The sequence below is a fragment of the Streptomyces sp. NPDC048361 genome, assembly GCF_040651795.1.
Taxonomy (GTDB): Bacteria; Actinomycetota; Actinomycetes; order Streptomycetales; family Streptomycetaceae; genus Streptomyces.
In genome coordinates this window covers 1-55112 of the sequence record NZ_JBEZKW010000040.1, presented here as the reverse complement: position 1 = coordinate 55112, position 55112 = coordinate 1, and the positions used below count along the sequence as shown (strand labels likewise).

At 72.9% G+C, this 55112-nt stretch carries 55 protein-coding genes and 2 pseudogenes; 27 read left to right on the top strand and 30 right to left on the bottom strand.

All coding sequences use genetic code 11. The features are described from left to right. Positions 1-110 precede the first annotated feature (110 nt). Positions 111-1022, bottom strand: coding sequence for an SDR family NAD(P)-dependent oxidoreductase (locus AB0D31_RS22710; RefSeq protein ID WP_362726000.1), 912 nt, complete (start codon positions 1020-1022; stop codon positions 111-113). A gap of 87 nt (positions 1023-1109) precedes the next feature. Between AB0D31_RS22710 and AB0D31_RS22705 the strand changes: the two genes are divergently transcribed. Next, complete coding sequence (locus tag AB0D31_RS22705; protein ID WP_362725997.1) at positions 1110-2036, top strand: cyclase family protein; 927 nt, start codon at positions 1110-1112, stop codon at positions 2034-2036. A 326-nt stretch (positions 2037-2362) separates the two neighbouring features. Here the strand turns inward: AB0D31_RS22705 and AB0D31_RS22700 are convergent, their stop codons facing one another. The 3 genes from AB0D31_RS22700 to AB0D31_RS22690 all read right to left on the bottom strand — a co-directional run bounded on the left by AB0D31_RS22700 (position 2363) and on the right by AB0D31_RS22690 (position 5352). Next, the gene (locus tag AB0D31_RS22700; RefSeq protein ID WP_362725994.1) at positions 2363-2884 is read right to left on the bottom strand and encodes an ATP-binding protein; all 522 of its coding nucleotides are present in this window, start codon (positions 2882-2884) and stop codon (positions 2363-2365) included. 447 nt (positions 2885-3331) lie between these two features. After that, positions 3332-4189, bottom strand: coding sequence for an acyl-CoA dehydrogenase family protein (locus AB0D31_RS22695; protein WP_362725991.1), 858 nt, complete (start codon positions 4187-4189; stop codon positions 3332-3334). Beyond that, entirely contained in the window at positions 4189-5352 is a 1164-nt protein-coding gene (locus AB0D31_RS22690; protein ID WP_362725988.1) for an acyl-CoA dehydrogenase family protein, read from the bottom strand. Before AB0D31_RS22690 ends, AB0D31_RS22695 begins: the two co-directional genes overlap by 1 nt. A 234-nt stretch (positions 5353-5586) precedes the next feature. Between AB0D31_RS22690 and AB0D31_RS22685 the strand changes: the two genes are divergently transcribed. Further along, on the top strand, positions 5587-7122 hold the full coding sequence (locus AB0D31_RS22685; protein ID WP_362725985.1) for an AMP-binding protein: 1536 nt from the start codon (positions 5587-5589) through the stop codon (positions 7120-7122). A 55-nt stretch (positions 7123-7177) separates the two neighbouring features. After that, positions 7178-8119, top strand: a complete 942-nt coding sequence (locus tag AB0D31_RS22680; protein WP_362725982.1) for a phosphatidylinositol-specific phospholipase C — start codon at positions 7178-7180, stop codon at positions 8117-8119. A 48-nt stretch (positions 8120-8167) separates the two neighbouring features. Here AB0D31_RS22680 and AB0D31_RS22675 read toward each other — a convergent pair. The 3 genes and pseudogenes from AB0D31_RS22675 to AB0D31_RS22665 form a co-directional block, all read right to left on the bottom strand. Next, positions 8168-8398: pseudogene (locus AB0D31_RS22675) on the bottom strand (IS630 family transposase); the annotation flags it as partial. A gap of 176 nt (positions 8399-8574) precedes the next feature. Continuing rightward, positions 8575-9123, bottom strand: a complete 549-nt coding sequence (locus AB0D31_RS22670; protein ID WP_362725979.1) for an EF-hand domain-containing protein — start codon at positions 9121-9123, stop codon at positions 8575-8577. Between the two features lie 277 nt (positions 9124-9400). Continuing rightward, positions 9401-9775, bottom strand: coding sequence for an STAS domain-containing protein (locus tag AB0D31_RS22665; RefSeq protein WP_362725976.1), 375 nt, complete (start codon positions 9773-9775; stop codon positions 9401-9403). Positions 9776-9985: 210 nt separating this feature from the next. On the opposite strand from AB0D31_RS22665, the gene AB0D31_RS22660 reads away from it, so the two are divergent. After that, positions 9986-10570, top strand: coding sequence for a sigma-70 family RNA polymerase sigma factor (locus AB0D31_RS22660; RefSeq protein WP_362725973.1), 585 nt, complete (start codon positions 9986-9988; stop codon positions 10568-10570). Continuing rightward, positions 10567-12030, top strand: coding sequence for a zf-HC2 domain-containing protein (locus AB0D31_RS22655; RefSeq protein WP_362725971.1), 1464 nt, complete (start codon positions 10567-10569; stop codon positions 12028-12030). Before AB0D31_RS22660 ends, AB0D31_RS22655 begins: the two co-directional genes overlap by 4 nt. Positions 12031-12096: 66 nt before the next feature. On the opposite strand, the gene purU is transcribed toward AB0D31_RS22655, so the two are convergent. Then, positions 12097-12948, bottom strand: coding sequence for a formyltetrahydrofolate deformylase (gene purU, locus AB0D31_RS22650; protein WP_362725968.1), 852 nt, complete (start codon positions 12946-12948; stop codon positions 12097-12099). A 92-nt stretch (positions 12949-13040) separates the two neighbouring features. Beyond that, positions 13041-13478: a hypothetical protein gene (locus tag AB0D31_RS22645; RefSeq protein WP_362725965.1), complete on the bottom strand. Its 438-nt coding sequence runs from the start codon at positions 13476-13478 to the stop codon at positions 13041-13043. A gap of 182 nt (positions 13479-13660) precedes the next feature. Between AB0D31_RS22645 and AB0D31_RS22640 the strand changes: the two genes are divergently transcribed. Beyond that, positions 13661-15097, top strand: a complete 1437-nt coding sequence (locus AB0D31_RS22640) for an ABC transporter substrate-binding protein (RefSeq protein WP_362725962.1) — start codon at positions 13661-13663, stop codon at positions 15095-15097. Positions 15098-15136: 39 nt separating this feature from the next. Here AB0D31_RS22640 and AB0D31_RS22635 read toward each other — a convergent pair whose 3' ends face one another. After that, positions 15137-16753, bottom strand: a complete 1617-nt coding sequence (locus AB0D31_RS22635) for a hypothetical protein (protein ID WP_362725959.1) — start codon at positions 16751-16753, stop codon at positions 15137-15139. A 111-nt stretch (positions 16754-16864) separates the two neighbouring features. Further along, positions 16865-18247, bottom strand: a complete 1383-nt coding sequence (locus tag AB0D31_RS22630; RefSeq protein WP_362725957.1) for a transcriptional regulator — start codon at positions 18245-18247, stop codon at positions 16865-16867. Between the two features lie 259 nt (positions 18248-18506). Here AB0D31_RS22630 and AB0D31_RS22625 point away from each other — a divergent pair, with 259 nt between their 5' ends. The 3 genes from AB0D31_RS22625 to AB0D31_RS22615 all read left to right on the top strand — a co-directional run bounded on the left by AB0D31_RS22625 (position 18507) and on the right by AB0D31_RS22615 (position 21737). Then, entirely contained in the window at positions 18507-19196 is a 690-nt protein-coding gene (locus AB0D31_RS22625; RefSeq protein WP_362725955.1) for a bifunctional DNA primase/polymerase, read from the top strand. Between the two features lie 112 nt (positions 19197-19308). Continuing rightward, the gene (locus AB0D31_RS22620) at positions 19309-20133 is read left to right on the top strand and encodes an ABC transporter ATP-binding protein (protein WP_362725952.1); all 825 of its coding nucleotides are present in this window, start codon (positions 19309-19311) and stop codon (positions 20131-20133) included. Beyond that, positions 20130-21737, top strand: a complete 1608-nt coding sequence (locus AB0D31_RS22615; protein ID WP_362725950.1) for a transporter — start codon at positions 20130-20132, stop codon at positions 21735-21737. Before AB0D31_RS22620 ends, AB0D31_RS22615 begins: the two co-directional genes overlap by 4 nt. Positions 21738-21889: 152 nt before the next feature. Here the strand turns inward: AB0D31_RS22615 and AB0D31_RS22610 are convergent, their stop codons facing one another. Together AB0D31_RS22610 and AB0D31_RS22605 are read right to left on the bottom strand one after the other, a co-directional pair. Next, positions 21890-22753 (bottom strand): alpha/beta hydrolase, encoded by an 864-nt coding sequence (locus AB0D31_RS22610; RefSeq protein ID WP_362726050.1) that lies wholly within the window; start codon positions 22751-22753, stop codon positions 21890-21892. An 810-nt stretch (positions 22754-23563) separates the two neighbouring features. Next, the gene (locus tag AB0D31_RS22605) at positions 23564-24256 is read right to left on the bottom strand and encodes a metal-dependent transcriptional regulator (RefSeq protein ID WP_362725947.1); all 693 of its coding nucleotides are present in this window, start codon (positions 24254-24256) and stop codon (positions 23564-23566) included. 203 nt (positions 24257-24459) lie between these two features. On the opposite strand from AB0D31_RS22605, the gene AB0D31_RS22600 reads away from it, so the two are divergent. Further along, positions 24460-25215, top strand: a complete 756-nt coding sequence (locus AB0D31_RS22600; protein ID WP_362725944.1) for an SIS domain-containing protein — start codon at positions 24460-24462, stop codon at positions 25213-25215. A gap of 270 nt (positions 25216-25485) precedes the next feature. Here the strand turns inward: AB0D31_RS22600 and AB0D31_RS22595 are convergent, their stop codons facing one another. Together AB0D31_RS22595 and pdxH are read right to left on the bottom strand one after the other, a co-directional pair. After that, positions 25486-26874 carry a PAS domain-containing protein gene (locus AB0D31_RS22595; protein WP_362725941.1) on the bottom strand — a complete coding sequence of 463 codons (1389 nt, stop codon included), beginning with the start codon at positions 26872-26874 and terminating at the stop codon, positions 25486-25488. Positions 26875-27406: 532 nt separating this feature from the next. Beyond that, entirely contained in the window at positions 27407-28030 is a 624-nt protein-coding gene (pdxH, locus tag AB0D31_RS22590; RefSeq protein WP_362726047.1) for a pyridoxamine 5'-phosphate oxidase, read from the bottom strand. Between the two features lie 317 nt (positions 28031-28347). On the opposite strand from pdxH, the gene AB0D31_RS22585 reads away from it, so the two are divergent. Continuing rightward, complete coding sequence (locus AB0D31_RS22585; RefSeq protein ID WP_362725938.1) at positions 28348-29484, top strand: citrate synthase 2; 1137 nt, start codon at positions 28348-28350, stop codon at positions 29482-29484. A 138-nt stretch (positions 29485-29622) separates the two neighbouring features. Then, positions 29623-29823, top strand: coding sequence for a hypothetical protein (locus AB0D31_RS22580; RefSeq protein ID WP_362725936.1), 201 nt, complete (start codon positions 29623-29625; stop codon positions 29821-29823). Positions 29824-29910: 87 nt separating this feature from the next. On the opposite strand, the gene AB0D31_RS22575 is transcribed toward AB0D31_RS22580, so the two are convergent. The 3 genes from AB0D31_RS22575 to AB0D31_RS22565 all read right to left on the bottom strand — a co-directional run bounded on the left by AB0D31_RS22575 (position 29911) and on the right by AB0D31_RS22565 (position 31782). Further along, positions 29911-30204 (bottom strand): hypothetical protein, encoded by a 294-nt coding sequence (locus AB0D31_RS22575; protein WP_362725933.1) that lies wholly within the window; start codon positions 30202-30204, stop codon positions 29911-29913. Positions 30205-30573: 369 nt separating this feature from the next. Further along, positions 30574-31203: a hypothetical protein gene (locus AB0D31_RS22570; RefSeq protein WP_362725930.1), complete on the bottom strand. Its 630-nt coding sequence runs from the start codon at positions 31201-31203 to the stop codon at positions 30574-30576. Between the two features lie 78 nt (positions 31204-31281). Next, positions 31282-31782 carry a hypothetical protein gene (locus tag AB0D31_RS22565; protein ID WP_362725927.1) on the bottom strand — a complete coding sequence of 167 codons (501 nt, stop codon included), beginning with the start codon at positions 31780-31782 and terminating at the stop codon, positions 31282-31284. Positions 31783-31947: 165 nt separating this feature from the next. Here AB0D31_RS22565 and AB0D31_RS22560 point away from each other — a divergent pair, with 165 nt between their 5' ends. The 6 genes from AB0D31_RS22560 (at position 31948) to AB0D31_RS22535 (ending at position 35807) form a co-directional block, all read left to right on the top strand. After that, entirely contained in the window at positions 31948-32226 is a 279-nt protein-coding gene (locus tag AB0D31_RS22560) for a hypothetical protein (RefSeq protein WP_362725924.1), read from the top strand. A gap of 77 nt (positions 32227-32303) precedes the next feature. Then, positions 32304-33584, top strand: coding sequence for a cytochrome P450 (locus AB0D31_RS22555; RefSeq protein WP_362725921.1), 1281 nt, complete (start codon positions 32304-32306; stop codon positions 33582-33584). A 58-nt stretch (positions 33585-33642) separates the two neighbouring features. Next, a complete protein-coding gene (locus AB0D31_RS22550) occupies positions 33643-33870 on the top strand; it encodes a hypothetical protein (RefSeq protein WP_362725918.1) in 228 nt (75 codons plus the stop codon). Between the two features lie 8 nt (positions 33871-33878). Further along, positions 33879-34883 carry a glycosyl hydrolase gene (locus AB0D31_RS22545; RefSeq protein WP_362725917.1) on the top strand — a complete coding sequence of 335 codons (1005 nt, stop codon included), beginning with the start codon at positions 33879-33881 and terminating at the stop codon, positions 34881-34883. A 178-nt stretch (positions 34884-35061) separates the two neighbouring features. Further along, a complete protein-coding gene (locus tag AB0D31_RS22540) occupies positions 35062-35379 on the top strand; it encodes a hypothetical protein (RefSeq protein WP_362725914.1) in 318 nt (105 codons plus the stop codon). A 152-nt stretch (positions 35380-35531) separates the two neighbouring features. Further along, a complete protein-coding gene (locus tag AB0D31_RS22535) occupies positions 35532-35807 on the top strand; it encodes a chaplin (RefSeq protein ID WP_362725912.1) in 276 nt (91 codons plus the stop codon). Between the two features lie 106 nt (positions 35808-35913). Here AB0D31_RS22535 and AB0D31_RS22530 read toward each other — a convergent pair whose 3' ends face one another. The 8 genes from AB0D31_RS22530 to AB0D31_RS22495 all read right to left on the bottom strand — a co-directional run bounded on the left by AB0D31_RS22530 (position 35914) and on the right by AB0D31_RS22495 (position 41246). Further along, positions 35914-36783 (bottom strand): tyrosinase family protein, encoded by an 870-nt coding sequence (locus tag AB0D31_RS22530; RefSeq protein ID WP_362725909.1) that lies wholly within the window; start codon positions 36781-36783, stop codon positions 35914-35916. Next, positions 36767-37294: a tyrosinase family oxidase copper chaperone gene (locus AB0D31_RS22525; protein ID WP_362725906.1), complete on the bottom strand. Its 528-nt coding sequence runs from the start codon at positions 37292-37294 to the stop codon at positions 36767-36769. The genes AB0D31_RS22530 and AB0D31_RS22525 overlap by 17 nt, the downstream gene beginning before the upstream one ends. Positions 37295-37633: 339 nt before the next feature. Continuing rightward, positions 37634-38284, bottom strand: a complete 651-nt coding sequence (locus AB0D31_RS22520; protein WP_362725903.1) for a vitamin K epoxide reductase family protein — start codon at positions 38282-38284, stop codon at positions 37634-37636. 35 nt (positions 38285-38319) lie between these two features. Then, positions 38320-38820 (bottom strand): DUF5949 family protein, encoded by a 501-nt coding sequence (locus AB0D31_RS22515; protein ID WP_362725900.1) that lies wholly within the window; start codon positions 38818-38820, stop codon positions 38320-38322. Positions 38821-39156: 336 nt separating this feature from the next. Further along, positions 39157-39246: a chaplin gene (locus AB0D31_RS22510; protein WP_362725898.1), complete on the bottom strand. Its 90-nt coding sequence runs from the start codon at positions 39244-39246 to the stop codon at positions 39157-39159. A 25-nt stretch (positions 39247-39271) separates the two neighbouring features. Further along, complete coding sequence (locus AB0D31_RS22505) at positions 39272-39580, bottom strand: hypothetical protein (protein WP_362725895.1); 309 nt, start codon at positions 39578-39580, stop codon at positions 39272-39274. 359 nt (positions 39581-39939) lie between these two features. Then, positions 39940-40761, bottom strand: coding sequence for a hypothetical protein (locus AB0D31_RS22500; RefSeq protein WP_362725892.1), 822 nt, complete (start codon positions 40759-40761; stop codon positions 39940-39942). 245 nt (positions 40762-41006) lie between these two features. Beyond that, positions 41007-41246, bottom strand: a complete 240-nt coding sequence (locus AB0D31_RS22495) for a chaplin (protein ID WP_362725889.1) — start codon at positions 41244-41246, stop codon at positions 41007-41009. 587 nt (positions 41247-41833) lie between these two features. Here AB0D31_RS22495 and AB0D31_RS22490 point away from each other — a divergent pair. The 8 genes from AB0D31_RS22490 to AB0D31_RS22455 all read left to right on the top strand — a co-directional run bounded on the left by AB0D31_RS22490 (position 41834) and on the right by AB0D31_RS22455 (position 51359). Next, positions 41834-43108 carry a glycosyltransferase gene (locus tag AB0D31_RS22490; RefSeq protein ID WP_362725886.1) on the top strand — a complete coding sequence of 425 codons (1275 nt, stop codon included), beginning with the start codon at positions 41834-41836 and terminating at the stop codon, positions 43106-43108. 47 nt (positions 43109-43155) lie between these two features. Beyond that, positions 43156-44589: a sugar transferase gene (locus AB0D31_RS22485; protein WP_362725883.1), complete on the top strand. Its 1434-nt coding sequence runs from the start codon at positions 43156-43158 to the stop codon at positions 44587-44589. A gap of 29 nt (positions 44590-44618) precedes the next feature. Further along, positions 44619-45914: an O-antigen ligase family protein gene (locus AB0D31_RS22480; RefSeq protein ID WP_362726044.1), complete on the top strand. Its 1296-nt coding sequence runs from the start codon at positions 44619-44621 to the stop codon at positions 45912-45914. After that, complete coding sequence (locus tag AB0D31_RS22475; RefSeq protein WP_362725881.1) at positions 45911-47527, top strand: lipid II flippase MurJ; 1617 nt, start codon at positions 45911-45913, stop codon at positions 47525-47527. The genes AB0D31_RS22480 and AB0D31_RS22475 overlap by 4 nt, the downstream gene beginning before the upstream one ends. A gap of 73 nt (positions 47528-47600) precedes the next feature. Next, entirely contained in the window at positions 47601-48302 is a 702-nt protein-coding gene (locus AB0D31_RS22470) for a polysaccharide deacetylase family protein (RefSeq protein ID WP_362725878.1), read from the top strand. Continuing rightward, complete coding sequence (locus AB0D31_RS22465) at positions 48299-49555, top strand: glycosyltransferase (protein ID WP_362725875.1); 1257 nt, start codon at positions 48299-48301, stop codon at positions 49553-49555. Before AB0D31_RS22470 ends, AB0D31_RS22465 begins: the two co-directional genes overlap by 4 nt. Continuing rightward, positions 49552-50229 (top strand): lipopolysaccharide biosynthesis protein, encoded by a 678-nt coding sequence (locus AB0D31_RS22460; RefSeq protein WP_362725872.1) that lies wholly within the window; start codon positions 49552-49554, stop codon positions 50227-50229. Before AB0D31_RS22465 ends, AB0D31_RS22460 begins: the two co-directional genes overlap by 4 nt. Next, complete coding sequence (locus AB0D31_RS22455; RefSeq protein ID WP_362725869.1) at positions 50229-51359, top strand: GNAT family N-acetyltransferase; 1131 nt, start codon at positions 50229-50231, stop codon at positions 51357-51359. The genes AB0D31_RS22460 and AB0D31_RS22455 overlap by 1 nt, the downstream gene beginning before the upstream one ends. Here the strand turns inward: AB0D31_RS22455 and AB0D31_RS22450 are convergent. Next, positions 51345-52706 (bottom strand): glycosyl hydrolase, encoded by a 1362-nt coding sequence (locus AB0D31_RS22450; protein ID WP_362725867.1) that lies wholly within the window; start codon positions 52704-52706, stop codon positions 51345-51347. The two genes, AB0D31_RS22455 and AB0D31_RS22450, sit on opposite strands and share 15 nt — an antisense overlap. Positions 52707-52919: 213 nt before the next feature. On the opposite strand from AB0D31_RS22450, the gene AB0D31_RS22445 reads away from it, so the two are divergent. Beyond that, on the top strand, positions 52920-53018 hold the full coding sequence (locus AB0D31_RS22445; RefSeq protein WP_362725864.1) for an SDR family oxidoreductase: 99 nt from the start codon (positions 52920-52922) through the stop codon (positions 53016-53018). A gap of 195 nt (positions 53019-53213) precedes the next feature. Here the strand turns inward: AB0D31_RS22445 and AB0D31_RS22440 are convergent, their stop codons facing one another. The 3 genes and pseudogenes from AB0D31_RS22440 to AB0D31_RS22430 form a co-directional block, all read right to left on the bottom strand. Further along, on the bottom strand, positions 53214-54350 hold the full coding sequence (locus AB0D31_RS22440; RefSeq protein WP_362725862.1) for a chaplin: 1137 nt from the start codon (positions 54348-54350) through the stop codon (positions 53214-53216). Between the two features lie 157 nt (positions 54351-54507). After that, positions 54508-54732 (bottom strand): chaplin, encoded by a 225-nt coding sequence (locus tag AB0D31_RS22435; protein WP_362726041.1) that lies wholly within the window; start codon positions 54730-54732, stop codon positions 54508-54510. A 285-nt stretch (positions 54733-55017) separates the two neighbouring features. After that, positions 55018-55112, bottom strand: a pseudogene (locus AB0D31_RS22430) (RdlA protein); the annotation flags it as partial.

Below are 55112 nucleotides of genomic sequence, written 5' to 3'. Positions count from 1 at the left end.
CCTTGAGGCCTTGGGGGAGATTGAGGACGAGCGCCCTCAAGGCGCGAACGAGGTCTGGGGCAGAGCCCCAGGGAGCCGCACTCTCGAGTAGCTGCACGAGCCGGCTGGACCTACGCGTTGGGGCGGGCCTGGATGGATGCCGCCTTGGCCATTGCTTCCAGGTGGGCCAGGAGCGGCATGGGGTCCACCCCCACCGTCCCGGGGAGGAAGTCCGCGATGCGTTCCGGGGTCCACGCCCCCTCCGCGTACCCCGCACGGAGCTCCCGCGGCTGGGCCCACACCGCGATCTTGGGCCCGGCGATCGTGTACACCTGCCCGGTGATCCCCTCGTCCCGGGCCCGCGAGGACAGCAGGTACACCACCAGCGCCGCCACGTCCTCGGGTGACCCGATCTCCTTCAGCTCCATCGGCACGTTCGCGGACATCCGGGTGCGGGCGACCGGGGCGACCGCGTTGGCCGTCACGCCGTACTTGTGCAGGCCGAGCGCCGCGCTGCGCACCAGCGAGATGATGCCGCCCTTCGCCGCGCTGTAGTTGGCCTGGGCGACACTGCCCTGGTGGTTGCCGCTGGTGAAGCCGATCAGCGTGCCCGAGCCCTGCTTGCGCATGACCGCGGAGGCCGCACGGAACACGGTGAACGTCCCCTTCAGATGCGTGGCGACGACCGGGTCCCACTCCTCCTCGCCCATGTTGAACAGCATGCGTTCGCGCAGGATGCCGGCGACGCACACCACCCCGTCGATCCGCCCGTACTGGGCGAGCGCCGTGTCCACGATGCGCTGGCCGCCCGCCATCGTCGAGATGTCGTCGGCGACGGCCACCGCGTCGCCGCCCGCCGCGACGATCTCCTTCACGACCGCCTCGGCGACCTCGCTGCTCGGCTCGCCGCCCTCGACCGAGACCCCGTAGTCGTTGACGACGACCCTCGCGCCCTCGGCGGCCGCGGCGAGTGCGACGGCGCGGCCGATGCCCCGGCCGGCCCCCGTCACAGCGATGACCCTGCCTGCCAAGAAGTTCCCCACGTCCGGCCCCTTCCCGCGGTTTCTGACGGACCGTTAGATTCTATGACCCGTCAGATGCTTCACCACAAGCCCCCGGGAGGGACGGGTATGTCACTGCCGCCCGAGTTCCACGAAGTCGCCAAACGCGTGAACAACTGGGGCCGTTGGGGGTCCGACGACGAGCGGGGCACCCTCAACCTCATCACCGACGAGGTGGTCAGGCAGGCGGCCGGCCACGTCCGCACGGGCCGCCGCGTCCCCCTCGCGCTGCCGCTCCAGCAGGACGGCGTACAGACCGGTGTGATCCCGGGCCGGGTCAATCCGCTGCACACCATGGTCCAGATCAACCAGGAGCTCTTCGGTCCCGGCACCATCGCGTGCAGCGACGACGCGGTGACCTTCGGGCTTCAGGCGGCCACCCACTGGGACGCGCTGACCCACGTCTCGCACTCGGGGAAGATCTACAACGGCCGGCCCGCCGCCACCATCACCGCGCACGGGGGCGCCGAGTTCAGCGGCATCGACAAGCCGCGCCACGTGGTCTCGCGCGGTGTGCTCCTCGACGTGGCCCGCGCCAAGGGCCTCGACCGGCTTGGAGGCGGCCACGCGGTCACCCCGGAGGACCTGGCCGAGGCCGAGGAGTTCGCGGGGGTCACCGTGCGCGCCGGGGACGTCGTCCTCGTACGGACGGGGCAGATCCAGGTGTATCTGGCCGGGGACAGGCACGGCTACGGGTACCCCTCGCCCGGGCTCTCCGTGCGGACGCCCGAGTGGTTCCACGCGCGGGACGTCGCGGCGGTCGCCAACGACACCCTCACCTTCGAGATCTTCCCGCCGGAGATCGAGGACCTGTGGCTGCCGGTGCACGCGCTCGACCTGGTCGAGATGGGCATGCTCCAAGGCCAGAACTGGAACCTGGAGGAGCTGTCGACGGCGTGCGCGGAGGAATCGCGGTACGCGTTCTGGCTGACCGCGATGCCCGAGCCGTTCGTCGGGGGCGTGGGCACCCCCGTCGCCCCCGTGGCCGTCCTGTAACGGGCGGGGGTCTCACGGGGGGCGCCCTCGCGGGCAGGGGATGGGCGGAGGCCCGCGCGGGCGGGGCCCTGGCGGAGGCCCCTCGCGGGTGGCGGCGCCGCGTGCGCGCCCCGAGCACGGCACCGTCGCCGCCACCCCGGCAGCGGCGTGCCCGCTCCGCTCCCCCTGACCCCGGGGGGAGCGTCGCCCTGGTGAAGCCGACGCCGCGCCACGACCCGCACTCGCCGAGGCAGTGCAGTGTCCTCGGCGTCCCCTCGCGACGAATCGCTCATCCCAGGGTGATCAGGACGCCACCACCCGTCAACACCCACTCAATCTTTTGGGAGTTATGCCCTATTTGTGACAGCGCGTGGGGGCACATATGTCGCACTCTCGCACGCTCCGTCCACGCGCCCCGGATGCTCCTTGAGCCCCGAGTGACCCAAAAGCTCCGGCCCCGGCGGCAGACCGGGCGAGCCGCGGTCCACCTCGCACCAGATGGCCTTGCCGCCCGCCTCGGCCCGCCAGCCCCAGCGGTCGGCGAGGCCGTCGACGAGTTCGAGGCCGCGGCCGTTGGTGTCGTCGCCCTGTGCGTGGCGCGGCACGGGCGGCCGGCAGCTGGCGTCGGCCACCTCGACGCGGACGGTGCCGCCCTCGGCCGGCTCGAGCAGCATCCGCAGGACCGCCGGACAGCCCGTGTGCACCACGGCGTTGGTGACGAGCTCCGAGATCAGCAGGATCAACGTCTCGGCGACCGGCTCATCGAGCCCTATTCCGGAGCCCGCCAGCCGTGAGCGGGCCCACCTGCGGGCCCGGCCCACCTCGGCGGGATCGGGACCGACCTCCAACTGAACCTGAAGCACCTGCACCGTTCACACCATCCGAACCGGCGGACACATCGCCTCGCGCCTCACAGGGACCACCATCGGGGTCACGGAACGTGATTCCCGTGAGAGACAGCATGGTTGACGTACAGTCACCGCAACAAGCGCTTCGGGCATATTCCAGCGCGAAGGAGTATGCGTGGTGCATACTGTGCGGCTCACTTTGCGGGAAACCGAACGGGAGCGCGTACGACGCCCCCGTGCGGGGCGGGCGGCGTGCGTTCCCCGGCCCGGAGCCGCCGCATTGGCAACACCGGGAGGACCGCGCCACACCACCACTCGCATCCCACGGAGAGTACCGGAGAGCGCCGCCGACTCCGGCTCGTGACGGGTACGCCGGGCCGCCATTGTCCACGCATCGTGACCGTCCCGCCGCGGGGAGCACACCTCGCCGAACGCCCCGCGCGGCGCCGCCGAACGCAGCCTGGCGGCCTACAGCGCCGCGGCCAGGACCTCCGCCGCCTCGTCGGCGGACTGCCACTGCTCGGCGCGCACCCAGGCCCGCTTGAGGTGCAGATGCACATCGGCTTCCCAGGTGAAGCCCATGCCGCCGTGGATCTGGAGGCAGTCGCGCGCGCCGCGCACGGCCGCGTCGTCGGCGAGGAGTTTGGCCCCGGCGATCTCGTCGGGGTCCGCCGTGACGGCCGCCGCGTACACCGCGGCGCGGGCCACTTCGGTCCGTACGAGCATGTCGGCGCAGAGGTGTTTGACGGCCTGGAACGCGCCGATCGGCTGCCCGAACTGCTGGCGCTGCTTGGCGTGTTGGACGGCGAGATCGAGCGTGCGCGACGCGCTGCCGAGCTGTTCCGCCGCGGCGAGCAGCGCCGCTTCGGGCACGTACGTACGGGTTCCGCGCGTACGGTGCAGTGGCGTCAGCGGGTCGACGGAGCGCAGCGGGACGGCACCCTCGGCGTCCCCCTGGACATGGTCGGCCTCCGCGAGCCAGCCGACGAGCGGGCCGTCCACCCGGGTCACCACCGCCTCGCCGCCGGCCGCGCCCGGTACGGTGCCGGCCGCCAGGTGGGTGGCGACCAGCGGGCCCGGCAGCAGCGCCCGCCCCGCCTCCTCGAACACGAGCACCGCCTCGGGGAGCCCGAGGCCGACACCGCCCGCGCTCTCGGGCAGCCGCAGCGCGAAGAACCCGGCGTCCCCGAGCGCCCGCCACAGCGAACGGTCGAGCTCGGGTCGCTCCACGGCCGCGCGCAGCGCCTCCCGGTCGAAGCGCGCATCGAGTAGCTCGCGCATGCCGGATCGCAACGCTACCTGGTCCTTGGTGAGTTGGAAGTCCATCAGCGCCCCTTGGGCAGGCCGAGGATGCGCTCGGCGACGATGTTCGCCTGGATCTGCGAGGTGCCGGCGGCGATGGTGTAGGAGAGCGAGGAGAGCCGGTCCAGGGTCCAGTCGTGGCCGAGGTCGAGCGATTCGGGGCCAAGGACACGGGCGGCGGTGTCGTACAGCGCCTGCCGTGCGTGCGAATAGCGGAGCTTGAAGACGGAGCCGCCGACGCCCGGCACCCCGCTGCCGCGCTGCGACGCGCTGACATTCCACTGGGTGAGCCGCCACAGCGCCGTGAACTCGGCGTTCAGGACGCCCAGTTGGCGCCGGAGTGCCGTGTCGTCCCAGCTGCCGTTGCGTCGCGCGGTATCGGCGAGCGCGGCGAGCGTTCTGCGGCAGGCGACCACCTCTCCCACGAAGGCCGTCCCGCGTTCGAAGGAGAGCGTCACCATGGTGACCCGCCAGCCGTCGTTCTCGGCGCCGACCCGGTTGGCGACGGGGATCCGTACCCCGTCGAGGAACATCTCGGCGAACTCCGCCGACCCTGCGAGGGTGCGCAGCGGGCGGACCGTGATGCCGGGCGCGTCCATCGGCATCGCGAGCCAGGTGATGCCCCGGTGTTTGGGTACGCCCTCGCCGACGGGTCCGGTGCGTACCAACAGCTCGCACCAGTCGGCGACTTCGGCGTGCGAGGTCCAGATCTTGGAGCCCGTCACGACGTAGTCGTCGCCGTCGCGGACCGCGCGGGTGCGCAGGGCCGCGAGGTCGGATCCGGCGTCGGGTTCGCTGAAGCCCTGGCACCAGATCTCGTCGCCGCGCAGCACCGGCGGCAGCCAGCGGGCCCGCTGTGCGGGGGTGCCCTCGGCGGCGATGGTCGGCCCGGCGTGCAGCAGGCCGACGAAGTTGGCGCCCACGTAGGGGGCGCCCGCCTTCTCGGTCTCCTCCAGGTAGATGAGGTGCTGGGTCGGGGTGGCGCCCCGGCCGCCTGCCGACTCGGGCCAGTGCAGCCCCGCATACCCGGCGTCGTACAGCATCCGCTGCCAGGCCGTGTCGTACGCGCGCCGCGCCGGCCAGTCCAACGGGTCGGGCCGGGGCGGTAGTTGGGGCAGTGCGCTCTTCAGCCAGGTGCGCAGACCGGCACGGAAGGCCTCTTCCTCCTCGGTGCAGGTGAGGTCCATCAGCGGGCGCGGTCCCGCCCGGCGCCGGCCAGGGGCAGCCGGACGGCGAGGAGAGGGGCCGGTTCGATCACCTGGTCGTGGGCGCCGGCGATCCGATGCAGTTCGGTCATGAGGTCTCCTTCATGCACCTGATGGTCCGTCAGATTGCAGGCTAGCTGCGCACATCTGGACCGGCAAGGAGTGGGGGCCTACGCTCTCCGGCATATCTGATGGGTCGTCAGTTGGGGGTTCGGCATGACCGGCACCGCACACGCACTGGGCTCCTCGCAGACGCTCTGGGAGCTGATCGAGCGTCGCGCCGCGCTCACCCCGGACCGCCCGGTTCTGCTCCAGGGCGACCGCGCCCTCACCTTCGGCGCCCTGCGCGAGCGGTGCGAGCGGGTCGCGGCGGGCCTGTACGGCCTGGGGGTGCGACCCGGAAGCGTGGTCGCCTGGCAGCTGCCGACCCGCATCGAGACGGCGATCCTGTCGTTCGCACTCGCCCGGCTGGGCGCGGTCCAGTCCCCGGTGATCCCGTACTACCGCGACCGCGAGGTCGGCTTCGCGCTCCGCGCGTCCAAGGCGGAGTTCTTCGCGGTGCCGGGCGTATGGCGCGGCTTCGACCACACCGCGATGGCACACCGGCTCGGCGCGCGCGGCGTCTTCGACGCGTACGGCCAACTCCCGGACGGGGAACCGGATGTGCTGCCGCCGCCGCCGCGGGACGGCACCTGCGTGCGCTGGATCTACTGGACCTCGGGCACGACCTCCGACCCCAAGGGCGTGCTGCACACCGACCGTTCACTGATCGCGGGTGGCTCGTGCCTCGCCCACGCGCTGCACCTGTCGGACGCCGACGTGGGCTCCATGGCCTTCCCGTTCGCCCACATCGCCGGCCCCGACTACACGGTGATGCTGCTGCTCTACGGCTTCCCTGCCGTGATGTTCGAACACTTCGCGCTGCCGGACGCGCTCCCCGAGTACCGGCGCCACGGTGTGACGGTCGCCGGCGGCTCCACCGCGTTCTACTCGATGTTCCTCGCCGAACAGCGCAAACGGCCCGGCGAGAGGGTCATCCCCACGCTGCGGCTGCTCGCCGGGGGCGGCGCGCCGAAACCGCCCGAGATCTACCACGCGGTCGTACGCGAGATGGGCGTACAGCTCACCCACGGGTACGGGATGACGGAGGTCCCGATGATCACGATGGGCGCCCCCGACGACACCGCCGACCACCTCGCCACCACCGAGGGCTGCCCCCCGCCCGGCATGGAGATCCGCATCACCGACGCATCGGGCGCGCCGCTGCCGTACGGGGTGGACGGCGAAGTACGGCTGCGCGGCGAGGCGGTGTGCCGGGGCTATCTCGACCCGGCGCAGTCCCGGGGCGTCTTCGACGACGACGGGTTCCTGATCACCGGCGACATGGGGCACCTGCGGGAGTCCGGGCACCTCGTCCTCACCGGGCGGATCAAGGACATCATCATCCGCAAGGGCGAGAACATCTCCGCGAAGGAGATCGAGGACCTGCTGCACACCCACCCGGACGTGGCGGACTCCGCCGTGATCGGACTGCCCGACGCCGAGCGGGGCGAGTTGGTCTGCGCGGTCGTCGAACAACCGCCTGGCGCAGGCGAGTTGACGCTGGCCGGTATCAGCGCACATCTGCGGGCCCAGGGGTTGTCGGTGCACAAGGTGCCCGAGCGGCTCGAAGTGGTGGAGGCGCTGCCGAGGAACGAGACACTGCGGAAGGTGTTGAAATACACGTTGCGGGAGCGGTTCGGCGGGGCATGACCCTGGGGCCCGCCATCCCCCGATGGCGGTCCCGCTCTCCCCCAAGGACGGATTGATGGAACTCACCCGCAGACACCTCATACTGGGCGCCGCCGCGATCTCCACCACCGCGCTCCTGCCGGGCCCCGCCCGCGCCGCCGTACGGCCCCTCGGGAGCGCCGACCCGGCCAACTGGATGGGCGGGCTTCCCGACAGCCGCTCCCTGCTGCGCATGACGATCCCCGGCACCCACGACTCCTGCTGCACCAACCCGAACAACGGCACCGAGTGGTCGCACACCCAGAACTGGGGCCTCACCCAGCAGTTGCAGCAGGGCATCCGCTTCTTCGACATCCGCGCCAACGGGCTCCAGGACCACCTGAACGACGCGTTCGGGATCTACCACGGCGCCTTCTACCAGGGCATGACGTTCGGCGACGTCCTCGTCCAGAGCAGCGCCTTCCTCGACAGCCACCCCGGCGAAACCCTCCTGATGCGGCTCAAACAGGAGGGCGGGACCAAGAACGACGTCGGCACCAACTTCAAGAACGTGCTCGACGTGTACCTCGACCAGAAGGGCTGGCGCTCCCGGTTCCTCTCCGACCGGGTGCCCACGCTCGGCGAGGCGCGCGGGAAGATCGTCCTCATCGCGCAGTTCGACAACGACTGGCCGGTGCTCCAGTGGCCCGGCGGCGACAACGACTTCCTCTCCAACCAGTACATCAAGCTCCAGGACGTCTACCAGGGCCTGTCCTGGCCGTCGAAGAAGACCGCCAAGGTCACCCAGCAGTTCGACAACGCCTTCTACGACCAGGACTCCGCGCAGCTCTACATCAACTTCACCAGCTACGCGGGCGGCGGCTGGCCCAAGGTCAACGCCGACGCGATCATGCCGGGCGTGCAGAGCTATCTGAACGCGCGCGTGAGCGAGCCGACCCATCTGGGCGTCGTCCCGATGGACTTCCCCGACTTCCACTCGGACACGCTGCGCACCCTGATCGACTGGAACTGGCACTGAGCCGCACCGGACGGGTACGGCAGTCGGCCGGGACTTCGAGGACCCGTCCTAGTGTTCCGAGTCAGGGATTCTGTTCAGATATGAGGCGAGGCGTTCGAGGATCTCGTCGGAGGTCTTCGTCCAGACGTACGGCTTCGGGTCTGTGTTCCAGGCTGCGATCCAGTTGCGGATGTCCTTCTCCAGGGCCTGGACGGATCTGTGGACGCCTCGCCGTATCTGCTTGTTGGTGAGCTCGGCGAACCACCGCTCGTCGAGGTTCAGCCAGGACGATGCCTTCGGCGCAGGCCAGGATGATCCGACACCGCAGGGCCCACGCCTGCGGCGTGGAACGGCGCCGCACCCACCCCTCAAGTGCGGCCCTTTCCCCATCCGACAGAGTCAACTCGGCCTTCGGCCGCCCCATCCGCGCCATGAAACAAAACTACACATATACACGGAATTCCCGACTCAGAAGACTAGGGCAGCGTCGTGAAGTAGGCGGCGAAGGCGGCCACCGCGTCCGGCTCCGTGATGCGGCCGTCCGCGTCCTTGTCGAGGGCCGCGGCGACCACGGCCGCGACGCCGGGCGCGACGCCGAACGCCCCCAGCGCGCGCTCGGCGTCGCGCACGGAGACCGTGCCGGCGCCGGCCGTGTCGGCCACCGCGAACGCCGCGTGCAGAAACGGCCGGGCGATCTCGGTGAACCCGCTGGTGCGGTCCCGCAGCCGCTTCAGCGCGCCGCCCACGAACTCCTTGCGCGTCACCCGCTGATCGCCGTCGACATCCGCGATCCCGGCGAGGCCCTGCCACAGCGCCTCGGCGCCGCCGTACAGGGCCTGCCCCTTGTCGCAGCGGGCGGTCGTACCGAACTCGGCGAGCAGGGCCGCCGCCGCGGTCGAGAAGTCCTCCCGGTCGATCCAGCCGTTGCCGTCCTGATCGAAGGAGGCGAACCGGGCCGCGACCCTCCGCTCGTACGCGTCGCTTTCGGGACTTTCGGGACTGTCGATGCTGTCCATACTGGCCATGGCGAGACTGTACGACCGATGGGGCCCGCGCGCCGGGGATACGCCGACGCGTGCCCCGGGCGGGGTGGACGGCCCCCGGCTGGGCGCAGAGCGGTTACGCGGCTGGGCGGAGAGCGGTTACGCGGCTGGGCGGAGAGCGGTTACGCGGCTGGGCGCAGAGCGGTTACGCGGCTGGGCGCAGAGCGGTTACGCGGCTGGGCGCAGAGCGGTTACGCGCACCGGCAGTTCCCCGGCTGCACGCAGAGCAGTTCCCGGCCGCGCGCAACCCGTTACCCGGCTACGCGGAGAGCGGTTCGGCCAGGTCGTCGGAGGCCGTCCCGACATCCCCGTACACCTCGAAGAGACGGCGCACGCCGAGCGCGGCGAGCACCTTGTTCACATGGCTGCCGTCGAGGGCGCCGCGGGCCGGCAGGATCAGCCGCAGCCGGCCCTGGCACGACCGCATCAGACGGCGCGCCGCGATCAGCACGCCCACGCCGCTCGAATCGCAGAACTGCACCCCTGACAGGTCCAGGACCAGATCCCGGCGCCCCTCGGCCACCGCCTCGTGCACCTGGTGCCGCAGTCTCGGCGAGGTGACCAGGTCCAGCTCGCCGCTGACCCGCAGCACCGTCCACGTGCCCTGCTCGGACTCGTCCACTCTCAGCGTCACGCCACCGGTCCCTCTCTGTGCTGCCCTGCCCCCTGGGGCGCGGCTGCCCATGCCGGCCCACGCGAAACACCGCCATTACCACCGGTCGGCCCCGAGGGGGCGCACTTGAGGCAAACCTGCGTGCATTGTCAGCCCGTCGCATTACATTCGTAGGTACGCAGAGACGGGCGCACAGGGGCACACGCGGGGAACGACAGGGTGGGGGAGCCTATGCCGAAGGACGCACCACCTCGGTGGGACCGCCGGATGCAGCAGCGGCTCGCGCGCGGTGAGGCCGCCGCCCTCGGCGAGCTGTACGACCGGTTCGCCTCCCTGGTGCACAGCCTGGCCCACCGGGTGCTCAGCGACGAGGCCGAGGCCGACCGGATCACCCGCGACGTCTTCGGTTACGTGTGGGAGAACCCGGACGCCTACGACCCCAAGCAGGGATCGATGCGCTCCTGGGTCGCCAAGCTCACCCAGCGCCAGGCCGTGCAGCGGCTGCGCCAGTCCTCCGAGGCGGCCTCGCGCGCGGAGAACGGCGGATGCTCGACCGAGGAGCTCGAACTGATGGTGCGGCGCGCCTCCGCGGCCGCCCGCGCCGACTACATCGTGACGTCGATGCCCGCCCCGCTGCGCGCCGCCCTGGAGCTCGCCTACTTCCAGCGCCGCGACTACCGGCAGGCCGCCGCCGACCTCAGCATCACCGAGGACGAGGCCCGCCGGAGGCTGCGGCTCGGCCTGCAACTGCTGTCCTCGGCCACCATCCGGCCGCCCGACGGGGCGGCGCCGCCCGGATACGGACGGGCGCTGTGACGGGGCCCGTGGAGCGGGGCGAGCCGGTGCCCGACGACGAGAACACGCCCCGCATACCGGCGCCGCGCGCCGCGCGCGACGACCTGCCGCGCGACGACCTGCCGGGCGGCGACCTGCCGGGCGGCGACCTGCCGGGCGGCGACCTGCCGGGCGGCGAGCATGCGCCCGGTGACCCCGCGCCCGGCGAGCGCGGCGGTCCCGGCACGTTCGTGCCCGGCCCGCGCGAGAGCGGCCGAGACGTTCCGCCGGAGCACACCGGGCCGCCCCCGGCGCCGCGCCCCGAGCCGGCCACGGCGGAGCCTGCGGACGTGCGGCCGGCCGGGACCGACCCCGCGGGCCCCCGCCCCCTCGCCGGGCCGCCCTCGCACACCGTCCTGAAGTCGCTGCTCGGCGCGTGGGCGCTGGCCGCCTGCTCCACCGAGGAGACCGACGCCGTCGAGGCGCACCTCACCGAGTGCGCGCCCTGCGCGGACGAGGCGCTGCGGCTGCGGGACGCGGTGGGACTGCTCCAGGCCGAGCGCACCCTCGACCTCGACCCGCTGCTGCGCGCCCGCGTCCTGGAGAACTGCCTGGGCCGGCGCCCGGCCCGTATCCCCGTGCCCGCCTGGGCGGCGCCGTACGACGCGGAGGCCGCCCGGCTCGACGCGCTGCTCAACGACTTCGGGGACGCGGAATGGCATGCGCCGGTCCGCCTCACCTGGTTCGAGGACGACCGGCGGGCCGCCCGCAGGACGACGGTGGCCGGTGTCATCGGCCATCTGATGACGGTCGACGCGATGGTGGCGACCGCCCTCGGGCTCGACGAGCCGGTGCCGCTCGACGCCGAGGCCACGGCCGGACCCACCGCGCGCACCGAGGCCCTGTGGCGCGCCGCCCAGTACCCGCTGACCCGTGCGGTCCGCGAGCCGTGGCGCGAGCAGTCCCACTCCCTGATCCGTACGGTGTCCTTCGCGGGCGGCGGCGTGGCCGAACTGGACGCGCCGTACGGGGAGTTCGCGCTGCCGCTCCAGGACGCGATGCTCGACCGGGCCTTCGAGTGCTGGATCCACGCCGGTGACATCGCGGAGGCCGTGGACTACCCCTACGACCCGCCGTCCGGAGCGCATCTGCACGGCATGATCGACCTGGCGGCGCGGATCCTGCCCGCCACGCTGGCCGGCCGGCGCCGGGCGGGGCTCGCCTCGCCGCCGCGCGGGCTCGTCACGGCCGGCTCCCCCGGCCGTTCGCTGCGCCTGGAGATCGAGGGTGTGGGCGGCGGCGACTGGTACATCGCGCTGGACTCGCCCGCCGCCGTCGGTTCGCCCGCGCACGAGGTGGCCCATGTCGCCCTGGACGGCGTGGAGTTCTGCAAGCTGGCCGCCGGCCATGTGTCACCGCAGGAGGCGGCCGTCGGTCAGCTCGGCGACCGCGAGGCCATCAGCGACGTCCTGTTCGCGGCCGCCTCACTGAGCCGCCTGTGACGCCACAGGGCCGACTGTGACACCACAGGGCCACGGGGCCGCCTGTGACGCCACAGTGAACGCGGGCTAGGCGAAGACGACCGTACGCCGCCCGTTGAGCAGGATGCGGTGCTCGGCGTGCCACTTGACCGCCCGCGCGAGCGCCTGGCACTCGACGTCCCGGCCGATCGCGACGAGCTGGGACGGAGTGACGTCGTGCCCGACGCGCTCCACCTCCTGCTCGATGATCGGCCCCTCGTCGAGGTCGGCCGTCACATAGTGCGCGGTCGCGCCGATCAGCTTCACCCCGCGCGCGTGCGCCTGGTGGTAGGGCTTGGCGCCCTTGAAGCTCGGCAGGAACGAGTGGTGGATGTTGATGATCCGGCCGCTGAGCTGCTTGCACAGATCGTCCGAGAGCACCTGCATGTACCGGGCCAGAACCACCAGCTCGACACGCTCCTCGCGCACCAGCTCCACCAGGCGCGCCTCGGCGGCGGCCTTGGTGTCCTTGGTGACCGGGATGTGGTGGAAGGGCACGTTGTAGGAGGCGACGAGTTCGGCGAAGTCGGTGTGGTTGGAGACGACCGCCGCGATCTCGACGGGCAGCGCGCCCGACTGCGAGCGGAACAGCAGGTCGTTCAGGCAGTGCCCGAACTTCGACACCATGAGGACGATCCGCATCCGCTCCTCGGGGCGGTGGATCTGCCAGTCCATCTGGAAGGAGTCGCCGACGGCGGCGAAGCTGGCGCGCAGCTTGTCGACGGTCACCGGGGGCTCGGCCGAGAAGTGGACCCGCATGAAGAAGAGACCGGTGTCGCGGTCCCCGAACTGCTGACTGTCCTCGATGTTGCAGCCCGTGATGAACAGATAGCTCGACACGGCATGCACGATGCCCTGCTTGTCCGGACAGGAGAGCGTGAGGACGTACTGGTCAGTCATCCAGGCAGGATGCCACAAACAGGCGCCCCGCCGGCCCCCGGCCCAGGACCCGGACCCCGCCCGATCGGGATGGGCGGGACACGCCGGACGGGTCAGGCCGAGCGGGTCAGGATGCTCAGCACTTCGAGCGAGCGCGGCGGGGCGTCGGGGTCCTCGCCGTCGCTCCGCGCGAGCCGTACGTGCGCCTCGCGCGCCGCCTGCACGGCCTCCGGCCACGCCTCATGGGCGAGGTAGGCGGAGACCGGGGCGTCCGCGCCGACCTGGTGCATGATCCGCAGCAGCCGCAGCACGGCGAGGTCGACGGCGGCCGCCTCACCCGCGTCGCGGAAGATCGTGCCGACGTATTTCTCGGCCGACCAGTTGTCCAGCCAGGTGTCCTCGACGAGCCGGTACACGGCATCGGTGACGTCCCCGAACCCTTCGCGCCCGGCGAGCCAGGTCTCCTCGTGGAAGACGGGATCGGAGAGCATGTGCAGCGCGGACCGTACGTTCGTACGCCAACGCCACCACGGCATGTCATTCAACGGCATGCCGCCCATGGTGGAGGAGCGACGGCCGCGACGGGAAGAGCCTGCTGAACCTTGCTGCACGTTTGCGATCGTACGGGCCCCGCCGCAGCCGCCCGCGCGGCCCCCGCAATTCACCCGCATCTCACCCTGTGTTGAGGTGTGTTCGCATCTCCGTTACCCAGGGGGCGGAAGTGTGCGGGTCCATGACCGGCTACGGATGGCGGCGCCCCCAGGGCCCCTCGCGCTCGTTCGGCACCACGGCCACGGTGTTCGCCGTGTGGTCGGCGGTCGGCGCCACCCTGCTGTCCGGCTGCGGTGTGCTCCCTGGGATCTCGGGGGGTTCCAGGGAGCCCATCACGGTCATGACCTGGGCGCCCGACGGCAGCTCCGCCACCAACGCCCCCGGCATGCCGGCCATGGCCAAGGCGTTCGCACGCTGGGTGAACGCGGACGGCGGCATCGACGGTCACGAGCTGAAGGTGCTCACCTGCAACGAGCACAACACCGCGACCGGCGCATCGGACTGTGCGCGGCGCGCGGTGAAGGAGAAGGCGGCCGCCGTCGTCGGCTCGTACAGCCAGTACGACAACGCGTTCATCCCGCCCCTGGAAGTGGCAGGCATCCCCTACCTCGGCGGATACGGCATATCCGACCGGGAGTTCACCAGCGCGCTCTCCTACCCGGTCAACGGCGGCCAGGCCGCCCTCATCGCGGGCAGCGGCCAGGAGCTCGCCGCCGCCTGCGACCAGGTCTCGCTGGTACGCCCCGACACGCTCGCCGGTGATGTGCTGCCGATGCTGCTCGACGCCGGGCTCGCCTCCGCGCGGCACAAGCCGGCCGCGGACATCCGTACCGCCGAGGACGCCGGCGACTACACCGACGAGGCCCGGCGTGCACTCGAACAGGCCGGGGCGGACCCGGCGGGGAGCGAGAGCGGTACGGGCAGCGGGAGCGAGAGCGGCACGGGGAGCGGTACGGGGAGCCAGAGCGGTACGGGGAGCGGCGCCGGCGGGGGCCGTAAGGGGGCCGGGCAGAAGGCGGCCGGGCAGAAGGCGGCCGGCAAGGGCTGTGTGACGGCGGTGCTCGGCGACCGCACGGAGACGTTCTTCGACTCCTTCCGGCGCGTGGCGAGCGACCCGCGGAAGGTGCGGGTCGCCTCCGTCATCGGCTCGGTCAACCAGCCGCTCCTGGACCGCACCGGCGGCGCGGACGGCCCCTTCGAGGGGGCGTACGTCACCGGCTGGTACCCGGAGTCCGACGATCCGCGGTGGGAGCCGATGAAGCGGGTCATCCGCGAGCACGCCTTCGGGGACGACGCGATCGACGCCGCCGACTCCGGGGTGCAGACAACCTGGATCGCCTACACCGCCCTGAAGAAGCTCGTCGAATCCCTCCACCAGGACTCGGTCCGCGCCGTCGATCTGGTGCGCGCGCTCAACAAGGGCGTCACCGTGGACACCGGCGGCCTCACGCCCGTACTGCGCTGGCGCTTCGAGGACATGCTCGCCGCGGCGGACTTCCCGCGCATCGTCAACCGCCAGGTCACCTTCCAGACGGTGCGCAACGGGCGGCTCGTCGCCCTCAAGAAGGGCTTCACCGACGTGAGTTCGACGATGGAGGCGTCCGCCGCCAACGGCTGACCCCGGCGCGCGAGGCGCCGGAGCCCGGCCCGTCCGGGCCTACAGCTGTGTCGCCGCGCGCTTGGTCAGGTCGTACTTCGCGGCGATCACGTTCCACAGGGCCGAAGCCTCCTGCTTCGACTTCGTCGCCTCGCCGCTCGCCTTGTCGCCCTGCCCGGCGTCCTTGGTGCGCTTGGCGTGGCCGTCCTTGCAGTTCTTGCCCTTGTCGGCGGCGACGGCGTCGGACCACGCCGCGTAGTGGTTGTCGGCGGAGGCCGACGACTGCCAGGCCTTGGTGAGCGCAGCGGAGAGCCGGTCGTGGTTGGGCAGCTTGTCGAGGGAGAGCGCGCCCAGTCTGGTCACCAGGTCGCCGCGCTGCTTGGCGGCGGAGCGCAGCGCGGGGGACGCCTGGTCGAGCTTGTCGCAGCTGCGGATCTCGGCGACCGCGCCGATCACCGCGTCGCGGCTGCTGCCACTGTCGGCGAGCACCTTGTCGAGCGCCTGCGCCTGCGCCTGGGCGGGATCGGCGTCGCTCTTGGTGTCGCCGGAGCTTTGGGTGACGGGCGAGCTGACGCCCGCGGGCTGCTTGTCGTCCTTCGACGCGCCGTCGTCACCGCCGCTCAGGAGGGCGCCCGCGCCGAGCCCGATGGCCGCGCACCCGACGACGACGGCGGCGATGAGCCCGACCGGTGACTTGCGCCGCCGCGGCTCCGGCTCGTACGCCGACTGCTGCCCCGGCGGACCCTGGTGCGGGGGCTGCGCGGCGAACTGCGGCGGAGGCTGGAACCGTCCGGCCGCGGTCGCCGGCCCCTGCTGGGGCGCCGGCTGCTGCCGGTTGAGCGGGACGGACGGCTGGAAACGGGGCAACTGCGCGCCCTCGGTGCCGTGTTGGGGCGAGCCGTTCGCCCCGCCGGCCCGGAAGAGGCTGTCGAACTCGGCGGGGGGCTGCCGGTCGCCCGGCGCGCCCGGCCGTATCCCGTACGGGGCGTCCTGCGGGGCGGGCGGGACCGGCGGCAGGAACTGCGTCGGGTCGGCGTCCGAACCCGGTGCTTGCGGCTGCCCCGGGCCGCCGGGGAAGCGGGCCGGGTGGCCGGCGCCCTCGGGCGGCAGCGCGCCGGGCGCACCCTGGGTTCCGGGCACGGGGGCGAGGTACTGCGTGGCCTCATTGCCTGCGCGGTCCGTGTTGCCCGCATGGCCCGCATTACCCGCATGGTCCGGGCCGCTCTGCACCCCGGGCACGGGGGCGAGGTACTGCGTGGCCTCTCCGCCGAAGGGTCCGGCGCCGCCGGGCACGGGCGCGATGTACTGCGTCGCCTCGGAGTGGCCGTTCCCGGGCGGTATCGGCGCGATGTACTGCGTCGCCTCGGAGTCGCCGTTCCCGGGCGGTACCGGCGCGAGGTACTGCGTGGCCTCGCTGCCCGAGGTGCCCAGGCCGCCGTTCTCGGGCGGCAGCGGCTGCCCGAAGGTGGCCGGCCCCTGCCCGGGCGGGGCGGGCCACGGCTGTGCGTCCTGGCCCTGTGGGCCCCAGGGCTGCCCCCACGGCTGGGCGCCGGGCGGTGCGGGCCGCGGCTCCCCGGCGCGGGGGCCGTTCCCGTCGGCGGGCAGCACGACGCCCTCGTGCGCGGGCCGCACAGCCGGAAGCTGCGGCTCGTCACCCTGTCGGCTCTGCTGCGTCACCGGAACTCCTGTACGTGGACCTAGGAATCGTCGGTTCACGCTACCGGGTCCCCCCACGCCCTTGCCAAGCCCTCCCTCAACCCCTGCTCAGGCGCCCTTGACGTCACGCACTCAGGCTGCTTGCACCTCCAGGCGCTCCCCGAACTCCCGCACCGCGGGCTCGTCCCCGTACGGCTCCAGACGCTGTTGCAGGTCCTCCAGGTAGTCCGCGCCGCGGTTGGAGCGCAGGGTGGACAGGAGCTCCACGGCCCGGGTGCCCGTCGCGCACGCCTGCTCGACCTCGCGCTGCTGCACCTGGGCGGTGGCCAGCAGGATGAGCCCGATGGCGCGGCGCCGCGCCCGTGACTCGGGGTGCCCGGCGAGCGACTCCTCGGCGCACCTCGCCGCGGCCTGCGACTGCCCCAAGTCCCGGTGGCAGTGGGCGAGTTCGTCGGCGAGATAGGCGTGGTCGAAGTGGGCGATCCACGGCGGGTCGTCGCCCGCGTCGGGGTCCGCCGCGTCGAGCGCGCTCAGCGCGCGGCCCGATACGAGCTGGCAGGTGCGCGCGTCACCGAGCAGGGCGTGCCCGCGCGCCTCGGCCGCGTAGAACATCGCCTCGGCGCGCGGGGTGACCCGGCCGCGCGCGCCTTCCTGTGCGGCGCGCGCCAGTTGGGCGATCTCGCGCGGATTGCCGAGCTGGGCGGCGAGATGGCTCATGGACGCGGCCAGTACGTAGCCTCCGTACCCCCGGTCGTCGGCGGCCTGGGCCAGGCGAAGGGCCTGGATGTAGTAGCGCTGGGCGAGGCCCGGCTGGCCGGTGTCGACGGCCATGTACCCGGCGAGTTCGGTGAGGCGGGCCACGGCGGCGAACAACTGCCGCCCCACGGACTCCCGGTAGGACCCGGCGAGCAGCCCCGACACGACACTGTTGAGGTAGTGGACGACGACCGGCCGCACATGGCCGGCGCCGAAACGGTGGTCGAGCTGGATCAGGGCGTCGGTCATCGCCTTGACGGCCTCGACGTCGGCCGCCCCGACCCGCTGGCCCGCGCTGCGCGCGACCTGAGAGTCGGCGCCGGTGATCAGCCAGTCCCGGCTCGGCTCGACGAGCGCGGAGGCGGCGACGGTGGAGCCGGACAGGAAGTCGCGCCGGCCCACGTCGCTGCGCCACAACTCGCAGACCTGCTCGATCGCGCCGAGCACGGTGGGCGAGAACTGGAGCCCCACGCCGGATGCGAGGTTCTTGCCGTTGGCCATGCCGATCTCGTCGATCGTGACCGTACGGCCCAGTTTCCGGCCGAGGGCCTCCGCGATGATGCCGGGCGCCCTTCCCCTCGGCTGCTGTCCGCGCAACCACCGTGCCACGGACGTCTTGTCGTAGCGGAGGTCGAGGCCCCGCTCCGCGCCCACCATGTTCACGCGACGGGCGAGACCGGCGTTGGAACATCCGGCTTCCTGAATGAGCGCCTGCAGACGTTCGTTGGGCTGGCGGGCGACGAGAGGCCTGGCTGCCATGAAAACCCCCTGGAGCGGCAGTGATCAGCACCCTGATCATTGCCCTGCGAATATGCAGAGAAACGAGGGGAATCGGAAATATGGCGTCATTGCCCAAATTCCCGGCTGCTTCCCCCGCATAGGGCTACCCGGCCGCCGACGCACAGCCGCACGCGCGCCCCCGCCCATGCACCCATGCGCCCCATATGCAGGACCGATACCCCTGATCCCGCCGTCACCGAGCCCGTAACCCTGGGTGGTGGCCCCCGTTGAGTCCGTCGTGGAAGAAACCATCACAGGCACGGGCACGGATACGGAATCCGCACAGATCCCCAAGCAGCGCGGCGAACAGCTCCTGGACAGCGCCGTACGGTACGCGGAGGAGCGGCACTGGGACGTCTTCCCGGGCACCTCCCTCGAAGCCGACGAGGGGGTCGAGCGCTGCTCGTGCGGTGACACGGCGTGCCCGAAGCCGGGTGCGCACCCCGCGCGGCCCGACTGGGCGACCCAGGCGACCGGAAGCGCGGTCGCGGCCCGCCGCCTGTGGTCCAAGAGCCCCCGGGCCTCGATCCTGCTTCCCACCGGGCGTACCTTCGACGCCATCGACGTACCGGAGTCGGCCGGGTTCCTCGCGCTGGCCCGCATGGAGCGGATGGAGCTCACGCTCGGCCCGGTCACCTGCACCCCCGACCGCCGGATGCTCTTCTTCGTCCTGCCGGGCGCGGGCGCCAAAGTCCCCGATCTGGTACGGAAGTTGGGGTGGTCGCCGGCCGCGGTCGACCTGGTCACCCGCGGCGAGGGCGACTATGTGGCGGCGCCGCCGACCCGGATCGGCGGCTCGGGCGCGGTGCAGTGGGCGCGCCGCCCCACCCCCGCCAACCGCTGGCTGCCCGACGCGGAAGAGCTGATCAGCCCGCTCGCCTACGCCTGCGGACGCGAGGCCGCGGACGCGAGGGCCCGGCGGCCCTAGGCAGTGCCGGCCCCGGTGCGGCGCGGGTGCCGCCCAGGGCCTGGCGCGAGTGCCACCTCCGGCTCCTATGGTGTGCGGGTAGGCATCACCACGGGGATTGAGAGGCACGACCATGCCGGACCGGGCATTCGAAGGACCGTCGGACACGGCGGGCGGAGCGCAGGGCGCGCCGCCCGCCGTCCGCGTACAAGGGCTGTGGAAGCGCTTCGGCGAGCAGATCGCGGTGGCGGGGGTCGATCTGGAGCTGCCCGCGGGCAAGTTCATCGGCCTGGTCGGGCCGAACGGCGCGGGCAAGACCACCACTCTGTCCATGGTGACCGGGCTGCTCAGGCCGGACCAGGGCAGGGTCGAGGTCGCGGGGCACGATGTGTGGGGCGACCCGGTCGCGGTCAAGTCCCGCATCGGCGTACTGCCGGAGGGGCTGCGCCTGTTCGAGCGGCTCTCGGGCCGCGAACTCCTCGGCTACTCGGGCCGGCTGCGCGGGCTGCCCGGCGCCGAGGTCGACAAGCGGGCCGCGCAACTCCTCGACGTACTCGACCTCGCCGGCTCCCAGCACAAGCTGGTCGTCGACTACTCGACGGGCATGCGCAAGAAGATCGGGCTCGCCGCGGCCCTCCTCCACAACCCCGAAGTCCTCTTCCTCGACGAGCCGTTCGAGGGCGTCGACCCGGTCTCCGCGCAGACCATCCGCGGTGTCCTGGAGCGCTACACCGGGTCCGGCGCGACCGTCGTCTTCTCCAGCCACGTCATGGAACTCGTCGAGTCGCTGTGCGACTGGGTCGCCGTGATGGCCGCGGGCCGCATCCGCGCGCAGGGCACCCTGGCCGAGGTGCGCGGCGACGCGACGTCGCTGCAGAGCGCGTTCCTCGAACTCGTCGGCGCGGGTGGCCGCACCGCGGGGGACTCGCTGGACTGGCTCGGGGGCGGTGCCCGATGACGGCCTCGTCGCAGAGCGCTGCCGCGTTGACGCCCGTCTTCGTACGGCTCAAGCTGTCGCTCCTCAAGAACGGGCTGCGGCGCTCCGGTGGGCGCCGGGCCGCCTACATCACCTCCGCCGTCCTCGCCCTGCTCTTCGCCGCGCTGCAACTGGTCGGCCTGATCGCGCTGCACGGCAACGCGCACGCCGCCACCGTCGCGGTGCTCGGCGTGACGGTGCTCGCGGTGGCCTGGACCGTCGTGCCGCTGTTCTTCCCCAGCGGCGACGAGACCCTGGACCCCACCCGGCTCGTCATGCTGCCGCTGCGTCCCGGGCCGCTCGTCGGTGCGCTGCTCGTGGCCTCCCTGGTGGGGATCGGGCCGCTGTTCACGCTCTGTCTGGTGCTCGGTTCCGCGATCGCCGTCGCGCACGGCATCGGCGCGGCCCTGCTCGCCGTCCTCGCCGTGCCGCTCGCCCTGCTCGTCTGCCTGGCGCTGGCGCGCGCCGTGGCGGCCGCCAACACGCGGCTGCTCACCTCCCGCAAAGGCCGCGACCTCGCCGTCCTCAGCGGCCTGATCATCGCGGTCGGCATCCAGTTCGTGAACTTCGGCATGCAGCGGCTCGGCAAGTCCGGTGGGATCACCGCGCTCGACCCGGTCGCGGATGTGGTGCGGTGGCTGCCGCCGGCGTCGGCGATCGGCGCGGTCGACTCGGTGAGCGAGGGGGCGTACGGCCGTGCCGCCGCCCAACTCCTGCTGTCCCTCGGCGCGTTGAGGCTGCTCCTGTTCGCCTGGAAGCGCTCTCTCGTGAAGCTGATGACCACGCCGGACGGTTCGACGCTCGCCGCGTCCGACGCCTCCCGCAAGGAGTCCAGCGGCCGGGGCCTCACCTCGCTGCTCCCCGACGGCCGTACCGGCACCGCGATGCTGCGTACGCTGCGCTACGCCTGGCGGGATCCCAAGACGAAGGCGGCGTGGATCACCTCGCTCGCGATCGGCCTGATCGTGCCGGTCTTCAACGCGTTGCAGGGCGCCGGCACGGTGTACTTCGCGTGCTTCGCGACGGGCATGCTCGGCATGCAGATGTACAACCAGTTCGGCCAGGACACCTCGGCGTTCTGGATGGTGCTGCTGAGCATCTCCTCGACCCGGGACGCCTATCTGGAGCTGCGGGCGCGGGCGTTGGCGCTGCTCCTTGTGACGCTTCCGTACACGGTGCTCGTGGCGGCGGTGACGGCGGGCATGCTCGGCGACTGGGCGAAGCTGCCCGAGGTCATCGGGCTCGCGCTGTCCTTGCTCGGCGCGATGCTGGCGACGGGGTCGGTGGCGTCGGCGACGCTTGCGTACTCCATCCCGCAGGACAGCCGCAAGAACGTGGCGCCGGGGCAGGGCGGGATCGCGGCGCTGTCGGTCCTCGGCGGGATGGTGGTGAGCGCGGTGCTGTGCGCGCCGATGATCGCGCTGGCGATCTGGCTGCATGTGTCCGGCAACCATGCCGCGCTGTGGCTGCTGTTGCCGCTGGGGGCGGTGTACGGGGGGCTCGTGTGCTGGGCGGGGTTGCGGGTGGCTGCGCCGCGGACGGCGGATCGGCTGCCGGAGATCCTCTCGGCGGTCAGCACCGGCTGACCCCACCCGGCGGCGGGGCTCGACCCCGGGCCCCGTGCGGCTACTTGCTGCGGGTGGCAGCTCCCTGGGGCTCCGCCCCCAGACCCCGTCCGCGCCTTCAGGGCTGGGCGGGCTGGGCATGCCGATGCCGGCCGGGGCCGGATCGGGGGCCGCTACGGGGTGAGCGCGGCGTCCAGGAAGGGCTCTACCGCGTCGCGCCACCCCTCGGGCTGGTCGTAGTGGACGAGGTGCCCCGCGTCCGACACCTCCGCGTACTGCCCGCGCGGCAGCACCCGCACCATCTCCTGGGCCTCCGCCCGCCCCAGCTCGCCGTCCAGGCCGCGCACCACCAGCGCGGGGCACTCGACCTGGGCCAGCTCCTCCCAGTGGGCGTCGTACACCCACGTCGCGCGGGACGTCAGCATCTGGCGGCGGGAGAAGACCGGGCGCCAGCCGTCCGCCCGCTCCGCCATCACCTCGGCGAAGAACTCGCCCCGCGACGGGCTCGGCCGCTCCACCCACGGGTCGTCCTCGCCGAACCACTTGCGTACATCGGCGAGCGTGGCGAACGGCACCGGCCACGCCTTGAACCAGTCCTCCCATTCGCGCTGCGACGCCGCCCCGAGCGCCGATGCCCGCATGTCGCAGATGATCAGGGCGCGCACCAGATCGGGCCGCTTGGCGGCGAGCTGCCACGCCGTGAGGGCGCCCATGGAGTGGCCGATGAGGGTCACCGGCGCGAGGCCCAGCTGCTCGACGGCGGCCTCCGCGTCGGCCACGTAGACCTCGCGTGTGAAGGGCCCGTCGGCCGGCTTGTCGCTGCGGCCGTGGCCCCGCTGGTCGATCGCGACCGCCCGGTGCTTCTCGGCCAGCCACCGGGCCGTGGAGGCCCAGTGCGAGGCTCGGCCCATCAGGCCGTGCAGCAGGAGGACGCCGGGGGCGCCGTCCGCCTCCCGGCCGCCCTTGGGCTGCTCCGCGAACTCCCAGGCGGCAAGGCGAACCCCACCGGTCCCTGTCACATCGATGCGCCGCACCATGTGCTCTGGCACCCCCTTCAGTCCCCGACAGTCCCCGAACGGCTCCAACGTGGTCAGTACACGGCAGAGTATCGAACCCCTATTCGAAAACTCGCGTATCCCGCGCAACACCCCTCGTTCGAGTGACCACGCTCAAGGATTGACGCCACGTGCCGAGGGGAGATCTTCTCCGGGAGGCGGGCCGCTCGGGGAAGACGGTCCGCGGGGGTCGACCCTGGGAGCTCGGGGCTCCGGGTCGAGACCGGGGAGGACAGGCCCCGGCGCCGCAAGGTGCCGGGGCCCTGGTCTTCCCGTAGCGGAAACGGATGAGCGGACCCGGGGCCCGCCGGTACCGACGACGGTGCGCGTGGTTCGAACGGCGCCATGGCTGCCGCCCCCTCCCCTGCCGCGCGCCTTCGCGATCGAATGGCTCACGCCACAGCCTCGCACGCGATCCGCCCGGCCGCTGCCATTCCGTCCGGAAACCGGCCTTCCCCGCAAGCTTCCCGCACCCGTCATCAGGTGGGGTCAACTTCCTTACGGGGAACGGCCGGTGACGTTCTGTTGCGTTCCGTTACGTGATCCATTGGGGCGAGAGCGGCCACGGGAGGGGCCTGGCCTCGTGGGCCCGCGCCGGGCGCCGTGGGCCGAGCCTCGTGGACCTCGCGCCGTGAAGCTCACGCCGTGGCCCTCACGCCGTGAATCTCACGCCGTGAGGCCGGCTCCGGTTGCTTCGGGCTCGCGGGGCCGGCGGGCTCGCGGGCCGGCTCAGTGCGGCCGACCCGTATGGGCGTCCGGCGCCCGCTGCCCGCCTCGGCCGCCTCAGCCGCCTCAGCGCTTGGCGACGAACACGTGCGACGCGACGTCCGCCGCCAGCTCCGCGGCCTCGCCGCTGCTGCCGATCAGGAGCCCGCCCGGCGACTGCGTCACGCTCACCACGGAGCCGGGCTGCACGCCCGCCCGCCGCAGCGTGTACATCAGCTGGGCGTCGGTCTGGATCGGCTCGCCGATCCGGCGCACGATCACCGTCTTGCCCTCGGGGCCCGGGTCGAGCTCGCCCAGACTGATGATGCCGTCGTCCAGGAACGCGTCCGCCTCGGCCTTCTCGCCCAGCTCCTCAAGGCCCGGGATCGGGTTGCCGTACGGAGACTCGGTGGGGTGACGCAGCAGCTCAAGGACGCGCCGCTCCACCGCCTCGCTCATGACGTGCTCCCAGCGGCAGGCCTCCGCGTGCACCTGCTCCCACTCCAGGCCGATCACGTCGACGAGCAGGCACTCGGCGAGCCGGTGCTTGCGCATGACGCGCGTCGCCAGGCGGCGGCCCTCGTCGGTCAGCTCCAGGTGACGGTCGCCCGCCACCTGCACCAGGCCGTCGCGCTCCATGCGCGCCACCGTCTGGCTCACGGTCGGGCCGCTCTGGTCCAGGCGCTCGGCGATGCGGGCGCGCATGGGGACCACACCCTCCTCCTCAAGTTCGAGGATGGTGCGGAGATACATCTCCGTGGTGTCGATCAGTCCGGACATACGTGCCCCTCGATGCTGTGACATAAAAACGTCGTGCCGCTGGCCCTGGACCAATTCTGACGCATCGCACTGACAACCGTGCCACCGCGAGCGTTCCCCATCTTGACCCACTGCCCGTGGACACCGTATTGACAGGGAAAAGGTCCAGACCGCACCGTGAGCGGCGCACGGTCGTTTACCCACCCCTGAAAGGGTCCTCGGCGATGAGCGAGAGCAAGCTGGCCGGTCAATTCTTCGACGCCGCGATCGGGCTTCTGGGGCGGGTACGGGACGAGGAGTCGCTGAACATCGCGGCCGCCGGTGCGGTGATCGCCGACACCGTGGAGGCAGGCGGGCGGCTCTTCGCCTTCGGCGCCGGGCACTCCTCGCTCGCCGCGCAGGACGTGGTCTACCGGGCCGGCGGGTTCGCCCTGATGAACCTGCTCGCCGTGCCCGGTGTGGTCGGCGTCGACGTCATGCCGGCGACGCTCGGCTCCGCGCTGGAACGGGTCGACGGGCTGGCCGGCGCGGTGCTCGACTCCAGCCCCGCCAAGCCGGGCGACGTCCTCGTGATCATCTCGCTGTCCGGGCGCAACGCGCTGCCCGTGGAGATGGCGATGAACGCGCGGGCGCTCGGGCTCAAGGTCATCGGGGTCACCTCGGTGGCGTACGCCGAGAACACGCGGTCGCGGCATGTCTCGGGGACGTTCCTGCGCGACCACTGCGATGTCGTGCTCGACAGCAAGATCGCGGTGGGGGACGCGGAGCTGACGCACGAGGGGGTGTCGGCGCCGTTCGCTCCCGCGTCGACCGTGGTGACGAGTGCGCTGATGCAGGCGACGATGGCGGCGGCGGCGGAGGCGCTTCTTGCCCGGGGGATCGAGCCTCCGCTTCTTCGTTCGGGGAACGTTGACGGGGGCCATGAGTGGAACGGGCGGGTCATGACGGAGTACGGGGATCGCATCTTCTTCCGCCACTAGGCTCCGCCGGGGGTGGGGATGCGGCGGAGTTGCTTGGCCTCAGCTCCCCGGGACTCCGCCCCAGACCCCGTTCACGCCTGAAGGGCGCTCGTCCTCAAAAGCCGGACGGGCTGACTATGCCCATGCGGGCCGGCACCGAGTAGTCAAGGGGCGCGGGGAACTGCGCGAGCAGCCCACCACAGTCCGCAGGTGGAAGGTGCCGGGGCGCAGGCCCCCAGGGTTGGGCGGAGTTGACGGGGCCCGGGGCGCAGGCCCGGGTTGGGCGGGGTGTCAGTGGGGTGTCAGTGGGGGGGCCGGTTTGGGGGTCAGGAGGTCGGCCGCGGCGGCCACCCTTGACGCCACGCTCTCCGCGTACGCCGCGTCGGGACGCTCGAAGGCCGGGCGGGACGGACCGCGCAGGAAGGTCAGGACGCCCAGCGTCCGGCCACGGCTGCGCAGCACCACGCACAGCGCGTGCGCAGCCTCCCGCGGCCACTGGCGCTCCGCCGCCCACGACTCCCCTCCCTCCCCGCCCGCACAGGCCCGTACCGTGCCCGTGCGCTCCACCGCCTGAAGGGCCGGGTGGCCGGGCGGATAGCGGACCGGGATGCCGCCGCCCGCCACCAGCGCCGCGGGGCCGGGCGCGCCGGCCGGGGTCTCCGCGGTGCGGACCAGCCGCTCCCCCACGACCAGATCGACCAGCGCGTGGTCGGCGAAACCGGCCACCGCGAAGTCCAGGTGCGTGGTGATCGCCTCCATCGGGTCCTCGCACTCGGCGGCGTTGCGCGAGGCCCGGTGGAGCTGGTTGGAGCGGAAGCGCAGCCGGTCCGCCTCCTGCTCGGCGAGTTTCTGCTCGGTCACGTCCTGGAAGAGCCAGCCCACCCCCAGCGGTACGGGCTCCTCCGCGAGCGGTGAGGACAGCCGCAGGAAGCCGCTGCGCACGCAGCGCCGCCGCTCGCCCTCCGCGGTGCGCAGCACCACCCACACGTCGGCGGGGCTGGCCGGCGGGCCCTCGGCCAGGACGTGCTGGAGCGCGCCCTCCAGTTCTTCGACGCCCTGCACGATCAGCTCGCCGAGCGGGCGGCCGAGCAGGGTCGCGCGGGCGGTGCCGAGGGCGCGCGCCGCGTAGGCGCTGACGACGGTGGGGCGCAGGTCCACGTCGACCAGGACGACACCCCAGGACCCGTCCTCGAAGAGGGCCTCGCTCAGCGCGATGGACCGCTCCAGGTCGATCTGCGCGTGCACCTCGCCGAACGCGCAGTACACCCCGGCCGCCGCGCCGTCCGCACCCCGCACGCCCGCCGACTGCGTACGGACCAGGACGCGACTGCCGTCCTTGCGCAGCAGGGCGAACTCGTGGACCTGGCGGCCCGGCGCGTCCATCACCGCCATCAGGCGTTGGTGGATCTCCGCCGCGTCGGCGGCCCGTACCGCCCAGCCCGCGAAGCCCCGGCGCCCGACGGCCTCGTCGGACGGCCAGCCGAGGATCCGCTCGGCCTCGCGGTTCCAGTGGGTGACCACGCCGTCCGCGTCGAACGCGCAGAGCGCGGCGTCCATCCCGTCGAGCAGCGCGGCCAGGAGGTCCCCGCCGGGTTCCTGGGCGGGCGGCGGGCCCGCGGGTTCCGTACCGGATCCCTCCGGGTCCGTGACCCGGGTGGTCTCGCTCCGGGAAACACTCATCCTGGCACCCCCTGCAGGACGTGGTCGCCGCGTCGCACGGCTGCCGCGCGGAGTCACTCACGCGGGATCATTCAACTGGAACGTGACGCAACCCACACCGGCTTCGTGGAAATCTTTTCGGCCAACGGCGGCTACCGGCCACACGGGGGCGCCGTACAGGGCTCGGGAGTGCTGGAAATAAATGGGTTGAGGGGGGCCGGAGCGGTGCCTAATGTGTGGTGCACACGAGAAGGGAGGTGGTTTGACAGATGTATGCAAACCGGACGCGTGAGGTGACTGCGGGCTGACCGCCTGCCAGTCGCACTCTTAGTGCGGGGCCGGCATCACGTCGGCCGAAATTCCCAGCAGTCACCGACCCGCGGGCTCGCCGGTACGTCCGGCCGGCTCCTCTCCGGAGGACCCGAGCCCGCGGGTCTCTGCATGTCCGGGTGGATGCACCGAGGATGCCCGGCCGGATGGCTTGATCCGGGTGGCCGGGAGGCTTGGTCCGGGTGGCCGGGACCGGAGAGCGCCGTCCGCAATCGGGCCCCGTTCAGGGCGCCAGGCGATCCACCCGCCACGCGTCGCCCTCGGCGGCGTACCGCAGCCGGTCGTGCAGCCGGTTCTCGTGGCCCTGCCAGAACTCGACGCTCCCCGGCGCCACCCGGAACCCGCCCCAGTGCTCGGGCGCGGGGACCTCGCTCCCCTCGGGGTAACGGGCCGTCAACTCCTCGTACCGCGCGGTCAGTTCGGCCCGTGAGGCGATCACCGTGGACTGGTCGCTGGCCCAGGCGCCGAGCCGGGAGCCGTGCGGGCGGCTGCGGAAGTAGCGTTCGGTCTCGGCGCGCGGGACGCGGGACGCGGTGCCGGTCACGATGACCTGCCGGGCCAGCTGGTGCCAGGGGAAGAGCAGCGAGACGTACGGGTTCGCGGTGAGCTCGGCCGCCTTGCGCGAGGTGTAGTTGGTGAAGAAGACGAAGCCGTGTTCGTCGTAGGACTTCAGGAGCACCGTGCGGGTCGAGGGGCGGCCGTCGGGGGTGGCGGTGGCGACGACCATCGCGTTGGGCTCGTGCAGGCCCCCGGCGACGGCCTCCTTGAACCAGCGGGCGAACTGCCCCATGGGCGTGGGGGCGAGGCCCTCCTCGGCGAGGAGGGTGGTGCGGTACTGCTCGCGCATCGCTGCGGGGTCCAGGTCGGTCACCCGGCCATCCTGCCGCACCGTCGCGTCCGGCCCGGCGGGGATGCCCGGCGGGGGCCCAGTCTGCCCGCGGCGGCGGGGCGTTAACCCTGTATCGCCGAATTCGGGCAGTGTGCCGGATGTCACGCTTCCCCGCGTCGTCGGGACCCGCCAAACTCTCGGCTGGGCCACTGTGGCCTCCATACACACGTTCAGCCCGCGGCGGGATTCCTGATCGCCGTACGGGGCATGACCGAGGGACCCGGGGCGGCACGGCCCGCCCGCAGCCCGCCGCACACACCCTGAGGAGCCGCCTGATGTCCGACTTCGTACCCGGACTTGAGGGAGTCGTCGCGTTCGAGACGGAGATCGCCGAGCCGGACAAGGAGGGCGGCGCCCTTCGCTACCGGGGCGTCGACATCGAGGACCTGGTCGGACACGTCTCGTTCGGGAATGTGTGGGGCCTGCTGGTGGACGGGGCGTTCAACCCCGGTCTTCCGGCGGCCGAGCCGTTCCCCATCCCCGTCCACTCCGGCGACATCCGGGTGGACGTACAGTCCGCGCTCGCCATGCTGGCGCCGGTGTGGGGGCTCAAGCCGCTGCTCGACATCGACGAGGCCACCGCCCGCGACAACCTCGCGCGCGCCGCCGTCATGGCGCTGTCCTATGTCGCCCAGTCGGCGCGCGGGCAGGGCCTGGCCATGGTGCCGCAGCGGGAGATCGACAAGGCGGAGTCCGTCGTCGAGCGGTTCATGATCCGCTGGCGCGGCGAGCCGGACCCCAAGCACGTCAAGGCGGTCGACGCGTACTGGACGAGCGCCGCCGAGCACGGCATGAACGCCTCGACGTTCACCGCCCGGGTGATCGCCTCCACCGGCGCGGACGTCGCGGCCGCGCTGTCCGGCGCGGTCGGCGCGATGTCGGGTCCGCTGCACGGCGGCGCCCCCTCGCGGGTGCTCGGCATGATCGAGGAGATCGAGCGGACCGGCGACGCGACGGCGTACGTGAAGCGCGCCCTCGACAACGGTGAGCGCCTGATGGGCTTCGGCCACCGCGTCTACCGCGCCGAGGACCCGCGCGCCCGCGTCCTTCGGCGTACGGCGCAGGAGCTGGCCGCACCGCGTTTCGAGGTGGCGCAGGCGCTGGAGAAGGCAGCCCTTGAGGAGCTGCACGCCCGCCGGCCCGACCGGGTGCTCGCCACCAACGTGGAGTTCTGGGCGGCGATCGTGCTGGACTTCGCGGAGGTTCCGGCGCACATGTTCACGTCGATGTTCACCTGCGCGCGGACGGCGGGCTGGTCGGCGCACATCCTGGAGCAGAAGCGCACGGGCCGTCTGGTGCGTCCTTCGGCCCGCTATGTGGGCCCGGGCTCGCGCGACCCGCAGTCCATCGAGGGCTACTCCGACATCTCCGACATCTCGGGTGCGCCGGGCGCCGCCCACCTCGCGGGCTGAGGACCGATGGGGCGGCCGGGGGACATGTGGCGCCACGTGGAGTAGCCGTGAGCGCGCCAGCACGATCGCGCGCGATATGAGGCTTACGGTCTGATTCGTCCGTTTCACCCCTCGAATTCGTCGAATGTGGAGTCCTCTGTGAGCCTCATCCGTCGCGCCGCCGTCGTGGCCGCGCTCTCCGCCGCCGTGATCGTCCCCGCCACCGCGACCGCCCAGGCCGCCCCGCAGACCGCCGTGCGCGTCGCCGCCCACGACAACCACGGCAACAACGACAACAACGGCAACTACCACCGCCAGCACTACGGCCTGCTGACCAGCCTGCTCCTGATTCTCCTCTGACCGAGGAACCGCGACACCGCACGGGCGCGCGTCCGGAACCGCTGGGTTCCGGGCGCGCGCCCGTGTCTCGTCCCGCGCCGCCTCAGGTCATCCCGCTACGGGCAGGAGGCCCAGCAGCGGCGCGACCGGGTCGGTCACCTGGTGCAGCTGGCTGAGGTCGTTGAGGTGGTTGAGCCCGGCCAGCTGCTGCTTGACGCCGGGGAGCTGGGCCGCGTACGGGGCGGGAATGCCGCTGGAGGCGATGTTGTCGAGCTCGCTGATCGGGTTCAACGGCTTGCCCACGTGGTCGAGGGGGCCCGCCGCGTTCGCCGACGAGACGGCGAAGCCCGAGACACCGGCGGCGACGGCGAGGACAGTGGCGATGCGTCGTGTTGAGATCACGCCTGCACAACGGGGAGTGGCGGCCGAGGACACGGCCGCCCCCCGCTCTCACCCGACGGGCGTACCTGGCCCCCGCCCGCGCCGCACATGGCAGCAGCTCCTGTCCGGGGGGAGTAGATCCCCGGACAGGAGCTGCCGGCGTGCTGTCCGCGCCGCGACACGGATCCTGTTTCCGCACGGCCCGATGAGCCATGCGGGCCATACGGGCCATACGGGTCATGCGGGTCATGCGGGTCATGCGGGTCATGCGGAGAGACATTCTGGTCCGCCACCGGCGCCCCCGTGCGCGCCGATGATGTCAGTGGCCTCGGTGCTGTACGCCTTGCGCCTGCGCCCTACAGCCCACGCTGTACGCCCTGCGCCTGCGCCCTACAGCCCGCTCGGCCAGGCGTAACTCGCGGGCACCGGGCGGGTATCGGTGTCCCGGGTGAGGACGAGCGCGATCTCGTCGCGCTCGCGCAGCACGATCGCCGCGGGGTTCCCGGCGACCGCGCGGCCGTTGACGTACGCCTTGAGACGGCGCCCGCCGCCCGCGTGGAGGCCGCCGATGCGGTCGGTGCTCAGCGGGACGCGCCACTCGGCCATGAACTGGCCCAGCGTGAAGTCCGCCCGCTTCGGCGACTCGACGTGGATCACGCCACTGGTGTCGTGGGTGTGCAGGGGGCTGATGAGAAGGTGCGGCGCGTCGATGCCGATCGAGGCGGGGACGGTGACGGGCCGGCCGTCGACGAGGATGTCCAGATGGGTGTGGGTGTGCTGGACCATGCCCTCGGCGGACAGCATCTTCAGACCCGCCGCGTCGGCCGCCGCGGCCGGGTCGGCGGGCGCGGGCCACGGCGGCGCACCCTCACCCGCGCCCACCGGGTGCGGATCGGGGCGGCCGGGCGCCGCCGTCGCGCCCTGGGCCGCGAGAGCGGTGACGGCGGCGACGGCAAGCAGCGCCGCGACGGCCCCGGCGAGCCGCGGGGTGACGGGGACGTTCCCCGGCGGACGGACCATGGGTCAACTCCTGGGGCAGTGGGACGAGTTGGACGCATCCCCGGGGTGCGGGCACGGCGCCCCGGGCGGGCGCTCGGCTCAGAGGGTCGCGGTGGCGGCCGGGTCGCTCTGGACCGCGGGCGCGGTCAGGCCCGCCTCCGGCAGGGTGACGGCGGGCAGCCCGAACAGCCCGGCGCGCGGCTGGCTCAGGGGGGCGCCGAGGTCGGCGCCCGGGGTGAGGACGTGCAGCGCGGTGTCGGGGGCGACCAGTTGGGGGGTGCCGAGGTTGCGGGAACTCAGCGGGTCGGGCAGCGGCGTACCGATCTGGGTGTCGGGCAGCGCGGACTCGACCGGCAGCGCGGGGACCATGTTGTGGGGCAGCAGGTTCCCCGTGACGTAACGCGGGCCGTTCGGGGTGCCGGGAACGGGCAGCGGCATGCCGGTGTGCACGGTGGGGGCGTCGAACGGAAGGACGGTGTTCAGACCGCCGAGCGGCACGTCGACCGGGACGGTCGGGGCGGCCGCGGCCGGCGCCACAGCCGCCGCCGTCGCGATGCAGGTCAGTACGCTCGCCAGGCCCGCGCGTGAGGTGATTCCCATGGATGTTCTTTCCTTCCCTGGCCTCTTCGGCCGTGTCGTTCTGCTAGAACGATCCCGGCGGCGGTATCACTGCAAAGTTCCCCTGCTTGCAGCAACCTGGAGCCCATCCGCGCGGCGCACGCCCCCCGGGCGTGCCCTTGGCCCGGCTCATGCGTTGTAGCCGACATGAACGTACGCCGATACCTCGCCGCCGCCGCAGCCGGAACCGCCGTCGCAGCCGCCCTTTCCCCCACCGCGCACGCCCTCGACCTGGGCGGCACCCTGAGCAAGACGGCCACCACCACCAGCGCCGTGGGCGCCCAGGTCAGGCCCGCCGCCGAGAGCGCCGTCGGGAACAAGCTGGGCAAGAAGGTCACCGCCGTCAAGAATGGCGTGAAGGCCGGCACCGACGCGGTCAAGGCGGCCAAGGACGCCGTCAAGGCCGGACGCGAGCTGATGAGCTGACCCGCCCCCTTCCCCCGTCCCCCAGCGTCCTCCCCCATGTCAACGCAGAGCCGCGCGGCGGTCAGGATGGTGCGAGCGTGACCCACACCCGGACGGTCCCGGCCCCCGGCGACGCCGCCGCCGACCTCGCGGACCCGGCGTTCTGGAAGCTGCCTGCCGCTCAACGCCTGGCGCGTTTCGCCGAGTTGAGACGGCAGCCGCGTCCGGTGTTCTTCAGCGAACGCCGGGCCCGACGGCGCCGCCCCGAACAGGGCTTCTACGCCCTGGTCCGGCACGCCGACGTCCTGAAGGCGAGCCGGCTGCCCCGGGTGTTCGCGAGCGCGCCCGGGGTCACATCGCCCGAGCCGGCGCGCTGGGTGCGGGCGCTGTTCGGCGACTCGATGGTCAACCTGGACGGCGCCGACCACGCGCGGCTGCGCCGCATCGTGCAGCAGGCCTTCACCCCGCGCCTGCTGGCCGCCACCGAGACACACATCCGTGAGCTCGCCGTACGCATCGTGGACGACATGGTCGCCGAGCGGCCCGATGAGTTCGTCTCCTCGGTGGCCTCCCGGATGTCGTTCGAGGTCATCTGCGCGATGCTGGGCGTGCCGGACGCCGACCGGCGCCGCATCGCCCGCCAGATCGACCGGGCCTCCGAGCACGCCGGGGTACGGCGCGGTCTCGGCGCCCGCCTGATGAGCCCGGGCAAGGGGCTGCGGGCACTGGCCCGGATGGAGCTGACGGTGGCGCGTCTCGGCCGCGAGCGCCGCCGCCACCCCACCGGCGACCTCATCTCGGCGCTGGTGTGCGCCGACGTGGACGGCCAGGCGCTGACCTACCGTCAACTGGGGTCGTTCTTCTCGCTGTTGCTCGTCGCGGGCGTCGAGACGACGCGCAACGCCATCGCCCACGCCCTGGCGCTTCTGACTCACAATCCCGGTCAACTGGCCCTGCTCACCGATGACTTCGAGCGGTATGCGGACGGCGCGGTGGACGAGATCGTGCGCCACTCGACGCCCATCATCCAGTTCCGGCGCACCGTCACCGCGCGCTACACCTTGAGCGGCCACACCTTTCTGCCCGGCGACAAGGTGATGCTTCTGTACGCCTCGGCCAACCGCGACGAGAGCGTCTTCACCGACCCGGACGCCTTCGACATCACCCGCGACCCCAACCCGCACCTCGGATACGGGGGCGGCGGCCCGCACTACTGTCTCGGCGCCCATCTGGCCCGCCTGGAGATCAAGGCCGTCCTGCGCGAACTGCTCACCCGACCGCTGGCCGTACGCGCGCTCGGCGAGCCGGAACTCGGCACGTCCAACTTCGACCACCGCGTCCGCAGGCAGTACTTCGCCTTCGATGCGACCAAGTCCTGAGACCCGGCGTCCGGCCCCGCGTGCGTACCCTCCCCGCGCGAGGGGCGTTGTACCGGGCATGAACCCACAGCACCGCCTCAAAGCCGCCACCGCCGCCGCCTCCCTCCTGCTCCTCGCCGCGCCAGGCATCGCGGCGGCCGACACGGGCTCGGGGCAGGGCAGCGTCACCGAGTACGGGCAGCCGAAGGTGCTCGGCGGGCGCGGCGAGATCGCCGAGACGCTCACCGACGGTGTCGCCATGTTCGGCGGCGCCCTCCAGCGCGACGGCGCGTCCGGGGCCCACTGACGGCCAGGATGCGCCGGGCGAGCGGGACCGGCCCCGGACGCCGTCGGGCGGCGGGCGCCGCGTCCTCGTGGAAGGCCGCGCTGTGCGCGCTCGTGCTGCTGGTCTCCGCGCTGGTCCAGCTGCCGGGCGACCGGCCGCGCGGCCCGATGCCGCCGGGGGCACGGACGGCGGTGGGCGTCTTCACCGGCTCCGGCGGGGACGGCGTCGTCAAGCTCGCGGCGGTCGAGAAGTGGCGCGGCCACGGGCGGCTGCGCGCGGGCCACACCTATCTGCCGGGCGACACCTGGAGCGGCATCGAGGGCCCGCCCCAGCTCCTCGCGCCCTGGGCCCGCTGGCGCCACGAGCGTACCGACCGGGTCCTCGTCCTCAACGTGCCGATGCTGGCCCGCAACGAGGACGGCCTGTCCGACGCCGAGGTGCGCGACCTGCTCGGACAGGGCGCGCGCGGCGCCTTCGACGGCCACTTCACCAGGCTGGCCGAGCGCCTGGTCGCCCTCCGGCTCGCCGACACCAACATCGTCCTCGGGTGGGAGATGAACGGCGTCACCTATACCCACCGGTGCGCTCCCGACCCGGCCGCCTGGCGGGCGTACTGGCGGCGCGTGGTCACCGCGATGCGCTCGGTGGCGGGGCAGCACTTCCGCTTCGACTTCGCGCCGGACCGGGGGCGCGACGCCGTGCCGTGGACCGAGTGCTATCCCGGGGACGCCTTCGTCGACATCCTCGGCATGGACTCCTACGACCAGCCCGCCGGCATGTCCTTCCGCGAGCAGGTCGAGGAGCCGTACGGACTGCGCGCCCAGGTCGACTTCGCCGCCCGGCACGGCAAGCCGGTGTCCTACCCGGAGTGGGGCCTCTTCCGCAACGGGGACGACACGCGGTACGTGCGCGGGATGACGGCCTGGTTCCGCCGCTACCGGCCCGTCTACCAGACCCTGACCGACTACTGCCCGCACGGCGTGTGGGAGTGCCCCGACAACCCTGAGGCGGCGCGCGCCTACCGGGCGCGGTGACCGGCGGGCCGCGCGGTGACCGGCGGGCCGCGCGCTGAGCCGTGCGGGGGCGGCCGGTGGGCCGGACGGGTGGTCCCTCCGGTGATGCTCGCGTGGCCCGGGGCGCCGCGCGACGGATCCCAATTATGCGTATCAGCATCTGATCCCCCTCCGGTTCTCCTGTTGAAGGGTCGCAGCCATGTACAAGCTCTCAGGTCCCGCGGCGCGGGCCGCCCTTGTCACGGGCCTGGTGTCCGCCCTGGGCACCGGGTACACGGCGCACGCCGCCGGCCACCCCGGAGCGGCCCCACCGCCCGCCTCCGCGCCGCACGCGGCCCCGCACGCACCCGGCGGGGCCGCGGCGCACCCCGGCGCGGCGCGGCCGACCCTGGCCGACACCGGTGCCGACGCCACCGCCTCGCTGCTCGGCGCCCTGAGCGTGGGCGCGGTCGTCACGGGGGCGGCGGCGGTCGCCCTGTCCCGGCGCTCCTCACGCGGGAGGTACGGCGAGGAGTGAAGCGCTCGGCGCGGCGCGGGGCGGCCGATCCCGGTTCGCTCAGGGAGGAACCGATTTGCTCCCTGGTGTCCGTTACCTATGGCCGATCGGCACGTTGAAGTGACATGACGACTGCGTGTCTGCGGTCGCGTGTCCATTCAAGGAGAACTTTGATGTCTCGTATCGCGAAGACGGCCGCCGTCGTCGCCGGAGCGGGCGCCGTGGCACTGGCCGGTGCGGGTATGGCCTCTGCCGACGCCGGCGCCGAGGCCGTCGCGGCCCACTCCCCCGGTGTCCTCTCGGGGAACCTGCTGCAGGTACCGGTGCACGTCCCGGTCAACCTCTGCGGCAACACCGTTGACGTCATCGGCCTGCTGAACCCGGTGTTCGGCAACACCTGCGTCAACGACTCCCACCTCCTCCACCACGGTGGCGGCTACGGGGGCTGACGCCTCCCCGTCCCGGCCGGACGTCCTCGTGACGGCCCGGCCGGGCCTTTGATCCCTCAACGCCTGCGGCCTCCCGGACTTCTCCCCCCGGGAGGCCGTCGCCGTGTCAGGCGTACCGGTAGATCCGGCTGTGGTCCAGGAGCGCCGCCGGCGCCACGTTCCACGGCGGCATCGGATCGTGAAGGGCCGCGACCCGGCCGTGCTGGAGGTCGCCCAGCGGCGGCGGGACGTCGGGCAGATAGCGCTTGGACGTGGAGTGAGCGGCCTGCCAGCGCGACCACAGGCTGTCGACGAAGGCGTGGTGCAGCCAGAACACGGGATCGTTGACGGCGGCCCCGCCGAGCATGATCCCGCCGATCCACCGGTGCACCTGGTTGTGCGTACGGAAGCGGGCGTCGCCCGACGCCTTGGTCCAGCCCTCCAGCTTGTTGCGGAACCCGGTCCCGCTCATCGAGTTCCACGGCGAGACGTCGTACACCGGGTCGGCGAGCGCGTGGGCGACATCGGCGGCGACGGGCAGCTTGATGGGGTCCCTGGGGCGGCCCAGGTCCCGCGTCAGGAAGCGTTCATCGGTGACGTTGACCGTGATGTCCCAGTTGCCGTGGGCGTACGCGAAGGGGCCGGTCATGACCTGGAGATCACCCCGGCGTCCGTTGCCGCCCATGAAGTCGTCGCCCCACAGCGACGACGCGGGCGAACTGTCGCGCGTCCAGTCCCAATACGGCACGGTGACCCGCGGGTTGACCTTCTGCAGCGCCCGCTCGAACTCCAGCAGGAACTGGCGGTGCCAGGCCGGGAAGGACGGCGCCATGTGCGCCACGCGCAGACCCCGGTCGCCGTCGGACACGTAGAAGTCGATGTGGGTGCGCACGAACGCGTCGTATGTGCCACGCCGTTTGAGTTCGAGCACCGCGTTGACGAACGCCTTGCGCTCGGCGCTCGTCAGGTTCCGCTGGTTCTTACGCGTGTACACCATGTGCGGTTGCCCCTTCGTGGCCCGCGTGCACGGGCACGGCGGCCAGCCGGGCGCGGCCCAGCTCGGCCGCGGCGGCGCGGGCGGCCTCGCGTGCGGTGGCGTACGACTCGTAGTGGTCGACGGAACTCAGATAGGTGCCGTCGGCGCGGCGCATCAGCACCAGCTGACGGTCGTCCACGAACACGGCGACCTCGGACCCGTCCGCCTGGAGGGGACGCCCCTGGATGCGGTGCCCGGCGTGCATCTCGTCGAAGAGCATCCCTTCGGGAACATGCGCGGTGGGCCCGGGCCCCGTGGCGCCGGCCGGCGCGGCGGAGGGGATGCGGGAGAGCGCGGCGCCGGTGAAGGCGACGGTCGCCGACGCGAACAGGACCCGCAGCACGCCACGGCGCGCGAGGCGCCAGGCGGTACGGGGCGGGGGCGTCCCGGGCCTGGTGGGCTCGGGGGTGCGGCCCCGGGGGCGGGTGCGGCCCGTCCGTCGTGCGCGCCAGAAGTGTGTCGCGTCGTTCATGGGCGTCTCCCTCGTGCTCGCTCGCGCGGACGGGTCCGGCACATGCGTGGGCCCCGGAAACCGTCCTGGCTCCGGGGCCCGTCCGAGCGTCCGCTCTCCTTGTCCGATGCCGGGTTCAACGAGGCTCCCCGGCGCAGGAAACGGCCGCCGTACGCTCGTCGGCGCCGCCGGCGCTCCCCGGGCCGGTACTGGTTGCACGGCCCGGGGAGGCTCCAACCATGCGACTGGTCGGTGGGGTCAACGCCCGGGGCGGGCGGGCGTGTCGGTGGCCGCAGATGTTTCACGCGGTTGGCCCACCATTTCCCGCAGGGAGAGTACGGACCGGCCGGGCGGCGGCCCTCACCCCGTCCAGAACTCCCACCAGCGGGTCAGGATCAGCATCGCGACGACCCCGATGTGCAGCACCGGCACCGCCCAGCCGAATTCGGAGAACAGTCCGCGCGCCCAACTCGGCGCGGGCAACGCACCCTTGATCACGTTGTGCGTGGTGACCCGCCAGAACAGCACGATGGTGGCGACCCACGCCAGACAGCACCACAGGCACAGCGCGTCGATGCGGTACAGCGATTCGAACTGCAACCAGCTGATGAATCCGACACCGAGCAACGCCCCCGCGTTCAGCGTCAGCCAGTACCAGCGCCCGAACCGGCCGCCGCCGAGCAGGCTCATGCCCACGCAGCAGACGATCCCGTACGCCACCAGGCCCAGCATCGGGTTGGGGAACCCGAAGACGGACGCCTGCGCGCTCTTCATGATGTTGCCGCAGGAGATCACCGGGTTGAGGCTGCACCCCGGGACGAAGTCCGGATTACGCAGCAGCTCGAACTCGTCCAGGGTGATGACCCAGGAGGCCAGCAGGCCGGCCGCGCCGGTGAGCACGACCAGCCAGGCGAAGCCGCGGCCGGCACCGAAGGCGGCGCCGGGCGGTGGCGGGGGTCCGGACGAGTCGGTGACCGGCGCCGGCTCCTGGAGCGTCCCGTGGAAGGGCATCGGTGTCGTCTCCGTTCCGTTCTCGTCCGGCGGGCTCAGCCGCGCAGGCGGCGGATGGGGAGCAGGCAGTGGCCCGCGGTGGTGATGGTGGCCTCGTCGCCCGCGAAAGCCCTCAGCTGCTCGTCGGTGACGGCGACGCCGGGCACGGCCTCGGGCCAGGCGCGCGTGGCGAACATGAACTGGACGGTGCCGCACTTCTCGGCGGCCGCCAGCCACTCGGGCGGCGCGGGGCACTGGGCGACCATGGTCGGCAAGGTCAGGACGGCCCGGCCGGCCTGCACGATCAGGGTCAGCGGGAACGAGCCGCCGTGACTCCGGTCGATCACACTGCCTGCCGGCATGCCGATCTCCTCGAGGAGCGCCCGCGCCGCGACCTCGGCACCCTCGGGGCCCTGGACGCCGTCACCAAGGGGGTACGCCATGAGGAAGGGCACGTCGCCGGACTCGTCGGGGTGTTCGCCGCTCCACGCGATGACGATGAGCGAGCCCAACAGGGCGGCCCTGGACGGCTGTACGGCACTGGTGGCTGAAGTCATGCCGGGACTCTAGGACATTACGGGCCGAGCCCCTCGCAGCTGTCACCCATCCGGATGAAACGTCCTTCGCGGGACGCACCGGGCCCTGCGGATGCGGCGGGGGTACGGCACGAGCGCCGCGTGGCTGCGGCGGGGGTGACGCGTGGGTGCGGCGGGGGTGACGCGTGGGCGCGGCGGGGGGTGATGCGCGGGCGCGGCGGGGGTGACGCGTGGGCGCGGCGGGGGGTGACGCGTGGGCGCGGCCGGCCCGGACACGCGGGAGCAGCCCCGGGTCCCTCAACTCCCCGGAGCCGCCCACGACTTGTGGCCTCCTGACCGGGCGCGTACCGGGTCCGATCAGTCGTTGACCCAGGTGTTGCCGAAGGCGGGGTTCAGGAAACCGATGAAATCGACCGTGACGCCGCGGAGGTTGACCGGTACGGGCACGGACGAGATGTTCGCGCTCCGACGGCTAGCCGATCGGCAGCCCGCCGAGCATCCGGCCGGGACCGGACTGGCCATGGGGCTTGCTGAGGTCGTGGGCGGTACTGGTCGCCGCGTGCAGCAGTGAGCCGTCCGACTTGGGGTCGAGCGCGCTGGTGTCGACGGGTGCCGCGTCGGCCAACTGGGCGTGGGACACCTGGTTGGTCAGCGAGTCGAGGCCGCCGTTGAGGCTCATGGGGGGCATGGGAGGCGTGGCACCGGTGGCGAAGGCCGGGGCTGCCGCGCCCATCACCGCGAGGGAACCGGCGACCGCCGCGGCTACCTTCATCGACTTCATCATCAATCCTTCCGCGGCGAGTTCGATCGCCGAATTGGCCGCGCGTGCCGCGCTCCGGCGGAGCCGCGCGTATCTCTGATCGCTTTGCGATGCTTCGCCTTGGGTAACGACACCCGGACGGTTGGGAAACCCTTCGGGAGCGGATTGGGGCCGTATCGCGGCTGGCCGGGACCGGATCGGGGCCGGATTCGAGGCCGCCACTCGCATGCGGGCGGTCCGCCGATTTGCCTAACGGATCGCGGGAACTCCGCTGTGGACCGGCCGCATTGGGGCGTTGCCAGGTCGGGGTGGTCGCGCTGGTTTCGTACAGCGGAAAGCGCCGGCCCCTCCGCAGGTGCCGGCGCTCGGGGGAGTACGGCTCAGACGGGCAGCTTCGGCGGTGCCACGGGCGGCGAGCCCGCGGGGAGCTTGGGCAGGGCGGGCAGGCCCGGCAGGTTGGGCACCGGCAGGCCGCCGCCGAGAACCGTGGCGACGACGAGCCCGACGAGGCCGGTGACCACCTCGGTCGCCGCCGGCGCGATGCCCGCGACGTTGGCGCTGGTGACCGCCTTGACCAGGCTGTCGAGCGACTTCTTGAGCGCGGAGACGGCGTCGGCCTTGACGTCCGTGGGCCCGGCGGCGAACTCGGGGCCGCCGAGCGGGAGCGCCGGCAAGGTGGCGGGCGCGACCGGGGTGCTGGGCACGGCCGGGGCAGCAGCCACCGACGGCGCGGCGGGCACGGCCGGGGCGGCGGGCACGGCCGGGGTGGCGGGCACGGCCGGGGTGGCTGGCACCGACGGCGCGGCCGGGGTGGCGGGCACGGTGGGGGCGGTCGCGGCCGGGGCCGCCGGGGTGGCGGGCACGGTGGGGGTGGTCGCGGCCGGGGCCGCCGGGGGCGCCGCCTTCACCGCGTCGAGGGCGGCCGTCGCCTTGCCGGCCAGCGAGGTGATGTCGGCCGGGGAGGCGCCGTTCAGCGCGCCGGTCAGCAGATCGGACACGGGCTTGAGGGCGCCGCCCAGGTCGGCGAGCGGCTTGACCTGCTTGAGCACGGCGTCGGCGCCCGGCACCGGAGCCTCGCCGCGGACCGTGCGGACCGTGCGGGACGGCTGGGCGTCGGCGGCCAGCGCGGATCCGGCGGATCCGGTCACGATCGCGGTCGTGAGGGCCACGGCGACCAGTCGCCGTGGTGTTCGTGCACGCATGAAACGGTTCTCCTTCGCTGGGACATGCGGATGTTCGCTGGGACATGCGAATGTCCCCTCACCGTGCGCAGGCCTCCGACCCCCCGCAACCGCGTGCTCACCCCGCGTTCCCACCCCCCTGCGCGACGCGCCGATCCGAGCTGGCGCAACCCCGTGCGCAGGGACCCCCGTGGCCTTGCGCCAACCGGGCAGCACAAAGCCCCGGCAGCCCCCTGGGTGGGGGCCGCCGGGGCTTCGCGGAGGGACTACTTGTTGACGCAGGTGTTGCCGAAGGCGGGGTTCAGCAGGGCGATCACGTTGACCGTGTTGCCGCAGACGTTGACCGGAACGTGCACCGGCACCTGCAGCAGGTTGCCCGAGAGGACACCGGGCGAGTTGGTGGCCGCGCCGTGCGCGTCGGCGTCGGCGGCGGCGACGCCGGCCCCACCGGCAATGGCGGCAACGGCAGCGGTGGACAGGACCAGGGCCTTCGCGGTACGCGACATGGAGAAGCACTCCTAGATTGGGAAAGTCATTGACCTTGGGAAAGGGCAGCGACCGGGTGTTGTGACTCGACCTACACCTCAACGCGGTCCCGGCCGACCGGTTTTGCCCCTAACGGGTGAACCCGGGTTTCCGGAACCGAAAAGGCGGCCAGGGGGCTTCTCCGGGCCGTGGTCGCGAACGGCACGCACAGCCATAGAAAACCACCCGAACGGATTAACCTCCGACGTCGGTGTTGCCGCCGCCGACCCCGTTCGCACGCGCCGGAACGGCTGACCTGGCCCTGCGATGCATCGTTTTTTCATTCGGGTGGGGACAAGGCCATCGGCATAACGAGCCAACCGTCAACGGGATACGCCGAATCGCCCGAAGGGACACTCCGGCCCACGCATTCATGACGGGACCGGGTCGTAAATACGGTTACAGTGCTCCTCGCCCCGGGGCCGTTCAACGCGTGGGGAACCCGGTAGCCGCACAGCAACCGCACGACCGGTAAAGCGGAATTCACGAGCGGGCCGCACATCGGGGCCGGCCCCGCACCATCTTTGTCCAGCTTTCATTTCGAGCGCCAGGACCGGAGTGACCGCGCATGCCCACGAGAGCCAACGCCCCCGGCGGACCCGATGGGCCAAGTCCCGCGGACGACTTGAGTGTCCTGCACCTGGTTCAGCCCGTTGATGGGGGCGTAGCCCGAGTCGTCACGGACTTGGTACGGGACCAGCTGCGCAGCGGATTCCGCGTCACCGTGGCATGCCCCGAGGGAGGCCCGTTGAGCACCGAACTGTCCCGCCTGGGCGCCCGGATGTGCCCCTGGCCCGCGACCCGCTCCCCCGGCCCCGCGCTGCTCGGCGAGACGCTGCGCGCGGCCCGCCTGATCCGGCGCGTGCGCCCCGATGTGATCCACGCGCACAGCGCCAAGGCCGGGGTCGCCGCACGGCTCGCCGCACGCGGCTCCGTACCCACCGTCTTCCAGCCGCACGCCTGGTCGTTCGAGGCGGTCGGCGGGATCACCGCCCGGCTCTCGGCGAGTTGGGAACGGGCCGCGGTGCGCTGGACCTCACGCGTGGTGTGCGTCAGCGAGGGCGAGCGGGCCACCGGTGAACGCGCCGGTGTCCGCGCCTCGTTCGCGGTCATCCCCAACGGCGTCGACCTCGACCAGTACCGCGCATTCGACGAGCGGCGCACACCCGACGAGTGGCGCACACACGACCAGCAGCGCGCACCCGACCAGCGGCACACACCCACCGAGCAGCGCACGCCCGACGAGAGGCGCACGCCCGACGGGCGGTCGGTCACGACGGGCGCGCCCCTGGTCGTCTGCGTCGGGCGGCTCTGCCGCCAGAAGGGCCAGGACATCCTGCTCCGCGCCTGGCAGGACGTACACCGCGCGGTGCCCGGCGCCCATCTGGTCCTGGTCGGTGACGGCCCGGACCTCGCGGCGCTGCGCGCGGCGGCCCCGGCGTCGGTCTCCCTCGTCGGCGCGGTCTCCGACACCGCCGCCTGGTACCGCGCGGCGGACCTGGTCGTGCTGCCCTCGCGCTGGGAGGGGATGGCGCTCGCCCCGCTGGAGGCGATGGCGTGCGGCACGCCGGTCGTGGTCACCGACGTCGGGGGCTCCGCCGAGAGCCTCGCGCCGGGGCACGCCCCGCTCTGTCTCGTACCACCGCAGGATCCGGACGCGCTGGCGCACGCCATGACGCGGCTGCTCACCGACGCGCCGCTGCGCACCTCCCTCGCCCGCCAGGGCCACGAGCACGTGACCACCACCCATGACGTGCGGCAGACGGCCCGGAGCATCGCGCGGGTCTACCGCGACGTGGCCGCTCTGCAGCGCTCCGAGCACAGGGAACCCATCAGCCAGTGACCGCGGAAAGCATCGTCCCGTCCGCCGGGGGACCCCACGGCGCCGGGATGTCAACGGGAACCGTCTCGGTGGTCACGCCCCGCGAGGCGCCGGACCACTTCGTCCCTCCGGCCGGCCGGCCGCGCACGGGCGGCACGTTCGTGTCCGTGCTGCTCGCCGTCGACTGCGCGGCGGGCCTGCTCGGCATGCTCGTCCTGCCGTACTCCGGGCTGCCGCCCGGCCCCGCCGGGCTGCTCGTGGCCACCGTGCTGCTGCTCAACGCCCAGGCCGGGCTCTACCGTCCGGTGATGGCGGGCAGCGTACTCGGCGACGTGCCCGCCCTGTTCGTGCGCGCCCTCACCGGCTGGTGCGTCCTGGCCGCCGTACTGGCCCACCAGAGCGCCCTCGTGCGCGAGCCGGGCGATGTGCCGCTCGCGGTCTCCGCGGTCGCGGCGGGCTGCGCGGTCCAGACGGTGGCGAGCTGCGCCGGGCGCGGCGCCGCGCTGTGGCTGCGCCGCCGCAAGGCCGCCCGCAGGCCGCGTCCCGCCCTCGTGGTGGGGCCCGCCGCGAGTGCCGTCCGCGTCACGGCCGCGCTGGTGCGCCGGTCCGGCGGCGGGGTCCGCCCGGTCGGAGTCGTCGTACCGCCGTCCGACGCGCCCGTCGAGGCCGGCCCGGTGCCGGTCCTGCGCAGCCTGGAGGAGGTCCAGCGCGCGGTCGTGCAGAACGGCGTACGGGACTGCCTGTTCACGTACGCCGTCGAAGCGGGCGGCCCCTCCCCCGCGCCCCCCGCGCTCCTCGAAGCGATGGGCTGTGCGCTGTGGCAGCTCGACACGCGCGCCCCCGGCCACACCGCGCCCGGCGGGCAGGCCGACGAGGTGGCCGCCTTCCCCTGCCACCCGCTGACCAGCACCCCCGCCGGTGCCGTCGGCCTTTTCCTCAAGCGCCTGATCGACCTGGCGCTCACCGTGCCCGCGCTCATCGTCGCCTCACCCGTGCTGCTGGTGTGCGCCGTGGTGCTCCGCCGCAGCGACGGGCCCGGCGTGCTGTTCCGGCAGGAGCGCATCGGCGTGCGCGGCACCCCGTTCACGCTGCTGAAGTTCCGTACGCTGCGCCCCGACACCAAGCACGAGGCCGCCACCCGCTGGAACATCGCCGACGACCACCGCATGAGCCGCGCCGGGCACTTCATGCGGCGTACCTCCCTCGACGAGCTGCCCCAGCTGTGGAACGTGATCCGCGGTGACATGAGCCTCGTCGGCCCGCGCCCCGAACGCCCGTATTTCGTCGCCCAGTTCAGCAGCGCGCACCCCGGTTACGCGGCACGCCACCGGATGCCGGTCGGGCTCACCGGGCTCGCCCAGGTGGAGGGGTTGCGCGGCGACACCTCGATCGAGGACCGGGCGCGCTACGACAACTACTACATCGACCACTGGTCGCTGTGGCAGGACCTGTGCATCCTGCTGCGCACCGCCGCCTGCCTCGTCCGGCCCACGGGGAGCTGAGCGTGTACGCCGTCGCGGCCGCGCCGCCGATGCCGTTGCGGGCCCCGGCGCGCCGGGCCCTGCACCTGCTGCCCCTGCTCGCCGTCATCGCCCTGCTCGCCACGCCCCCGCTCGGCGGCGACGGCTCGGCGACCGCCGCCGACGCCGCGTGCGGGGTCCTCGTCCTGTGGGCGCTCCTGCGGGTGGTGCGCTCGGGCGAGCGGCCGCTGAGCCGGCGGGCCGCGATCGCCATGGGGCTCCCGGTCACCGGGATCTGCGTGGCCGCGATGGGCGCCGCCGACCCGTCCACCGCGATCGCCGGGCTCGGCCGCTACCTCCAGATCTTCGTGCTCGTACCGCTCGCCGTGCTGCTCCTGCTGCGTGACCGCGACGACTTCCGGCTCGCGGCGGGCGCCGTCGTCGCGCTCGCCCTGTTCGAGGGCGGCGTCGGCGTCCAGCAGTATCTGACGTCGACCGGCGCGTCCTACATGGGCGAGGACATCCGCGCGGTCGGCACCTTCGGCGCCTCCGACATCATGGGCATGTCCACCGTGGTCTCCTGCGGGCTGCTCTGCGCGATCGGCCTCGCCCTCGACCCGGCGCCCGTCGTGAGCCGCGGCCGGCGCCGCGCCGCGCTCGCCTGCGCCGCGTTGCTGCTCGTCCCGCTCGCCGTGTCGTTCAGCCGCGGTGCCTGGATCGCCACCGCGGTCGCCGCCGGTACGGTGCTGCTGCTCTCCGGGGTGCGGCGCGCCCTCACCGTGCTCGCCGCCCTCGCCGCGGCGACCGTCGTCCTGATCGGCGCGAGCGGCTCGGGCAGCCAGATGCTCCAGGAACGCCTCTCCAGCATCACCCAGGTCGAGAGCGCCCCCGACCAGTCCGTCACCGACCGGTACACGATGTGGGCCGCGGCCGAACTGATGTGGCGTCAATCCCCCCTCACCGGCGTCGGGTTGAAGGGCTTCCCCGACCACCGGGACGCGAACTCCTCGATCGCCCTGTCCTCCGGCAGCGACACCGCGGGCGCCGGCGCCGCCTTCAAGCGCCAGCCCCTGCTCTCCCCCCACAACATGTACCTCCTCGTCCTGAGCGAGCAGGGCCTCATCGGCGTGGTCACCCTCGTCGGCGGCTGGGCGGCGCTCCTCGTCGCCGGGGTGCGCGGCCTGCACCGGGCACGCCGCCGGGGCACCCCGCTGGACTGCGCGCTCGTCGCCACCGGCCTGCTGACCTGGCTGCTCGTCGACTTCTTCTACGGTGACATCGGCGGCCCGTCCACCGCCCTGACCGCGCTCGTCCTCGGCCTCGCCGCCTGGTGGGCCCTGGCGGCGCAAGGGGCGGACCACACGTGACGGAGACCGTTCCCCCGCTGCTCCCCGCGCCCGCCGCGCCGCCCGAACCCGGCACATCGGGGCGGCTGTTGGCGCGGGCCGCGTTCCTGACCGCCGTCCTCACCGTCGCCGGAGCCGTCCTCGGTCTGCTGCGCGACCAGGCCTTCGCGCACGTCTTCGGCGCCGACACCGACACCGACGCCTTCCTCGTCGCCTGGACCGTCCCCGAGGTCGCGGCGACCCTGCTCATCGAGGACGGGCTCGCCTTCGTCCTGGTACCGGCGTTCAGCCTCGCCCTCGTCAAGCGCGGCGGCCCCGGCCCCGACCCGGTGCGCGCCCTGGTCGCGGCGACCCTGCCCCGGCTTACCCTCGCCCTGACCGCGGGCGCCGCCGTCCTCATCGCCGCCGCGCCCGCCGTCGTCACCGTCCTCGCCCCCGGGCTGCCCCGCGCCGACCTCGCCGTCGACTGCACCCGCCTGACCGCCACATGCGTCTTCACCTTCGGCCTCACCGGCTACTGCAGCGCCGCACTGCGCGGGCACGGCCGCTTCCTCGCACCCGCCTCCATCTACGTCGCGTACAACGTGGGCATCATCGCCCTGCTCCTGCTGCTCGGCGGGGCGTGGGGCGTGCGGGCGGCGGCGGCCGGGGTCGCGCTCGGCGGCGTCCTCATGGTGCTCGTCCAGCTTCCGGCGCTGTGGCGCAGCTGGCACCACCGGGAGCGGCCGGCCACCGTGCCCGCCGCGCGGCGCGAACCCGGCGACAGCACCACGCGGGCCCTGCGGCTCGCGCTGGTCGCACCCATCGTGGTGTTCGCCCTGAGCCGCCAGACACAGGTCCTCATCGAACGCTTCCTCGCCGCACCGCTGCCCGCCGGAGCCATCTCGCACCTGAACTACGCCCAGAAAGTGGCGCAGATGCCGATGGTGCTCTCCCTGATGCTGTGCACGGTCACCTTCCCCGTCATCGCGCGCGCCCTCGCCGCCGGCGACACCGAACGCGCCCGGCGCCGGGTGGAGAGCGACCTGATCGTGGCCGGCACCATCGTGCTGCTCGGCGCGTCCGTCGTGGTGGCCTGCGCCCCGCAGATCATCCAACTCCTCTTCCAGCGCGGCGCGTTCACCGTCCACGACACCGCCGCCACCGCCGACGTCATGCGGGTGTACGCGCTCGGCCTGCTCGGCCAGACCCTCGTCGGGGTCCTGGCCCGCTCCTACTTCTCCGAGGCCCGCCCTTTGTGGTTCCCGGCCTGCGCCATGCTCGCCGGGCTCACCGCGACCGCCGTGGCGGGTGCGCTCGCCGTCCCGGTGTGGGGCGCGCCCGGCATCGCCGCCGCCAACGCGCTCGGCATCACCCTGACCGCGCTGCTCCTGCTGTGGGGCAGCGGGCGCCGGCGTACCGCGCTGTCCGTGCGCTGGGTCGGCGGGCAGCTCGCCCGACTCGTGGTCGCCGCGTGCGGCGCCACCGCCGCCGCCTGGTGGGGCGCGGCCGCGCCGTCAAGTCCCCTGCTGGCCACGGCCGTCGGCGCGCTCGCCGCGGCCCTCACCTTCACCGTCGTGGCCCGTCTGCTGCGGGTCAGGGAGTTCTGTCTGCTGTTCCGTCCCGTCACACGAAAGCTCAGGCATGCCCGTTGACACGGCAGTCGGCGACCCACGAGGTCCACTGACTGGTTCGAGACCGCGCCCCGCCGCACCGCTGTGGGTCGCCATGTACCACTCGGTGTCCCACACCGCGGACGACCCCTACCACATCACCGTCTCGCCACCCCGCTTCGAGCGCCAGCTGCGCTGGCTGCGCCGGCACGGCCTGACGGGCGTGAGCATGGCCGAACTCCTGCGGGCCCGCGCCGCCGGCACCGCCCGCGGCCTGGTCGGCCTCACCTTCGACGACGGATACGCCGACTTCACGAGCGAGGCCCTCGCGCTGCTGCGCCGCCACGAGTGCACCGCGACCGTGTTCGTCCTCCCGGGCCTCCTCGGCGCCACCAACGAATGGGACCCGCTCGGCCCGCGCCGCCCGCTGCTCGACGAACGCGGCATCCAGCAGGCCGCCACCTGGGGCATGGAGGTCGCCTCGCACGGCCTGCGCCACGTCGACCTGGTCAACGCCGACGAGGACACCCTGCGCCGCGAGATCCACGAGAGCCGGCGGCTGCTCAAGGAGCTCACCGGCCACGACGTGAGGGGCTTCTGCTATCCGTACGGCGCCGTCGACGTGCGCGCCGCCGACGCGGTCCGCGCGGCCGGCTACCAGTACGCCTGCGCCATCGACCCGGGCCCCCTCACCGGCCGCTACGCCCTGCCGCGCGTCCACGTCGGCGAACGTGACACCGCCTGGCGGCTGCAGCTCAAGCGCAGCCTGCACCGCTGGCGCCGCGAGGAGCCCACCGACCTGCCGGAGGGCTCGTGAAGGTCCTGCACGTCATCACCGGCCTCGGCGTCGGCGGCGCCGAACAACAACTGGGCCTGCTCCTGCGCCACTTGCCGTACGAGGCCGACGTCATCACCCTCACCAATCCGGGCGCCGTGGCCCGCGCCATCACCGCCGACGGCGGCCGGGTGCGCGACCTCGCCATGGCAGGCAACCGCGACCTCGCCGCGCTGCCCCGCCTCACTGGACTCATCGCGGCCGGCCACTACGACGTCGTCCACACCCACCTGTACCGGGCCTGCCTGTACGGGCGCCTCGCGGCCCGGCTCGCCCGGGTGCGTACCGTCGTCGCCACCGAGCACTCGCTCGGCGAGGCCCGCATGGAGGGCCGCCCGCTCGGCCCCGGCGTACGCGGCCTCTACCTGGCGAGCGAGCGCCTCGGCACGGCGACCGTCGCGGTCTCCCCCACCATCGCCCGGCGCCTGGCCCGCTGGGGCGTGCCGCAGCGCCGCATCCAGGTGGTGCCCAACGGCATCGACGCAGCGCGGTTCGCGTTCGACGCCGATGCACGCGACACCGTACGCCGTCACTTGGGCCTGCCCGTAGACGCGTTCGTGATCGGCGCGGTCGGCAGGCTCGCGGCGGGCAAGCGGTTCCACGTCCTGCTCGACGCGCTCGCCGAACTGCCCGGCGCCTGGCTGGTGTTGGCGGGGGCCGGCGACCAGGAGCAGTCGCTGCGGGCCCGCGCTGAACGGCTCGGCGTGACCGGCCGCGTGGTCTTCGCGGGCGAATGCCCGCAGGACGAGGGAGATCCGGCGGGCCCGGGCCTCGTCGGCACGGCCCCCTGTGGCGCGCGCCCCTCCCTGCCCGGGGTGCTCTGCGCGGTGGACTGCCTGGCCTCGCCCTCGGGCGAGGAGGCGTTCGGGCTGGCCGTCGTGGAGGGGCTCGCGGCCGGGCTCCCCGTGGCGTACGTGACCTGCCCCGCCATCGACGACCTGCCGGCCGGCTCCGTGCCCGGCGCCCTGCGTACCGGCCGCACCGCCGCCGCGTTCACCGGCGCCCTGCGCGAACTCCAGCGGGCCGGCCGCACCCGGCTGCCCGTCCCCGACGCGGTGCGCCGCTACTGCGTCACCGCGACCTCCGCCCAGCTGGTCCGGGTGTACGAGGCGGTGGCGGCCCGTGTGCCGCTGCCCCGCCCGGCCTACGACGCGGCGTACGACGCGGCGCCCGGGACCGCCCCCGGCGCCGCGCACCTCACGACGAACATCTCGGAGAAAGAAGAGTCCAGATGAGCCAAGTCTCCGGCCCGCGCCAGCGTCACGGCATCCGCGGTCCGCTGCGCACCCGGGCGCTGCCGCGCTGGTGGCCGCTGCCCGTGTGCGCGCTGCTCGGCGCGGCGGCGGGCGGCGTGTACGGCGTGGTGCAGACCCCCGAGTACAGCGCGACCAGCTATGTCGTGGTCACCCCCGCCGAGAAGGCCGACCCGTCGGTCGCGCTCGGCTTCGCGCAGGCCTACGGCCGGGTGGCGACCGAGGTCGCGGTGCTCGGCGACGCCCAGGTGTGGGCGGGGGTGAGCGCGGCCACGCTGCGCGCCAGTGTGCAGACGGCGACCTCCCCCGACGCCCCGATGATCGCCATCACCGCGAGCTCGTCCCGGGCGACGGACGCCGCGGGCATGGCCAACGCGGTGGCCCGCGCGCTCACCGTCAACGGCGCCCACAGCCAGAAGGACACCGGGGTGCGCGTCGTGCAGTTCTCGCGCGCCGCCAAGCCCCTGGCGCCCTCCTCCCCCGCGGCCTCGCTCACCGCCCTGGTCGGTGGCTGCGCGGGCGGCCTGCTCGGCGGGCTCGCGCTGCTCGCCAGGCCGCGGCGCCGCCCCGAATCCGAGGCTGGGCCCGGGGCCGAGTTCGTGGCTGCGGTACCGGGTCCGGCCGCCGCGGCCTCCGTACCGCAGGAGGTCGGCTAGTGTCCGGGCTCCGCGTGGAGGTGTGCCGCGACGACCTGCCCTTCGCCGATCTCGCCCCGAACTGGCGCCGCCTGCACGGGCGTTGCTCGACGGCGACCCCGTTCCAGAGCCACGCGTGGCTGCATTCATGGTGGCTCTCGTACGGGACGCCCGGCCGGCTGCGTGTCCATCTGGTGTACCGGGGCGAGGAGTTGGTCGGCGCGGCGCCCCTGATGCGGGTGCTGCGCCCGCTGCCCGCCCTGGTGCCGCTGGGCGGCCCGATCTCCGACTTCACGGACGTCCTGGTGGACGACGACTGCGCCGAGGAGGCCGCGGCCGCCCTCACCGGCGCGCTGATGGCCTCCGCGCGCGGCGCCCTGATCGACCTGGGCGAGGTCCGCCCCGGCGCCGCAGCCGAACGCATTCACGCCAACTGGCCCGGTCAACAACGCCGGTTGACGGACTCGGGCTGTCTCGAACTGCCCGCCGCCGGCATGGACGTACTCCTCGGCCGCCTCCCCGCCAACCGCGCCCAGCGGGCCCGCGCCAAGCTCCGGAAGATCGACGCGCTGGGCATCGAGCAGCGCGACGTGCCGCCCGACGAAGTGCCCGGCGCGATGCGCACCCTGCTCGAACTGCACGGGCTCCAGTGGCAGGGCCGCGGGGTGACCCGCGAGCACACGCGTCCGCGTTTCGAGGAGCATCTGGCGCGCGCGGTGGGCGAGATGACCCGGCACGGCGACGCGGTGGTCACCGAGTTCCGCCTCGAAGGGGAGGTCGTGGCGGCCGACCTGACACTGCTCTCACCGGCCCTCGCGGGCGGCTATCTGTACGGCGCCCACCCCGGGCTGCGCGGCCGCAAGGTGGATGTGGCCACGATGCTGCTGCGGGCCGGCGCCCAGCGCATCGACGGCAGCGGCCGGGCCGCCCTGAGCATGCTGCGCGGCAACGAACCGTACAAACAGCACTGGCGGCCCGATGTGCTGGTCAACCAGCGCTTCCTGCTGGCGCGGCGGCGCACCCTGCCGCTGCTGTGGGCCAGCGCGCTGCACGCCCGGCTTCGCCGCCGCGCGGGCGCCGCGCTGCGCGAGCTGCGCCGGCGGCGGGACGCCCGGAGCCGCCCCGCCGCGGAGCCCTCAGGACCGGCGTGAGAACCAGTCGAAGCGGAGGCAGAGCTTGCCCCCGATCCAGTACTCCGCCCACGAACCGAGATCGACCGGCGCGCACTTCTCCGGCGGCTTCGGTGTCGACGTGAGGGGCACGGCGGGCGCGGCCGGCTGCGGGCTCACCGGCGTCGAGGGAGCGACCGGCGTCGACGGACCGACCGGGGCCGAGGGCTGCGCGGTGGCGTCGGTGCGGCCGTACAGGAGCGTGCGGTACACCTCGGAGGAGCGGGGGTTGTCCGCGCATCCCCACACCCCGTGCGGGCAGTAGTCGGTGATGGTGTTGTAGACGGGCTTGTGCGCGTCCATCCAGGCCAGCATGCGCCGCATGTACTCGGGGTTGTCGCCGTTGCGGAAGAGCCCCCACTCCGGATACGAGACGGGCTTGTGGTGCGCGGCGGCGAAGTCCACGTGCTGCTGAAGCCCGTACGGCTCCTTGACCTGCTGGTCGAAGTCCACGCCGCGTGGCTGGTCGTAGGAGTCCATGCCGATGATGTCGACGACGTCGTCACCGGGGTAGCACTCGGTCCACGGTACGGCGTCCCGGCCGCGGCTCGGCGTGAAGTCGAAGCGGAACCTCTGCCCCTGGACCGCTCGCATCGCGGTGACGGCCCGCTTCCAGTACGTCTTCCACGCCGCCGGGTCCGGGCCGCAGCGGTGCGTGTACGTGGTGCCGTTCATCTCCCAGCCGAGCACGATCACCGTGTCGGGGATCTTGAGCTCGACCAGCCGCTCGGCCAGCCGCGTGAAGTGCTCGTCGAACTCCCCGGCGGCGCCTTTGGCCAGCAGCTGACGCACCCGGTTGTCGGGCACCTCGGCCTCGTTGAGGGCTTGCATCGGCACGTTGAGGACGAGGGTGCGGTCGGTGCGCGCCAGGCGCCAGGAGGCCCAGTCGTCGAGGAACCCCGCCCGGCCCTCGATGTCGGACCAGGTGTTCCCGGGCAGATAGGTGTGCCCGACCTTGATGTCGGCCCCGCCGAGCCACTTCTCCAGCGCGGGGATCTGCTTGACGCCGAGGAAACCGGAGTCGAGGAAGGCCCCGAAGTTGGGGGCGGAGGGGTGTCCGGCGGGCGCGGGGGGATCGGCGCCGCTCCCCGGGCGCGTGGTGCCGGGGCCGCTCGACGGTGGGACGTTTCCGGGGCTGGGCGCCGGCCCGGTGGCCCCGGGTCCGCTCGCCGGCGGGGAGTTTCCGGGGCTGGGCGCCGGTGGGGTCGCTGCCGGGCCGGGCGCCACGCGGGTGGCTTCGGGTCCTGGCGCGAGGGCGAGACTGAAGAGAGCACCCGCCACCAGAACGCTCGTCGTGAAGGTGGCCGCTCGATGACGTCGTCGACGCATGTGCGCTCCCTTGATTCGGAGGACCTCCCGGGTTCCGGGCTGAAAATATTCTTATTGCGCCGATAGGGAACCTAAGCAGCCCACGCCGGAAGCCCCCCGAACGGGCGTACGCCGGGGGGTGGGCCATCTGATGACCCCCTGGGGGCTTCGACGGGCTCGCCAAGCTGTGGCCGGAGCGGGCCCCGCTCGGCTGGGACCGCACGGACGCCGCCTATGGCCGATACGGTCGCCCTCCTGCTGAGCGACGCGGCCCGTGCCATGACGGGGCAGGTACTGCATGTGGACGGCGGATTCTCGGCCGTGGGCGCGTAAGACGCCGTAGGGCCCGCCCCAACGGGGGCGGGCCCTACGCACAACGTACGGTGCAACACATCCGGCGGAGACCGGAGCCGGAAGCGGCGAACGCCCCGGCATCAACTCCTCTGACCTGGCGGCGAGTTGCCGCCCCGCCTCCACCCGATCCCTCGGCCGTCACTTGCCGCGGAGGGGGCCGGCGGCCTCCTAGCGTCAGGCCTTGGCCATCGCCCTGCCGCGCCGGTAGAGGACGCCTCCACCGAGCACGAGCCCGGCGGCACCGGCGGCGGCCGCGGCGAGGAGCGCCGGGTCGGCCCCGGTGTCGGCGAGGTGTGCGGCGGCCACGGGCGCGACGACCCGGGCGGCGGGTTGCGCGGGAACGGCGTGCCGCGCGTGCCGCGGGGCTTCGTGCACGGCCGGCGCGTGGTGTACGGGTACCTCGTGCACCGGGGGCGCCTGATGCACGGGCGGTGCCTCGTGGACCGGGGGCAGGTGCCGCTCCCCAGGCGCGTGGTGCACCTCGTGCCCGGGCGGGCAGTGGTGGGGCGGCATGTGATGCGCGGGCGAGGCGTGATGCACGGGCGGAGCGTCGTGAACCGGGGGCGCGTGGTGTGCGGGCGGGGCCGCGTGGTGTGCGGGCGGGGCCGCGTGGTGTGCGGGCGGGGCCGCGTGGTGTGCGGGCGGGGCCTGGTGGACCGGCGGGACCTCATGCATCGGGGGTGCCTGGTGCACCGGAGGTGCGTGGTGCACGGGCGGAGCCGCGTGGTGTGCGGGCGGCGCCTGGTGGACCGGCGGGGCCGCGCGGTGTGCGGGCGGGGCCTCGTGGTGGGGCCGGTGCGTGGGGCGGGCCGTGTCCGGGTTGGTCGCGCAGCGGTTGCCGAACACCGGGTTCAGCAGACCCACCACGCTCACCGAGTTCCCGCACGCCTGCACGGGCACGTCGACCGGCGCGGCCGCGGAGTTGCCGGACGCCACACCCGGCGAACCGCTGGTCACCGCGTGCGCCTGGCTGCCGGCCGCGTGGTGCTCAGGGGCGTACGCGGCGGCGTACTCCCGCGCGTAGGAGTCGCCGTAGTCGTGGGACGGTGCCCCGGGGCGCCCGGCTTCCTCGTCCTCGCCCGCGTGGTCGGCCATGTATCCGGCGTACTCGTCCGCGCGCTCGCCGGACGACGAGACCGTCGCGCAATTGTTCCCGAAGGACGGATTGAGTGCTCCGACCGGGTTCACCGAGTTTCCGCACGCCTGGACCGGGACTTCCACGGGTGCCGAGATCGTGTTCCCCGAAAGGACACCTGGCGAGCCCACGCTCTCGGCATCGGCGCCGGCGGCCTGAGCACAATTCGCGCTCATCGAAAGGACGCTCGTGGCTGCCACGGCAGTGAACAGGGTCTTACTGATGACCTGGCGCAATGGGCTGTCTTCCGTCGCGGAGAAAAGTGGGAGAAACCGGCTTTGGGGCGTGCGGTGGGCACGCCCCAAAGTCGGAGTGGAGAGTCCTGGCGCTACATCACTTGTTGATGCAGGTGTTGCCGAACGCGGGGTTCAGCAGCCCGATGACGTTGACGGTGTTGCCGCAGATGTTGACCGGGATGTGGACCGGGACCTGAACCACGTTGCCGGACAGGACGCCCGGGCTGCCGACAGCGGCACCCTCGGCGCCCGCGTCGGCGAACGCCGGGGCGGCACTGCCCGCGGCGATGACAAAACCGGTCAGAACCGTCGCAGCCTTCATGTACTTCACGTGGATTTCCTTCCCTCAGTCAAAAAGTCGCGCAACAAGTCGTTGCTCACGGCGCGTTGCCAGAGCTTTCGCCCAAGGAGCCGCTGACTACTTGATAACGATTGATTCGCGCAAAGGAAACCGAAGCGGAACCGTACTGCTGTTTTCCTCACCCAAATGGCAGGAAAACAGCTGTTCGCGCCACGCCCCTCAGCCGTCGTGCGATGTCGTGCCCAAAGAACTCGGGCCACCGCAGCCCCAACAGCGGACTGCGGCGGCCCGAGCGGCGGCAAGGACTCAGCTGCCGGAGGCGCCGTTGCCGGAGAGCACCGGGATGTCGTCCAGGATGTGCGACAGGGCCTCGTCGCGCTTGGCCTGGGTGGAGTTCTCGG

Bases quoted from the DNA above. Each gene is read 5' to 3' on its own strand.
- AB0D31_RS22435 (WP_362726041.1), bottom strand. From the start codon at position 54,732: ATGAAGGCTGCGACGGTTCTGACCGGTTTTGTCATCGCCGCGGGCAGT.
- AB0D31_RS22470 (WP_362725878.1), top strand. From the start codon at position 47,601: ATGTACCACTCGGTGTCCCACACCGCGGACGACCCCTACCACATCACC.
- AB0D31_RS22550 (WP_362725918.1), top strand. From the start codon at position 33,643: ATGAACCCACAGCACCGCCTCAAAGCCGCCACCGCCGCCGCCTCCCTC.
- AB0D31_RS22570 (WP_362725930.1), bottom strand. From the start codon at position 31,203: ATGGTCCGTCCGCCGGGGAACGTCCCCGTCACCCCGCGGCTCGCCGGG.
- AB0D31_RS22645 (WP_362725965.1), bottom strand. From the start codon at position 13,478: ATGCCGTTGAATGACATGCCGTGGTGGCGTTGGCGTACGAACGTACGG.
- AB0D31_RS22685 (WP_362725985.1), top strand. From the start codon at position 5,587: ATGACCGGCACCGCACACGCACTGGGCTCCTCGCAGACGCTCTGGGAG.
- AB0D31_RS22595 (WP_362725941.1), bottom strand. From the start codon at position 26,874: ATGAGTGTTTCCCGGAGCGAGACCACCCGGGTCACGGACCCGGAGGGA.
- AB0D31_RS22535 (WP_362725912.1), top strand. From the start codon at position 35,532: ATGTCTCGTATCGCGAAGACGGCCGCCGTCGTCGCCGGAGCGGGCGCC.
- AB0D31_RS22525 (WP_362725906.1), bottom strand. From the start codon at position 37,294: ATGAACGACGCGACACACTTCTGGCGCGCACGACGGACGGGCCGCACC.
- AB0D31_RS22615 (WP_362725950.1), top strand. From the start codon at position 20,130: ATGACGGCCTCGTCGCAGAGCGCTGCCGCGTTGACGCCCGTCTTCGTA.
- AB0D31_RS22600 (WP_362725944.1), top strand. From the start codon at position 24,460: ATGAGCGAGAGCAAGCTGGCCGGTCAATTCTTCGACGCCGCGATCGGG.
- AB0D31_RS22565 (WP_362725927.1), bottom strand. From the start codon at position 31,782: ATGGGAATCACCTCACGCGCGGGCCTGGCGAGCGTACTGACCTGCATC.
- AB0D31_RS22485 (WP_362725883.1), top strand. From the start codon at position 43,156: ATGTCAACGGGAACCGTCTCGGTGGTCACGCCCCGCGAGGCGCCGGAC.
- AB0D31_RS22460 (WP_362725872.1), top strand. From the start codon at position 49,552: ATGAGCCAAGTCTCCGGCCCGCGCCAGCGTCACGGCATCCGCGGTCCG.
- AB0D31_RS22520 (WP_362725903.1), bottom strand. From the start codon at position 38,284: ATGCCCTTCCACGGGACGCTCCAGGAGCCGGCGCCGGTCACCGACTCG.
- AB0D31_RS22620 (WP_362725952.1), top strand. From the start codon at position 19,309: ATGCCGGACCGGGCATTCGAAGGACCGTCGGACACGGCGGGCGGAGCG.
- AB0D31_RS22705 (WP_362725997.1), top strand. From the start codon at position 1,110: ATGTCACTGCCGCCCGAGTTCCACGAAGTCGCCAAACGCGTGAACAAC.
- AB0D31_RS22690 (WP_362725988.1), bottom strand. From the start codon at position 5,352: ATGGACCTCACCTGCACCGAGGAGGAAGAGGCCTTCCGTGCCGGTCTG.
- AB0D31_RS22560 (WP_362725924.1), top strand. From the start codon at position 31,948: ATGAACGTACGCCGATACCTCGCCGCCGCCGCAGCCGGAACCGCCGTC.
- purU (WP_362725968.1), bottom strand. From the start codon at position 12,948: ATGACTGACCAGTACGTCCTCACGCTCTCCTGTCCGGACAAGCAGGGC.
- AB0D31_RS22660 (WP_362725973.1), top strand. From the start codon at position 9,986: ATGCCGAAGGACGCACCACCTCGGTGGGACCGCCGGATGCAGCAGCGG.
- AB0D31_RS22450 (WP_362725867.1), bottom strand. From the start codon at position 52,706: ATGCGTCGACGACGTCATCGAGCGGCCACCTTCACGACGAGCGTTCTG.
- AB0D31_RS22585 (WP_362725938.1), top strand. From the start codon at position 28,348: ATGTCCGACTTCGTACCCGGACTTGAGGGAGTCGTCGCGTTCGAGACG.
- AB0D31_RS22680 (WP_362725982.1), top strand. From the start codon at position 7,178: ATGGAACTCACCCGCAGACACCTCATACTGGGCGCCGCCGCGATCTCC.
- AB0D31_RS22630 (WP_362725957.1), bottom strand. From the start codon at position 18,247: ATGGCAGCCAGGCCTCTCGTCGCCCGCCAGCCCAACGAACGTCTGCAG.
- AB0D31_RS22440 (WP_362725862.1), bottom strand. From the start codon at position 54,350: ATGAGCGCGAATTGTGCTCAGGCCGCCGGCGCCGATGCCGAGAGCGTG.
- AB0D31_RS22490 (WP_362725886.1), top strand. From the start codon at position 41,834: ATGCCCACGAGAGCCAACGCCCCCGGCGGACCCGATGGGCCAAGTCCC.
- AB0D31_RS22500 (WP_362725892.1), bottom strand. From the start codon at position 40,761: ATGCGTGCACGAACACCACGGCGACTGGTCGCCGTGGCCCTCACGACC.
- AB0D31_RS22640 (WP_362725962.1), top strand. From the start codon at position 13,661: ATGACCGGCTACGGATGGCGGCGCCCCCAGGGCCCCTCGCGCTCGTTC.
- AB0D31_RS22530 (WP_362725909.1), bottom strand. From the start codon at position 36,783: ATGGTGTACACGCGTAAGAACCAGCGGAACCTGACGAGCGCCGAGCGC.
- AB0D31_RS22695 (WP_362725991.1), bottom strand. From the start codon at position 4,189: ATGGACTTCCAACTCACCAAGGACCAGGTAGCGTTGCGATCCGGCATG.
- AB0D31_RS22445 (WP_362725864.1), top strand. From the start codon at position 52,920: ATGGCCGATACGGTCGCCCTCCTGCTGAGCGACGCGGCCCGTGCCATG.
- AB0D31_RS22505 (WP_362725895.1), bottom strand. From the start codon at position 39,580: ATGAAGTCGATGAAGGTAGCCGCGGCGGTCGCCGGTTCCCTCGCGGTG.
- AB0D31_RS22670 (WP_362725979.1), bottom strand. From the start codon at position 9,123: ATGGCCAGTATGGACAGCATCGACAGTCCCGAAAGTCCCGAAAGCGAC.
- AB0D31_RS22605 (WP_362725947.1), bottom strand. From the start codon at position 24,256: ATGTCCGGACTGATCGACACCACGGAGATGTATCTCCGCACCATCCTC.
- AB0D31_RS22610 (WP_362726050.1), bottom strand. From the start codon at position 22,753: ATGGTGCGGCGCATCGATGTGACAGGGACCGGTGGGGTTCGCCTTGCC.
- AB0D31_RS22545 (WP_362725917.1), top strand. From the start codon at position 33,879: ATGCGCCGGGCGAGCGGGACCGGCCCCGGACGCCGTCGGGCGGCGGGC.
- AB0D31_RS22480 (WP_362726044.1), top strand. From the start codon at position 44,619: ATGCCGTTGCGGGCCCCGGCGCGCCGGGCCCTGCACCTGCTGCCCCTG.
- AB0D31_RS22515 (WP_362725900.1), bottom strand. From the start codon at position 38,820: ATGACTTCAGCCACCAGTGCCGTACAGCCGTCCAGGGCCGCCCTGTTG.
- pdxH (WP_362726047.1), bottom strand. From the start codon at position 28,030: ATGCGCGAGCAGTACCGCACCACCCTCCTCGCCGAGGAGGGCCTCGCC.
- AB0D31_RS22495 (WP_362725889.1), bottom strand. From the start codon at position 41,246: ATGTCGCGTACCGCGAAGGCCCTGGTCCTGTCCACCGCTGCCGTTGCC.
- AB0D31_RS22540 (WP_362725914.1), top strand. From the start codon at position 35,062: ATGTACAAGCTCTCAGGTCCCGCGGCGCGGGCCGCCCTTGTCACGGGC.